Origin of the sequence: Dyella sp. (genome assembly GCF_035685885.1) — a bacterium.
Classification (GTDB): Bacteria; Pseudomonadota; Gammaproteobacteria; order Xanthomonadales; family Rhodanobacteraceae; genus Dyella.
In genome coordinates, this window is the sequence record NZ_DASRZX010000074.1 from 1 (window position 1) to 52,816 (window position 52,816).

The 52,816-nt window shown below is 65.2% G+C and carries 47 protein-coding genes; 15 read left to right on the plus strand and 32 right to left on the minus strand.

Annotated features, from left to right (window positions below; all coding sequences use genetic code 11):
* Positions 1-13: 13 nt before the first annotated feature.
* The 4 genes from VFG49_RS09110 to VFG49_RS09125 all read right to left on the minus strand — a co-directional run bounded on the left by VFG49_RS09110 (position 14) and on the right by VFG49_RS09125 (position 4,510).
* The gene (locus VFG49_RS09110; protein ID WP_324859745.1) at positions 14-1,333 is read right to left on the minus strand and encodes an ABC transporter permease; all 1,320 of its coding nucleotides are present in this window, start codon (positions 1,331-1,333) and stop codon (positions 14-16) included.
* 7 nt (positions 1,334-1,340) lie between these two features.
* Positions 1,341-2,507, minus strand: coding sequence for an ABC transporter permease (locus tag VFG49_RS09115; protein ID WP_324859651.1), 1,167 nt, complete (start codon positions 2,505-2,507; stop codon positions 1,341-1,343).
* 10 nt (positions 2,508-2,517) lie between these two features.
* A complete protein-coding gene (locus VFG49_RS09120; RefSeq protein WP_324859653.1) occupies positions 2,518-3,204 on the minus strand; it encodes an ABC transporter ATP-binding protein in 687 nt (228 codons plus the stop codon).
* A gap of 64 nt (positions 3,205-3,268) precedes the next feature.
* Complete coding sequence (locus VFG49_RS09125) at positions 3,269-4,510, minus strand: efflux RND transporter periplasmic adaptor subunit (protein WP_324859655.1); 1,242 nt, start codon at positions 4,508-4,510, stop codon at positions 3,269-3,271.
* A 214-nt stretch (positions 4,511-4,724) separates the two neighbouring features.
* Between VFG49_RS09125 and VFG49_RS09130 the strand changes: the two genes are divergently transcribed.
* From VFG49_RS09130 to VFG49_RS09140, 3 genes are all read left to right on the plus strand, one after another.
* Positions 4,725-5,411, plus strand: a complete 687-nt coding sequence (locus VFG49_RS09130; RefSeq protein ID WP_324859657.1) for a fumarylacetoacetate hydrolase family protein — start codon at positions 4,725-4,727, stop codon at positions 5,409-5,411.
* An 89-nt stretch (positions 5,412-5,500) separates the two neighbouring features.
* Positions 5,501-5,917: a large-conductance mechanosensitive channel protein MscL gene (gene mscL, locus VFG49_RS09135; protein WP_324859659.1), complete on the plus strand. Its 417-nt coding sequence runs from the start codon at positions 5,501-5,503 to the stop codon at positions 5,915-5,917.
* Between the two features lie 169 nt (positions 5,918-6,086).
* Positions 6,087-7,526, plus strand: a complete 1,440-nt coding sequence (locus VFG49_RS09140; protein WP_324859661.1) for a M20/M25/M40 family metallo-hydrolase — start codon at positions 6,087-6,089, stop codon at positions 7,524-7,526.
* 187 nt (positions 7,527-7,713) lie between these two features.
* Here the strand turns inward: VFG49_RS09140 and VFG49_RS09145 are convergent, their stop codons facing one another.
* The 3 genes from VFG49_RS09145 to VFG49_RS09155 all read right to left on the minus strand — a co-directional run bounded on the left by VFG49_RS09145 (position 7,714) and on the right by VFG49_RS09155 (position 12,725).
* Entirely contained in the window at positions 7,714-10,812 is a 3,099-nt protein-coding gene (locus tag VFG49_RS09145; RefSeq protein WP_324859663.1) for an efflux RND transporter permease subunit, read from the minus strand.
* A gap of 13 nt (positions 10,813-10,825) precedes the next feature.
* Entirely contained in the window at positions 10,826-11,956 is a 1,131-nt protein-coding gene (locus tag VFG49_RS09150; protein ID WP_324859665.1) for an efflux RND transporter periplasmic adaptor subunit, read from the minus strand.
* Between the two features lie 304 nt (positions 11,957-12,260).
* Positions 12,261-12,725 (minus strand): MarR family transcriptional regulator, encoded by a 465-nt coding sequence (locus VFG49_RS09155; protein WP_324859667.1) that lies wholly within the window; start codon positions 12,723-12,725, stop codon positions 12,261-12,263.
* Positions 12,726-12,792: 67 nt separating this feature from the next.
* Here VFG49_RS09155 and VFG49_RS09160 point away from each other — a divergent pair, with 67 nt between their 5' ends.
* Positions 12,793-13,314, plus strand: coding sequence for an O-acetyl-ADP-ribose deacetylase (locus VFG49_RS09160; RefSeq protein ID WP_324859670.1), 522 nt, complete (start codon positions 12,793-12,795; stop codon positions 13,312-13,314).
* Here VFG49_RS09160 and VFG49_RS09165 read toward each other — a convergent pair.
* The 11 genes from VFG49_RS09165 to VFG49_RS09215 form a co-directional block, all read right to left on the minus strand.
* The gene (locus VFG49_RS09165; RefSeq protein WP_324859672.1) at positions 13,298-14,980 is read right to left on the minus strand and encodes a BatD family protein; all 1,683 of its coding nucleotides are present in this window, start codon (positions 14,978-14,980) and stop codon (positions 13,298-13,300) included. The genes VFG49_RS09160 and VFG49_RS09165 overlap by 17 nt on opposite strands.
* Positions 14,977-16,878 (minus strand): VWA domain-containing protein, encoded by a 1,902-nt coding sequence (locus VFG49_RS09170; RefSeq protein WP_324859674.1) that lies wholly within the window; start codon positions 16,876-16,878, stop codon positions 14,977-14,979. The genes VFG49_RS09165 and VFG49_RS09170 overlap by 4 nt, the downstream gene beginning before the upstream one ends.
* On the minus strand, positions 16,875-17,855 hold the full coding sequence (locus VFG49_RS09175) for a VWA domain-containing protein (RefSeq protein WP_324859676.1): 981 nt from the start codon (positions 17,853-17,855) through the stop codon (positions 16,875-16,877). Before VFG49_RS09175 ends, VFG49_RS09170 begins: the two co-directional genes overlap by 4 nt.
* A complete protein-coding gene (locus tag VFG49_RS09180; RefSeq protein ID WP_324859678.1) occupies positions 17,848-18,381 on the minus strand; it encodes a DUF4381 domain-containing protein in 534 nt (177 codons plus the stop codon). The genes VFG49_RS09175 and VFG49_RS09180 overlap by 8 nt, the downstream gene beginning before the upstream one ends.
* Positions 18,381-19,313: a DUF58 domain-containing protein gene (locus VFG49_RS09185; protein ID WP_324859680.1), complete on the minus strand. Its 933-nt coding sequence runs from the start codon at positions 19,311-19,313 to the stop codon at positions 18,381-18,383. The genes VFG49_RS09180 and VFG49_RS09185 overlap by 1 nt, the downstream gene beginning before the upstream one ends.
* Positions 19,310-20,305: a MoxR family ATPase gene (locus VFG49_RS09190; RefSeq protein ID WP_324859682.1), complete on the minus strand. Its 996-nt coding sequence runs from the start codon at positions 20,303-20,305 to the stop codon at positions 19,310-19,312. Before VFG49_RS09190 ends, VFG49_RS09185 begins: the two co-directional genes overlap by 4 nt.
* Before the next feature lie 160 nt (positions 20,306-20,465).
* Positions 20,466-22,592: a type IV pilus secretin PilQ gene (gene pilQ / locus VFG49_RS09195; RefSeq protein WP_324859684.1), complete on the minus strand. Its 2,127-nt coding sequence runs from the start codon at positions 22,590-22,592 to the stop codon at positions 20,466-20,468.
* A gap of 54 nt (positions 22,593-22,646) precedes the next feature.
* Positions 22,647-23,189, minus strand: coding sequence for a pilus assembly protein PilP (locus VFG49_RS09200; RefSeq protein ID WP_324859686.1), 543 nt, complete (start codon positions 23,187-23,189; stop codon positions 22,647-22,649).
* The gene (locus VFG49_RS09205; protein WP_324859688.1) at positions 23,186-23,866 is read right to left on the minus strand and encodes a type 4a pilus biogenesis protein PilO; all 681 of its coding nucleotides are present in this window, start codon (positions 23,864-23,866) and stop codon (positions 23,186-23,188) included. Before VFG49_RS09205 ends, VFG49_RS09200 begins: the two co-directional genes overlap by 4 nt.
* Complete coding sequence (locus tag VFG49_RS09210) at positions 23,863-24,609, minus strand: PilN domain-containing protein (protein WP_324859690.1); 747 nt, start codon at positions 24,607-24,609, stop codon at positions 23,863-23,865. Before VFG49_RS09210 ends, VFG49_RS09205 begins: the two co-directional genes overlap by 4 nt.
* A complete protein-coding gene (locus VFG49_RS09215) occupies positions 24,609-25,667 on the minus strand; it encodes a pilus assembly protein PilM (RefSeq protein WP_324859692.1) in 1,059 nt (352 codons plus the stop codon). The genes VFG49_RS09210 and VFG49_RS09215 overlap by 1 nt, the downstream gene beginning before the upstream one ends.
* Before the next feature lie 248 nt (positions 25,668-25,915).
* Between VFG49_RS09215 and VFG49_RS09220 the strand changes: the two genes are divergently transcribed.
* The 3 genes from VFG49_RS09220 to VFG49_RS09230 all read left to right on the plus strand — a co-directional run bounded on the left by VFG49_RS09220 (position 25,916) and on the right by VFG49_RS09230 (position 30,600).
* Positions 25,916-28,378, plus strand: coding sequence for a penicillin-binding protein 1A (locus VFG49_RS09220; protein WP_324859694.1), 2,463 nt, complete (start codon positions 25,916-25,918; stop codon positions 28,376-28,378).
* A gap of 69 nt (positions 28,379-28,447) precedes the next feature.
* The gene (locus tag VFG49_RS09225) at positions 28,448-29,122 is read left to right on the plus strand and encodes a hypothetical protein (RefSeq protein WP_324859696.1); all 675 of its coding nucleotides are present in this window, start codon (positions 28,448-28,450) and stop codon (positions 29,120-29,122) included.
* Between the two features lie 126 nt (positions 29,123-29,248).
* Positions 29,249-30,600 (plus strand): IS3 family transposase gene (locus tag VFG49_RS09230; RefSeq protein ID WP_414649093.1). Its coding sequence is split into 2 segments (ribosomal slippage): positions 29,249-29,708 and positions 29,708-30,600, totalling 1,353 coding nucleotides; the frame shifts between segments, so codons are not numbered across the junction.
* A gap of 66 nt (positions 30,601-30,666) precedes the next feature.
* Here VFG49_RS09230 and VFG49_RS09235 read toward each other — a convergent pair.
* From VFG49_RS09235 to rpoZ, 7 genes are all read right to left on the minus strand, one after another.
* Positions 30,667-31,962, minus strand: a complete 1,296-nt coding sequence (locus VFG49_RS09235; protein ID WP_324859701.1) for a citrate synthase — start codon at positions 31,960-31,962, stop codon at positions 30,667-30,669.
* 249 nt (positions 31,963-32,211) lie between these two features.
* Entirely contained in the window at positions 32,212-32,457 is a 246-nt protein-coding gene (locus tag VFG49_RS09240; protein ID WP_324859703.1) for a type B 50S ribosomal protein L31, read from the minus strand.
* A 106-nt stretch (positions 32,458-32,563) separates the two neighbouring features.
* The gene (locus VFG49_RS09245) at positions 32,564-33,490 is read right to left on the minus strand and encodes a nucleoside hydrolase (protein WP_324859704.1); all 927 of its coding nucleotides are present in this window, start codon (positions 33,488-33,490) and stop codon (positions 32,564-32,566) included.
* A 79-nt stretch (positions 33,491-33,569) separates the two neighbouring features.
* Positions 33,570-35,690, minus strand: coding sequence for an ATP-dependent DNA helicase RecG (gene recG, locus VFG49_RS09250; RefSeq protein WP_324859707.1), 2,121 nt, complete (start codon positions 35,688-35,690; stop codon positions 33,570-33,572).
* A gap of 80 nt (positions 35,691-35,770) precedes the next feature.
* Positions 35,771-36,154 (minus strand): RidA family protein, encoded by a 384-nt coding sequence (locus VFG49_RS09255; protein ID WP_324859709.1) that lies wholly within the window; start codon positions 36,152-36,154, stop codon positions 35,771-35,773.
* 145 nt (positions 36,155-36,299) lie between these two features.
* Positions 36,300-38,465: a bifunctional (p)ppGpp synthetase/guanosine-3',5'-bis(diphosphate) 3'-pyrophosphohydrolase gene (locus tag VFG49_RS09260; RefSeq protein WP_324859710.1), complete on the minus strand. Its 2,166-nt coding sequence runs from the start codon at positions 38,463-38,465 to the stop codon at positions 36,300-36,302.
* A gap of 133 nt (positions 38,466-38,598) precedes the next feature.
* Entirely contained in the window at positions 38,599-38,889 is a 291-nt protein-coding gene (gene rpoZ / locus VFG49_RS09265; RefSeq protein WP_324859712.1) for a DNA-directed RNA polymerase subunit omega, read from the minus strand.
* 195 nt (positions 38,890-39,084) lie between these two features.
* Between rpoZ and VFG49_RS09270 the strand changes: the two genes are divergently transcribed.
* Positions 39,085-39,921 carry a VacJ family lipoprotein gene (locus VFG49_RS09270; RefSeq protein WP_324859714.1) on the plus strand — a complete coding sequence of 279 codons (837 nt, stop codon included), beginning with the start codon at positions 39,085-39,087 and terminating at the stop codon, positions 39,919-39,921.
* Positions 39,922-39,986: 65 nt separating this feature from the next.
* Here the strand turns inward: VFG49_RS09270 and VFG49_RS09275 are convergent, their stop codons facing one another.
* The 7 genes from VFG49_RS09275 to VFG49_RS09305 all read right to left on the minus strand — a co-directional run bounded on the left by VFG49_RS09275 (position 39,987) and on the right by VFG49_RS09305 (position 45,296).
* On the minus strand, positions 39,987-40,271 hold the full coding sequence (locus tag VFG49_RS09275) for an STAS domain-containing protein (RefSeq protein WP_324859716.1): 285 nt from the start codon (positions 40,269-40,271) through the stop codon (positions 39,987-39,989).
* 23 nt (positions 40,272-40,294) lie between these two features.
* Positions 40,295-40,969: an ABC transporter substrate-binding protein gene (locus tag VFG49_RS09280; RefSeq protein ID WP_324859718.1), complete on the minus strand. Its 675-nt coding sequence runs from the start codon at positions 40,967-40,969 to the stop codon at positions 40,295-40,297.
* A gap of 53 nt (positions 40,970-41,022) precedes the next feature.
* A complete protein-coding gene (gene mlaD / locus VFG49_RS09285) occupies positions 41,023-41,874 on the minus strand; it encodes an outer membrane lipid asymmetry maintenance protein MlaD (RefSeq protein WP_324859720.1) in 852 nt (283 codons plus the stop codon).
* A 46-nt stretch (positions 41,875-41,920) separates the two neighbouring features.
* Positions 41,921-42,694, minus strand: coding sequence for a lipid asymmetry maintenance ABC transporter permease subunit MlaE (mlaE, locus tag VFG49_RS09290; RefSeq protein ID WP_324859723.1), 774 nt, complete (start codon positions 42,692-42,694; stop codon positions 41,921-41,923).
* Positions 42,691-43,527, minus strand: a complete 837-nt coding sequence (locus VFG49_RS09295; protein WP_324859725.1) for an ABC transporter ATP-binding protein — start codon at positions 43,525-43,527, stop codon at positions 42,691-42,693. Before VFG49_RS09295 ends, mlaE begins: the two co-directional genes overlap by 4 nt.
* A 270-nt stretch (positions 43,528-43,797) precedes the next feature.
* Positions 43,798-44,439 carry a guanylate kinase gene (gene gmk, locus VFG49_RS09300; protein WP_324859727.1) on the minus strand — a complete coding sequence of 214 codons (642 nt, stop codon included), beginning with the start codon at positions 44,437-44,439 and terminating at the stop codon, positions 43,798-43,800.
* Complete coding sequence (locus VFG49_RS09305) at positions 44,436-45,296, minus strand: YicC/YloC family endoribonuclease (protein WP_324859729.1); 861 nt, start codon at positions 45,294-45,296, stop codon at positions 44,436-44,438. Before VFG49_RS09305 ends, gmk begins: the two co-directional genes overlap by 4 nt.
* 79 nt (positions 45,297-45,375) lie before the next feature.
* Between VFG49_RS09305 and rph the strand changes: the two genes are divergently transcribed.
* The 7 genes from rph to pepQ all read left to right on the plus strand — a co-directional run bounded on the left by rph (position 45,376) and on the right by pepQ (position 52,583).
* Complete coding sequence (rph, locus tag VFG49_RS09310) at positions 45,376-46,107, plus strand: ribonuclease PH (RefSeq protein WP_324859731.1); 732 nt, start codon at positions 45,376-45,378, stop codon at positions 46,105-46,107.
* 13 nt (positions 46,108-46,120) lie between these two features.
* The gene (gene rdgB, locus VFG49_RS09315) at positions 46,121-46,720 is read left to right on the plus strand and encodes an RdgB/HAM1 family non-canonical purine NTP pyrophosphatase (RefSeq protein WP_324859733.1); all 600 of its coding nucleotides are present in this window, start codon (positions 46,121-46,123) and stop codon (positions 46,718-46,720) included.
* Between the two features lie 4 nt (positions 46,721-46,724).
* Complete coding sequence (hemW, locus tag VFG49_RS09320; protein WP_324859735.1) at positions 46,725-47,888, plus strand: radical SAM family heme chaperone HemW; 1,164 nt, start codon at positions 46,725-46,727, stop codon at positions 47,886-47,888.
* A 70-nt stretch (positions 47,889-47,958) separates the two neighbouring features.
* On the plus strand, positions 47,959-48,249 hold the full coding sequence (locus VFG49_RS09325) for a hypothetical protein (protein WP_324859737.1): 291 nt from the start codon (positions 47,959-47,961) through the stop codon (positions 48,247-48,249).
* Between the two features lie 94 nt (positions 48,250-48,343).
* The gene (locus VFG49_RS09330; protein ID WP_324859739.1) at positions 48,344-50,650 is read left to right on the plus strand and encodes a DUF1631 family protein; all 2,307 of its coding nucleotides are present in this window, start codon (positions 48,344-48,346) and stop codon (positions 50,648-50,650) included.
* A 5-nt stretch (positions 50,651-50,655) separates the two neighbouring features.
* Positions 50,656-51,015, plus strand: a complete 360-nt coding sequence (locus tag VFG49_RS09335) for a PilZ domain-containing protein (RefSeq protein ID WP_324859741.1) — start codon at positions 50,656-50,658, stop codon at positions 51,013-51,015.
* Positions 51,016-51,260: 245 nt separating this feature from the next.
* A complete protein-coding gene (gene pepQ / locus VFG49_RS09340; RefSeq protein WP_324859743.1) occupies positions 51,261-52,583 on the plus strand; it encodes a Xaa-Pro dipeptidase in 1,323 nt (440 codons plus the stop codon).
* Positions 52,584-52,816: the final 233 nt, after the last annotated feature.

The window sequence follows — 52,816 nt, forward strand, 5'->3', positions numbered from 1 at the left end:
CCCCCCGACCCCATCACAACTCGCGCAATGCCGTCGTCACCGGCAAGCGCGCCGCGCGCATCGCGGGATAGATACCGCCGATGAAGCCGATCGCAAGCGCCCACTTCAGGCCTGTCCATAACAGCGCGGGCGACACCCGAAGCTCGAAACTCAGCTTGCCCACCGTGCCAGCCGCCAGCGTCGATGCGCTGTAGCCGTTGAAGATCAGCCAGGCGAGCACGCCGCCGATGATGCCGCCGATAAGGGCCAGCAGCATCGTTTCCAGCATCACTGCCACTACCACGGGCAAACCGCGGAAGCCGATCGCGCGCAAGGTAGCGATTTCGCGCGCACGTGCCGCCACTGCCGCAAACATGGTGTTGAGCGCACCGAACATCGCACCGATGGCCATGATCAGGCCCACCGTGATGCCCATGACGCGGATCACCTTGGTCATGCCTTCGGACTGCTTGTTGAAGTAATCGATGGTGGTGCTGACATCGACCTTCAGCTGCGGGTTGCCATCCAGCGAAGCCTTGAACGCGTCGTAGGCCTTCGGATCGGTGAGCTTCACCGTGACCGAGGCGCGGCTGCTGCCGCGGCGATAGGTGTCTGCCACCACGCTGGCATCGCCCCACACTTCCGAATCCATCGCATCGCCGGACGAGAACACGCCGACCACGGTCCACTGCTGGTTGCCCAGGCGAATCATGTGGCCCGGTTCCAGCCCTGCGAACTGCTTGGCCGCACCCTTGCCCACGATCAGCTCGCGCATGCCTGGCTGGAAGTTGCGACCCTGGACGATCTTCACGTTGGGACGCACCGCCCATGCCTGGTCGCTCACACCGCGCAACTGCACGCTGCCTTCGTCATCGGCCGTACCACCCTTGAGCGGAAGATTCGCGGCCACCACCAACTCCGGCGAAGCAATGGCCTGACCCTTCGCATCACGCGCAATACCGGGTGCCTGCGGGATCAGCGTGACGCTGTCGTGGTCCAGCACCGACATCACCTCCGATGCCGATGAGCCACGCATGACGATGGCCGTATCGGCGCTGCCGGTCTTGCGCAACGTTTCCGCGTAACCCTCACCCATGGCAAGCAAGGCCACCAGCACGCCGACCACGCCGGCGATGCCGATCACGATGACGGCGGATGAGCCAAGGCGTTGCCCAAGCGTGCTGATGCCCACGCTGGCCACCGACAAGGCCTGGCGTCCACGTCGGGTGAAGAACAACCACGCCGCGAACAGCACGGCAAGCAACAAGGCGCCCTGCCAGGGCAACACGATCCACGCCGCGAGCACCGCCACGACCAGGACCAGCAACAGGAAATTGATCAGGAAATTCATGATGCGCCCCTCAGCGTCCGGCCAATGCATCGACGATGTTCAGGCGCATGGCGCGGATCGCAGGCAACGCGCCCACCAGCAACCCGATCGCGATCATCAGCACCAGTCCCAAAATCCAGCTGTTTGCGCCGACACTCGGCAGATTGAGCATGCCGCCGCTGCCTGCGCTCACCGCGGGCACGATCAGCGCAGCCAGCCCCAGCCCGATCACGCCGCCGAGCAACAGCAACAGCACCGATTCCGCCAGCACGATGCCAAGCACGCTACGGTTGGAGAAACCAATCGTCTTGAGCACGGCCAGCTCGCTGGTGCGTTCGCGCACCGCCTGCATCATGGTGTTGCCCGACAGCAGCAGCAGGGTGAAGAACACCGCACCCATGATCGATCCCACGATGAGCCCGATGTCCGCCAGCTGCTTCATCCAGTTGGCGGTGGCCGCCTGCTCGGTCTGCGTGCGCGTCTCGTGATCGGAATTGGCGGAGATCGCGTCGATGGCCTTGGCCACGCGATCGGCCTGGTTCACATCGGTCACGCGCGTCACGTACCAACCCACGGTGCCACGATTGAACGGCGTGGTTTCATCGAAGTATTTCCAGTGCAGCAGCAGCATCTGGTCGTAGAAGCCACCAGCCTTCTTGTCCTTCGAATGAAGGATGCCCACCACGTCGAAGGTCCAGTTCTTGCTGCCCTGGCGATTGGGGAAGATGGTCGACTGCATCGGGATCTTGTCGCCCACTTTCCAGTTGAAGCGCTTGGCCAGTTTCTCGCCGACCAGCACGCCCGTGCGCGTATCGTCGAAGGCCTTGCGCTCGGCGGCACTCACTTCGATCTCGGGATAGAGGTCGATGTAGTTGGGCTCCACCGCGAAGCTGAAGACCTGGTTGTGCGGATCCTGGTAGGCACCGCCGAACCAGTTCGCGTACGTCACCATCTTCACGCCTGGCACCTGCTGGATCTGTGCTTCCAGCGACTGCGGCAGCGTCTGGATGAAGGAGAGCTTGGAGCCCGTCTGCAGGCGTTGCGCACCGTTGGCGCTCTGCCCCGCCTGATTGAAGGAGGTACGCACGGCGTCGAGCATGCCGAACAGCAGGAACGCGGCAATGATAGACACCAGCGTGAGTATCGTGCGGGCCTTGCGCCGAAACAGCGCCGCCCAGATGAGATGGAGATATTTCATCGCCGCATCCTCACGCGATGGCCTGTTCGACCAGAGTGCCCTTGTCCAGATGCAGGGTGTGGTTGGCGTACTCGGCGGCCTTGGGATCGTGCGTGACCATCACGATGGTCTTGCCGTGTTCGCGATTGAGCACACGCAACAGGCCCAGCACATCCTCCGCCGACTGGCGATCCAGGTCACCCGTGGGCTCATCGCACACCAGCAGCGTGGGATCGGACACGATCGCGCGGGCGATCGCCACGCGCTGCTGCTGACCGCCGGACAGTTCGCTGGGCTTGTGCGAAGCACGCTCGTCCAGGCCCACCAGCTGCAGGGCGATGGAAGCGTTCTTGCGCCGCTGCGCTGCGGACAATTTGGTGAGAAGCAGCGGCAGTTCCACGTTGCGCTGCGCCGAGAGCATCGGCATCAGGTTGTAGAACTGGAAGACGAAGCCCACGTGCGAGGCGCGCCACTTGGCGAGGGCGCCACCGTTCAACTGGTCCAGTCGCTGGCCGGCCACCGTGATGCTGCCACCGCTGGGCGTATCGAGACCGCCAATGAGGTTGAGCAGGGTTGTCTTGCCCGAGCCCGAGGGGCCCATCAGAGCGAGGAAATCGCCTTCGGCAATATCGAGGTTGATGTGATGCAGCACTTCCACTTTCTGCTTGCCGCGCTCGTACACCTTGGAGAGGTCGCGGGTTTCGATCAATGTGCTCATGCTTTTGCTCCTGGTTCGATTGGCGTGGCGCCGCGCATCGCGGTGCGCCCGATCATTCGCTGCATCAATCCTTCGGCTTGGCGGTCGTCACCCGCGCGCCGTCCTTCAATGTGTCAGGCGGCGACACCACCACCGTGTCGCCCGGCTGCACGCCGGCCGGCAGCAGGCGCAGGTCGCCCTGGCCAGATTCCGGCGCAACGCCTCGCTGTACCGTCTTGTCGCCCTGCACGAGGAAAACCACGGCGTGGCCATCGCGCTGCCCGATCGCAGCCGCGGGCACCAGCGCACCCTGAGGCGCCTGCACAGACTGCTGTGCCTGCTTCGATTCAAGGAAGGACACGCGCACGCCCATGTCCGGCACGATGCGCCCGTCCTTGTGTTCCAGCGCCACGCGCACCTTCACCGTGGCCTTGCCGCGATCGGCCGCGGGCACGATGGCGATCACGTGGGCCGGAATCTTCCAGTCCGGATACGCATCGAGCACGGCTTCCGCCGGCATGTTCGGCTTCACCCGACCGATGTAGGCCTCGTTCACGTCGACATCCACTTCCAGCGAATCCATGTCCACTACCGTGCCGACGCCGGTGCGCGTGAAGCCGCCGCCCGCGGAGAACGGCGAGACGATTTCACCCACCTGCGCGTCCTTGGTGGTGATGACGCCATCGAACGGCGCACGGATCACGCAATAGTCGAAGTTGACCTGCGCCTCCACCACCTGCGCATCAGCCGAGGCCGCGTTGCGTTGTTGCGAAAGCAGCTGCGCGCGCGTGCTGTCCACCAGCGTCCGCGCCTGCTCCGCACTCTGCTTGGCCACCAGCCCTTTCTCGGCCAGCGATTCCATGCGCACCGCGTCCCGCTGGTTCTGCGCTGCCTGCGCCTGGAACTGCGCGACCAGGGCGTGGGCCGCAGCCGCCTGCGTGCGCGCCGCTTCCAGCGCGGCCCGGTATTGCGAGTCGTCCAGGCGCGCCACGATCTGTCCCTGCTTCACATGGTCACCCTCCTCGATCAGGACGTGGGTGAGCGTGCCGGTGATCTGCGCCGACACCGTGGCCTGGCGGCGCGCGGTGACATAGCCCGTCGCCTGAAGCACTGCGCCAGCCGAGGCATTGTTGGCGGGCGACTGCGCTTGTGCCGTCTGCACTTCGATCGCGCGCGTCCCCAGCAGGAACCATCCCGCGCCTGACGCCAGCAGCAAGACCAGCACGATGCCACCGACGATCCATGGCCAACGTCCCGGCCCATCGCCATGCGCCTCGCGCTGGTGCTTCTCTATGCGCAGTTCCTTCAACAGTTCCGCATTCGCCACAAGCTCTCCCTGCCGGACCCCGCCGGTTTCCTTGATGATGCTTACGATGCTGGCGTGGCCGTGCCATCGCCAGAGCGCCCCATCAGCCGTCCGCAATGACAGCTGTCACCCGCGCGCCGGAAAACGGCTCGTTGTACCCGCAAGACCGCGCCGAAAAAAGCTGACGTGACAGCCGACTGTCATGGTTCACCGGGGGTGATACCCTTGCCGGACCATGTCCTATGCCATTCCCGCCCCCGTTGTCCCGAGCCTGCCGATCATCGGCAGTGACCAGCGCTTTCCGGTCCGCCGCATCTTCTGCATCGGCCGCAACTACGCCGAGCACGCCCGCGAAATGGGCGCCACGGTGGACAAGGACACGCCGCTGTTCTTCTGCAAACCCGCCGACGCCGTGGTCACGGATGGCGCCGATGTGCCCTATCCACAGGCCACGGCCGACCTCCACCATGAAGTGGAGATGGTGGTGGCGCTGAGCGCCGGCGGCCGGGACATTCCCGCCGATCAGGCGCTGGCGCGGGTGTGGGGCTACGGCGTCGGTCTGGACCTGACCCGTCGCGACCTGCAGGCGGTGGCCAAGGCCAAGAGCCATCCCTGGGATGTCGCCAAGGCCTTCGATCATTCCGCCCCGGTCTCCGCGCTGCGCCCGGCTTCCGAGGCAAGGCTCGATGGCGACACCGCGCTTACGCTCATCATCAATGGTGAGCAGCGTCAGCACGGCCGCCTGGGTGACATGGTGCACGGCGTGGCCGAGATCATCGCGATCCTGTCGACGCTGTTCGAACTGAAAGCAGGCGACCTGATCTTTACCGGGACTCCGGCAGGCGTATCTGCCCTGAAGCGCGGCGACCAGTTCCACGCCGAACTGGCCGGCGTGGCCACGCTGGAAGGCCGCGTCGCCTGAACTTGCGCCAGGGCGCCACGGCGCTCTGCTGTCGCGTTCACATGTGCCTGCGCTAGAGTCTCCCTGCCATCAAGCCCAGGGAGAGAAGCATGAGCATGCTCAAAGAGTTCAAGGAATTCGCCATGCGCGGCAACGTCATCGACCTGGCGGTCGGTGTCGTGATCGGCGGCGCGTTCGGCAAGATCGTCACCTCGCTGGTGGACCAGATCATCATGCCGCCGATCGGCCTGATCACCGGCGGCATCGATTTCTCCCAGATGAAATGGGTGCTCAAGCCCGCCGACAACAGCGACCCGGCGCACAAGATCGCCGAAGTCGCGATCGGCTACGGCAACTTCATCAACACACTGATCCAGTTCATCATCATTGCGTTCGCGATCTTCATGGTGGTGAAAGCGATCAACCGGCTGACCCGCCGCGAGGAGGCCGCACCCGCACCGCCGCCGGCCGACGTGGTGCTGCTCACCGAGATCCGCGATCTGCTCAAGACGCAGGGCCAGAAGTGAAAAGTGAGAAGTGAGAAACGAGAAGTGAGAGAAGCGCAGCCTGCTCTCTCTCACTCCTCTTGACTCACTTCTCGCCTATTGACTCACTTTCGCTCCACCCCATGACTTCTGGCCTAAGCGGCGTCTCCCGGGCACGCGATAATCGCGGTTTCCGCCCAAGGAGCTTTCGATGCGCCGCATCCCCCTTTCCCTGCTTGCCGCCAGCCTGATGCTGGCCATCGGCACCGCCAGCGCCGCGACCCAGACCACCGTTCCCGCTGCAGCCGTAAAGACGGCCGAACAACTGCGCGACAAGGCGATGGCCGACAATACCGCCTACGACATCGTGACCTCGGTAACGACGGAAGTGGGCCCGCGCCTGGCCGGCAGCCCGGCCGATGCGCGTGGCCGCGAATGGGCCATCGCCAAGTTCAAGGCACTGGGCTTCGACAAGGTCTACACCGAGGAAGTGAGCTATCCGCTGTGGGAGCGCCGCAGCGAGCATGCCCAGATCGTCGGCCCGTTCCCGCAGCCGCTGGACCTGATCGCGCTCGGCTATTCCGCCGGCACGCCCAAGGGCGGCCTCACCGCGGAAGTCGTGCGCTTCGACAGCCTGGAAGCGCTGAAGAAGGCCGATCCGGCCAGCGTGAAGGGCAAGATCGTCTACGTCGACGTGCGCATGGAACGCCACAAGGACGGCCATGACTACGGCATTGGTTCCGCGGTGCGCGTGGGCGGCCCGGTGATCGCCTCGAAGATGGGTGCTGCAGGCTTCCTGCTGCGCTCGGCCGGCACCGACGCCAACAGCCGCACGCCGCACACCGGCGTTACCGGCTTCCGCGATCCGAAGGAAGCCATCCCGGCCGCCGCGCTTTCCAACCCCGATGCGGACCAGCTGACGCGCATCGTGGCTTACGGCAAGCCGGTCACGCTCAAGCTGGAACTCGATTGCGGCATCACCGGCACTTATCACGGCGCCAACGTGATCGGCGAAGTCACCGGCAAGAAGCATCCCGACCAGGTCGTGGCTATCGGCGGCCATCTCGATTCGTGGGATCCGGGCACCGGTGCAATCGACGATGGCGCGGGTGTGGCCATTGCCATGGCCGCCGGCAAGCTGATCCACGACATGCCGCAACGCCCCGACCGCACCATTCGCGTGATCGCGTTCGCCAACGAGGAAATGGGCCTGTGGGGCGGCCGCGCCTACGCCGACAAGCACGGCGCGGAAGTGGCGAAGTTCCAGCTCGGCACCGAGTCCGACTTCGGCGCCCGCAAGGTGTGGCGCATGAGCGCCAGCGTGAAGCCCGAGGCGCGCGGCGCCATCGAGCAGATCGCCAAGGTGCTGGAGCCGATCGGCGTGGCCTATGACGCGCAGCGCCCGGGCGGTGGTGGTTCCGATCTTTCGCAGATGCACGCCAAGGGCATGGCGGCGCTCACCCTCACGCAAGACGGCACCGACTACTTCGACTACCACCATACCGCCAACGACACGCTCGACAAGATCGATCCGAAGGAACTGGCGCAGAACGTGGCGGTGTATGCGGCGTTCTCGTACATGGCCGCGCAGGCCGATGGCGATTTCGGTTCGGCACCGAACGCGTTCAAGAGCGACGGCGCGGAAGACTGATCCGCGCGCGATAGCGACAAGAAAAGGGCGGCCCACGGGCCGCCCTTTTTGTTGAGCCTTCTTTCATTGTGGGAACGCACCCTGTGCGCGACGGGCCTGGCGGAATATCGCGACTGCCGATTGGCGCCGTACCATCGTGACTCTGCGGTCGCGCGCAGGGTGCGCTCCCACAAACCCGGCTCGGACGTCAGGTGGCCTCGGCCCGCTTCATCTTGCCCTTGCGCGAGAACCGTTCGCTCAAGCGATCGAGATAGAGATAGATCACCGGCGTCAGGTACAGCGTCAGCACCTGCGATACCAGCAGGCCGCCGACCACCGCCAAGCCAAGGGGACGACGCGTTTCCGCACCGGCGCCCAGGCCAAGCGCGATGGGCAAGGTGCCGGCGAATGCGGCCATCGTCGTCATCATGATCGGGCGGAAGCGCACGTGACACGCTTCGACGATGGCCTTGGCCGGCTCAAGCCCTTCGCTGCGCTGCCGCTCCAGTGCGAAGTCGATCATCATGATCGCGTTCTTCTTCACGATGCCGATCAGCATCACGATGCCCACGAAGGAGAACAGATCCAGCGGCGCGTTGAAGATCATCAAGGTGAGCAACGCGCCCACGCCGGCGGAAGGCAGGCCCGAGAGGATCGTCAGCGGGTGGATGAAGCTCTCGTAGAGAATGCCCAGCACCAGGTAGATCACGAACAACGCGAGCACCAGCAGCAAGCCCATGCCCTGCATCGAATCCTGGAACGCCTGCGCCGTGCCCTGCACGCTGCCGGTGATCGACGCGGGAAGATCCATGCGCTTCATCGCGCCGTCGATGCTCTGCACAGCCTGGCTCAGGCTGACGCCCGGCGCGAGGTTGAACGACACCGTCACGGCCGGGATCTGTCCCTGGTGATTCACCGTGAGCGCCTGCGGCTTGCGCTCGAAGGTCGCCACCGCGTTGAGCGGTACCAGCGTGCCGCTGCTGGACGTGACATAGAGCTGCGAAAGCACGTCCGTGTCGTTCTGCAGCGCGTAGTACACCTGCAGGATCACCCAGTACTGTGATGACGAACCGTAGATGGTGGAAATCTGGTTGGCGCCAAATGCCGAACCCAGCGCGCTCTGCACCTGGTCCATGGTGAGACCGAGCGTGGCCAGCTTGTCGCGATCCACGTTCACGCGCACCGACGGACCGTTGAGATCGAGGTCGCTGGTGACATCCTGAAAGCCCGGAAGTTTGCTGAAGGCCTGGATGACCTTGCCCGACCATGCGTACAGCGCATCGGTATCGATGGATTGCAGCGTGTACTGGTACTGCGCCTTCGACTGCCGGCCGCCGATCTGGATCGCTGGTGGATTCTGGATGTAGGCGCGAATGCCCGGCACCTGCGCAAACTTCTGGCGCAACTCCTGGATGATGCCGTTGGGGTCCAGCTCACGCTCGCTCGCGGGCTTGAGACGCAGCAGCAGCGAACCGTTGTTGGTGGTGGTGCGCGCGCCGCCCGCGCCCACGGAAGACATATAGGCCTCGATGTTCGGATCGTCGGCAACGATCTTCGACAACGCCTGCTGGCGGTCGCCCATCGCGCGCACGGAAATGTCGTCGGGCCCTTCCACGTTGACGTTGAGCTGCCCGGAGTCGCCCGCCGGAATGAAGTCCTTGTTCACCACCACGAACAGCAGCCCGGTCAGCAGCAGGCTGCCGAAGAACGCCCCGAGAATGATGCGCGGATGACCCACCGCCCAACCCAGCGAGCTGACGTAGCCGCGGCGCACACGCTCGAAGCCGGCGTCGAACCACAGCACGACGCGGGCTTTCTTTTCGTGCTCGGCATGGCGCAGGAAACGGCTGCACAACATCGGCGTAAGCGTGATCGAGACGAAGCCGGAAATGAGGATCGCCACGCTCAGCGTCACGGCGAACTCGTGGAACAGGCGGCCCACGATGCCACCCATGAACATCACGGGCAGGAACACCGCCACCAGCGACAGCGTCATCGAGAAGATGGTGAAGCCGATTTCGCTGGCGCCCTTGAGCGAGGCCTCATACGGGTCCATGCCGTCTTCAACATGGCGCACGATGTTCTCGAGCATCACGATGGCATCGTCCACTACGAAGCCGACCACCAGGGTCAGCGCCAGCAGCGAGAGATTGTCCAGGCTGTAGCCCAGCGCGAACATCGTACCGAACGTGCCGACGATGGATACCGGTAATGCAAGACCCGGAATCAGCGTGGCCGATGCATTGCCCAGGAACAGGTAGATCACCAGCACCACCAGCACACCCGCCAGCAGCAGGGTGAACTGCACGTCGTTCACTGAGGCACGGATCGACTCGGAGCGGTCGTACAGCACGGCCAGCTTGATCGACGGCGGCAACGTGGCCTCGAAAGTGGGCAGCACCTCGCGAATGCGATCGATGGTGGCGACCGTGTTGGAACCCGGCTGGCGCTGGATGGCCAGCACGATCGCGCGCTCGCCGTTGTACCAGCTCGCCACCTGGTCGTTCTGCACGCTGTCCTCGGCCTTGCCGAGGTCGGCCAGCCGCACTGGCGCACCGTTGCGATACGCAACGATGATGCTGTTGTAGAGATTGGCCTTCGTCAATTGGCCGTCCGAACGGATGGACAGCAGCTGCCGGTTGCCATTGAGCGAACCCGTGGCAAGGTTGACGTTGGCATTGGCGATTGCGTTCTGCACCGTGTCGATGCCGATGCCGCTGGCCGCCAGCTTCTGCGGATCCACGCTGACGCGCACCGCATACTTCTGCGAGCCATAGACGTTCACCTGCGCCACGCCGTCGATCGTCGACAGGCGCTGCGCCAGCTGCGTCTCGGCGTAATCGTCCACCACCGACAACGGCTGCGTGCGGGAGCGCAAGGTGAGATAGATGATGGCCGCGTCGGCCGGATTCACCTTACGGAAGGTGGGCGGCGTCGGCATGTTGGTCGGCAGCTGGCGCTGAGCGGCGGAGATGGCCGCCTGTACATCCTGCGCGGCGCCATCAATGTTGCGGTCCAGTTCGAACGTTATGGTGATCGAGGTCGAGCCCAGCGCGCTGGTCGAGGTCATCGACTGGATGCCGGCGATGGTCGACAGCTGGTTTTCCAGTGGCGTGGCCACGGCGGTGGCCATCGTCTCGGGCGCCGCGCCGGGCAGGCTGGCGTTCACCGTGATGGTGGGGAAGTCCACGTTGGGCAGTTCGTTGACGGGCAGCTTCGGATACGCCGCCACGCCAAACACCAGCAGCGCAATCATCAGCAGCGTGGTCATCACCGGCCGCTGGATGCAGAGTGCAGGCAGGTTCATAGGTTTCGCCCGCTCAACCGTTGCCGGTCACGATGCGCACGTGCGCACCGTCCACGAGCAGCAACTGTCCGTCCGTCACCACGCGCTCGTTGCCGTTGAGGCCCTTCTCGATCACGATCTGCGAGCCGCTGCTGGGGCCGGCGGTGACGATGCGCTGCTGCACCGTGTTGTCGGCGTTGAGCACGAACACGAAGCTGCCCAACGGGGAGTTCTGCAACGCCACCACCGGCACCGTCACCACGTTCGCCAGGCGCGTGGTGGGCAGCACCACTTCGACGAACTGGCCGGGCGTGAGCTTGTCGTCGCTGTTTTCGTAGCGCGCCTTCAACTGGATGGTGCTGGTGGTCGTGTCCACCGCGTTGTTGATGAAATCCAGCTGCGCCTGGAAAGGCGCTTCCTTGGTACCTGGAATGGTGCCACTCACCGGCACGGCACCGCGATCCATCGCCGACTTGATGCCCGCCAGGCCCGTCTCCGGCACCGAGAAGGTGATGTGGATCGGGCGGATCTGGTTGAGCACCACGATGTCGGTATCGTTCCCGGTGACCTGCGCACCCGGATACACCAGCGGCGCGCCCGCGATGCTGTCAAACGGCGCCTGGATCTGCGCGTAGCTCAGCTGCGTGCGCGCCAGTTCCACCGCTGCCTTGTCGGCCTTCACCGACGCGGCATACACGCCTTCGTTGGCCTTGTAGGTGTCGTAATCGGACTGCGCGACGTAACCCTTGCCCAACAGCGGCTCGTAGCGCTTGAGGATGGTCTGCGCGTTCTGCAGCTGTGCTTCGTCCTTGGCGAGGTTGCCCAGCGCCTGGTCCAGCTGCGCCTGCAGCAGGCTCGGATCGATGCGGATGATAGTCTCGCCCTGTTTCACGTGACCACCGGGCGTGAACATCAACGCCTGCAGCTGGCCGCTTACGCGCGCCTGCACGTTGACGGTGGAATACGCCTCTGCGCGACCGATGACTTTCAGCGTGAGGTCGAGATCGCCGCGATGCGCATCCGCCACCTTGATCGGCACGGTCGCTGGCGCCGCCGGCGTCTTGGCCGAAGTGCGGCCGCCACCGCGAAACCATTGCACGGCCACCACGACCGCCACCAGCACGGCGATCAGGAGGAAAATTTTCTTGGGGGACATTCGCTGCATGAGTTCTCCGACCGTCGATCGCGGGCAACGCACTTCCCATGCGCCGTCATGCCGCGATGGCGGTTGCGATGTCTGTCACTTAGGACGCCGCATCCGCTCCTTCACGATGCGTCGCGCCGGCCATTGTGATGCACGCGGCGCATGTACCCTGCACGACCGACAGCACTTGGCAAATGATTCCTCTTGCGGCAGGAAGCACGCAAGGCGCCAGGTCATGTCACTGCATAGCGCGCGAGGCGGCGCGAGGTCATCACGTTGTCACAACCGGCAGCCGCAAAAGCATGCGAAAGCGGCCGCTACGTGCTCAGGATTCGCCATCCTCGGCCAGCGCGCCGCCGTCGAGAGCCTGCAGGTTTTCCTTGATGCGATTGAGCGTATCCATGGCCTGCTGCATCTCGGCGACGGTGATGCCGCGCGTGGCGTCCTTGCGCAGGCCCAGGGCAATCTCTTCCATGTCGGCGATGACGCCGCGCGCCTGGTCCGTCACGTAGAGGCGCCAGGCGCGGCGATCCTTCGGATCAGGGCGGCGCTCGACGAAACCCGAAGCCTGCAGGCGGTCGATGACGCGGCCCACGGCGATCGGTTCCATCTCCAGCAGTTCGGCCAGCTCCGTCTGGCGCAGGCCTTCGCGGTGATAAAGCATCTTGGTGGCCCGCCACTGCGCACGGGTCAACCCGAATTTCACGGCACGTCTGTCGAAGTGCTTGCGGAAGAGCAAAGTCACATCGTTGAGCAGATAGCCAAAGGAAATGTCTTCCGCTTTAGTCATGGATGTGATGTCGGTTCGCATGGGCCGGATCTAACCTCAAGCATACGTCGCAAATTCTCACGAAGCCATGTCCATTCAGGTCATTACCGCTGATATCACGCAGCTGGGCGTGGACGCCATCGTCAACGCCGCGAACACGACCCTGCTGGGTGGCGGTGGCGTGGACGGCGCCATCCATCGCACGGCAGGGCCCGAACTGCTGGATGCATGCCGCAGCCTGCCACAAGTGGAACCCGGCGTCCGCTGTCCCACTGGCGAAGCGCGCATCACGCCCGGTTTCCGCTTGCCGGCCCGGTACGTCATCCATACGGTCGGTCCGGTCTGGCGGGGTGGTGATCGCGGCGAACCGGCGCTGCTTGCCAGCTGTTACCGGCAGAGCATGGCACTGGCGTTCGCGCACGGCGTGAAATCCATCGCCTTTCCCGCCATCAGCTGCGGCATCTACGGCTATCCGCCGGAACTGGCGGCTCCGCTGGCGCTGCAGAGCCTAGGCGAGGTCTTGCTCGATCGCTCCGTGCAGGTGCAGGTTTGCTGCTTCAGCGATGCGATGGCCGAGGTCTGGCGAACCGCGCTCAACGGTGGACGTTGAACGGATACAGCGGTGGCAAGGGGGATGCGTCGCCGGTATCGCCTTTGCCGCGCCATGAAAAGCCATTGCGGAACACCGTGGCCAACCTGTCGCCGAGACCCGGCTCGTCGATGCCCGCGTATTGCCGGCGCTGCAATGCGCCGATGGCATCCTGCTGAGGCACGGACGCCAGCAGTCGCGCCAGGTCACCGAGATTCTGCACACCGGGCCGTTCCGCGCGAGCCCACTGCAACAAGGCACTCGCCTGCAGCGAAGGATTTCCGCCACGCGCCGCGGCCAGGAAGTTCGCACGCAGGCGCGGAGGCGTCGCCTTTTCCCATGTGCCTTCTGCCGGCACGGCACGCGCGCGATGACGCAGCCACCACCAGGCACCGATGCTGAGCAGCCACAGGCCCACGCTTCCCAGCGCAATCCAGCGCCAAGGCAAGCCCTGCGTCCTTGGCGGCACGGCGGAGGCAGTCGGCACGGTGCCGGGTTCCGAAACCGCGGCCGATGTCGCCGCTGCGGGGGCACCCAACGCGGGCAATACGTTGAAGGTCTGCGCAGGGATGCGCGCGACCTCGGCTTGCCGGGAGACCACGTTCCACCAGGTGAGCGTGGTTTCCGGAATGGTGAGCGTGCCGGGGCGATTGGGCACGATAGCGAAGCCCTGTTGGCGGCGGCCGACCAGCCACTGCCCCTCGATGTGGGTGGCATTGGCCGGCTTGTCGGGATAGACCGTCGCGCCATCCAGCGAAGGCAGGCTCAGGGCCGGCAATGCCTCGTAGGGCAGGCCTGTCGCCTGCACGCTCATCATCAGGTTCAAGGGCTGGCCCACGCGCAGGTCGCCGTGCGAGGGACCGCCATCCAGGCTCAGGGCGAGGTCACGTGCCGGCAGCCATGTGCCGGTGGCCTGCGCAGGTGCCGGCTGGACGTCGATCGCCACGGCCGGCGACGATGCCGATACGGGCGTGCCATTGCCGAAGAAGGCATTGGGGTCGGCCATGCTCACCATGTCGCCCTGGAACGCGACGGGCGGAATCTCCAGATGGCCCTCGCGTTGCGGCGTCAGCGCGTAGCGGCGTTCAATGACGTTGTAGCGCCGCCCGCCACGCTCGGCCTGATAGTTGATCTCGTTGCCCAGGCGGCGCACGTCCACGCCTGCCAGCTGGGGATCTTCCAGCGCGCCATTGGTCAGGTCGGCCGCGAAGAACAGTCGCAGCGTGTAGACCAGCTGCTGACCGACGTAGCCGCCCTGCGGATCGACCACGGCTTCGAGAAAGACGTCTTTACGGCCAGAGGCGGCGGCGCGCGGATCAGGTTCGTCCACCTGGAGGTCCAGCGGTGCTGTCATGCCGCCGGCGAACGAGAGCGCGGGAATGCGCAGCGTGCCGGTGTGCAGCGGCCGCAGCGCCACGCCCACGGTGACCTGCGCGGAGCGCCGTCCGTTGATGATGCTGATGCTGGTATTGCTCGACGAGCCGAGCACGGCGAAGTCCCGCGACAGTGCGCCAAGGTCGGGCGTCTGTGCGAGGCCGCCATCCTGCAGGCGCAGGTTGAGCGTTACCGTTTCGCCCAGTTCCACGCGGTTGCGGTCGAGCGTGGCCTGCACGTCGACGGCGGACGCCAGCAAGGGCCACCACCATGCCAGCAGGCAGACCAGAACAAGCAGGCAACGCGACTTCACTGGGAATCGTCCTCCGACGGGCTGGCACCATGGCGCTGTCGGTATTCAAGGTCGAACTTGCGCCGCAGCAGCGACCCCGGATCGTCCGGCACCCGCTGCAGCGCCTGTCGCACGTCGGCGGGCAACTTCGACTGCGCATCGTCGGCCGAAATCGCGCCCAGCTCATGCGTGGCAGGCTGGCGCGAGCGTTCCTTGCCCAGCGCCTGATCCATCTGCTTCTGCAGGGCCTGTTGCGCCTGCTGTTCGCGCGCCTGCTGCGCAGCCTGTTCCTCGGGCGTGGGTGGCTTCATGCCTGGCGATTCGTCAGGCTGCTTGCCGGGCTGGTTGCGTCCGCTCGCCTGCTGGTCGTTGCCGCTGCCCTGCCCTTCGCCACGTGCCTTGCGTGAATCCTGTCCCTGGTCGCCATTCTGGGGGGCGCGATTCTGCTGCTGGCCGGACTGGCCCTGCGCATTGTCGGGTGGCGTGGTGGACGGCCCCTGGCCGGCCTTGCCCTTGTCATCCTGCGCGCCCTTTTCGCGCGGCGGCTGCCGGGGATGCTTTTTCAGCCAGTCCTCTACCGCCTGGCGGTTGGCCAGCGCATCGGCGTTCGACGGATTCGCCTTGAGCGCGCGGCCGTAGGCATCCAGCGCCCCCTGGTAATCGCCCTGTTTGGCCAGCGCATTGCCAAGGTTGTACTGCGCATCGGCGCCGGGCAGGTCATGCAGGGACTTGGCAGCGGAGGCGTAATCGCCGGCGCGGTACGCAGCGGCACCGCGCAATGCAGGATCACGCGCCAGTTGCTGGGCCTCCTTCGCCTTGCCATCAGCCAAGGCGGCAGCGGCCTGCTGGTCAGGACGCCGCCACAGGTCGCTCCAGTCGCTTGCACGCGCGGGACCGGGAAACGCGGGCAGCAGCGCCAGCGCGGCGAGCATCACCCACCCACGACGGAACGTCGTTGCCGCAAGCGGCAACAACAACAGGAGCAGCCACGGGCCGCGATCCTGCCATTCATCACCCTGCTGTTCGGTAGCCACTTCGGTGGTGCCGTCGGTGCGCAGCTCATCGCGCAGCACATCAATGTCCGAGTGATCGTCGGTCATCGCCACGAAACGCCCGCCGCCTGCCGTGGCCAATGCCCGCAAAGCGACGTCATCACGGCGCGCCATGGAAAGACCGCCCTGCGAATCGCGCTGGAAACTCTCGTCGGTGAGCGGCACCGGCCCACCCTGCGCCGTGCCGACCGCAAGCACCGAAACGCGTACACCGGACTCCCGGGCCTTACGTGCCGCTGTGTTCGCTGCTTCATTCGCGCTGTCGGTGATCAACACCACGGAACCGCCACCGGCCTTGGCATCCCGAACGAGCGTCGCGGCGCGTTCGATGGCCTGCGCCGCGTTGTCGCCATCCGCAGGCATCGTGTCGGGAGCGAGGGCGTTGAGCAGTTCGTTGAGGCTGGACGCATCGGTGGTGAGCGGCGCGACCACGAACGCCTCGCCGGCATAGGCGACCAGCGCGTTGAGTCCATCATGATTGGCCGAGAACAGATCGCGCACCTTGTAGCGCGCACGGTCCAGGCGGCTCGGCGCGACGTCGCGCACCAGCATGTGCTGCGAAAGCGACAGCGCCACGACCTGCGCCGCGCGCTTGGCGTAGAGCGGCTGCGCCATGCGGCTCCAGGTGGGGCCGGCCATGGCCAGCGTGGCCAGGATCCAGCCGAGGGCAAGCAATATCCCAGGCACATTTCGACGGTGCTCACGCCCTTGCAGGAGGTGGGGCAACAGTTCGGGATCCACCAGGCGCCACAACGACTCCCGCGCCGCACTGCGTCGCGTGGCGAGTGCAAGCAGCACAGGCAAGGCAAGCAAAGCGAACAGCCATGCCGGTCGCAGGAAATGGAACTGCTGCCACATCTCGCTCATCGCGCCCACTCCCGTCGGCGCGCTCTCGGGGCTACGGCCACCAGCCATGCCAGAACTGCGAGCGCGAACGGCCAGCGAAACAATTCATGTCGCGGACGCAGCGAAGGTCCCTGTTGCGGCATGGGTTCCAGCGCGTTGATCGCGCGGTACGCATTGGCCAACTGGTCTGCATCCGTGGCGCGGAAATACCTGCCGCCCGTCTGCGTGGCGATCGCGCGCAGCATGCCTTCGTCCAGATCGGCCGATGGATTGATCGTGCGCGTGCCGAACAGGTCGGCCACGCTCATTTCCGTGGCACCGATGCCAATGGTGTAGATGCGCACGCCCGCCGCCTGCGCCGCACGCGCGGCGTCGGCTGGTGCGATGCTTCCCGCGTTGTTCACACCGTCGGTCAGCAGCACCACCACACGCGCCTGCTCGGGCAAACCGGCCAACCGCTTCACCGCCACGGCGATGGCGTCGCCGATGGCGGTTTCCGTACCGGCAAGGCCTACGGCGGCACCTTTGAGCTGCGCACGCACAGCCTCCAGGTCGTAGGTGAGTGGCGTGACCAGGAATGCGCGGCTACCGAACAGGATCAACCCCAGTTCGTCACCGCTGCGTCGCGAAATGAAATCGCCTGCGATTGCTTCCACGGCGCCAAACCGGCTGACCGAACGGCCACCCAGTTGCATGTCGTCCGTACGCATGCTGCCCGAGAGATCGAGCGCCAGCATCATGGCGCGTCCGCTGCGTTGCTGCGCCTGCGGCGGCCCCACCCACTGCGGCCGTGCGGCGGCCAGCAGCAGGCAGAGCCACGCAAGCATCAGCAGCCAGCGTCGCCAGCCACCGCTGCCGTATCGCTCGACGGTCGCCAGATGAATGCCCGGGTGCGGTAGATGCAGCGCTTCGCCCGGCGGTGCGGCACGGAGCAAGCGCCGCAGCAACCAAGGCAACGGCAGGAACACGACGACCCATGGCCATGCAAACTCAGGCACGCTCCGCCTCCTGCTCGATCGCCGGCGCAGCATTGCGCGACGGGCGCGTTCGCCGGGGTCGATAACGCCAGGCGAGGAGCAGCCATCGGCGCAGCGCTATCGCCGTACCGTCCATGTCGAACGAGGCGTCGGGTCGATACATGGCTGGCTCCAACGCAAGCAAGGGCTCAAGCATGCCTTGGTCGGGCGCCACTGCGGAAAGCAGCTGTTCCCAAGCCTTTCCGCGATAGGTGCCTGCGCTTGCGTCCAGGCGCAGGGCCGCTCGGCGAAGCAAGGCGTGCCATTGGGTAGCCAGTTGTTGCGGCTGGCTGCCGAGGTTCGCCTGCAAGCTGCCGACTTCCGCCAACAGCGCAAGCTCGACGGTGCGCCGTTGGTGCCACCGACGCCATCGCCACAGGGCCAGGCCACTACCCGCGATCAGCAGAGCCAGCAACATCCACCAGCCCGGTGCGGGTGGCCACCACGATGGCGCCGCGGGGATGTGGATGTCGCGCAACGCAGGCCCGTTGCTCGGAGGCGCGATCATCACCGGCGCACTCCCGGCGCAAGCAGCGCCATGACGGCATCCAACGGATCAGCCGCCGTGTCGATCGTGCGATGGGGAATACCCAGGCTTTGCGCCGTGGCGTTGAGACGACTCTGCCCCGCTCCCAGTGCTTCACTGAATTCGCGACGCTGGCGCTCGCCGAGCAACACGACTTCGCGACGCTCTCCGTCGTGCTCCAGCGGATAACGCCCCGCCGGCGGCAACGACAGTTCGAGCGCGTCGGCAACCACCAGCACGCGCACGCCGGCCTTGCCCGACAAGTCCAGCAGATGGCCGCGCGCGGCCTCGTCGCAGCTCAAGCCGTCGCTGATCAACAAGACACGATTGGCGCCATGCATGAGCCGGCCGGCGCGCAACAACGCATCGGATAGCGATTCACCGCGCGGCGACCGAGCAAGCGCATCCCAATCTGCCAGCGCGCCGCATACTGCCAACGCGCCGCGCACACCGCCGGCCGGCTTCACCAGCCAGTGGTCGTTGCCGAATGCCATCAGGCCGACGCGTTCGCCAGCACGTACCGCATACCAGGCGGCGAGCGCGGCCGCACGGGCCGCCTGCACCGACTTGAAGCGGACCCGGGTGCCGAAGCGCATGCTTTCATGCATGTCCAGCAGGACCAGCAGACGTCCCTCGCGTTCCTCCTGGAACAATTTGGTGTGCAGGCGACCGCTGCGCGCAGTGAGGCGCCAGTCCATCCGGCGCACATCGTCGCCGGGCTGGTAAACGCGCGACTCGGCGTAATCCATGCCGCGGCCATATAAACGGCTGGATTCCCGGCCCGCGCGCATCGCGCGACTTTCAAGGCGCGGCAAGGCAGCCTTGGCCACGCGTGCCCGCAGTCCCACGAGTTCGGCCAGCCGCACACGCGTGCGGCCATCCCCTTCGGACGCTGGTGTAACGATGGCGTTCACGGCAAGGGCACGAGGTCCAGCACGCGCGTGATCACCTGATCGGGCCGCACGCCTTCCGCCTCTGCTTCGTAGCTCAACAGCACGCGATGCCGCAGCACTTCGTGCGCGATCGCGTGCACGTCCTCGGGCAAGGTGTAGTCGCGCCCTGCCAGCCATGCATGTGCACGCGCGCAACGATCCAACGCAATGGTGCCGCGCGGGCTGGCGCCCCAGGCAATCCAGCGCTTCAGCTCCGGACCATAGGCGCCGGCATTGCGCGTGGCCAGCACAAGTTGCGCGATGTATTCCTCCAACGCAGGCGCCATGTGCACCGCGAGCACCGCATCGCGCGCGCTGAAGACATCCGCCTGCGTGAGACTGGGACGCCGAGCGGGTGCCGGATGGAGGACGCGTCGCGCCTGCTCGCGAGCAAGCTTGAGAATCGCCAGCTCCGAAGCCGCGTCCGGATAACCGATCGTCACGTGCATGACAAAACGATCCAGCTGGGCTTCCGGCAACGCAAACGTGCCTTCCTGCTCGATCGGGTTCTGCGTGGCCATCACCATGAACAGCTCAGGTAATGCCCAGGTGCTGCGCCCCACGGTGATCTGCCTTTCCGCCATCGCCTCCAGCAAGGCGGACTGCACCTTGGCCGGCGCACGATTGATTTCATCGGCGAGCACGATGTTGTGAAACAGCGGCCCACGTTCAAACTCGAAGGTGCCCGCCTGCGGACGGAAGATATCCGTGCCGGTGAGATCCGCAGGCAGCAGATCCGGCGTGAACTGCACGCGGTGGAAGTCCGCCTCGATGCAACCCGCGAGTGCCTTGACCACCGTGGTCTTGGCCAGCCCCGGCGCGCCTTCAACAAGCAGGTGCCCATCGGCCAGCAGCGCGACCAACAGGCAATCGATCAGGTGCGGCTGCCCGATCACGCTGAGCTGCAATTGCTCGCGCACGCGCAGGAAGGCCTCCTGAAGCTGCGTTGCGGGTTGGGCCTCGGGCATGTCCATCGGGTCTTCCGTCGTGAAAGGGAATGCTATGACAGACCTTAACGCGCCGCGGAAGTTTAATACCCATGACTAATGGCCGCCTCGCCTCGCATGGTCAGCAGCGCAGAAAGCACAAGGGCGGCTCGAGGCCGCCCTTGTGTCGCTCCATTGACGGACCGCTTTACTGCAGGCTTTCGCTCAGGATGCGCGGCGTCACGAAGATCAACAGCTCCGCCTTGTCGCTCTGGCGGGAAGTGTTGCGGAACAGGACGCCCAGACCCGGAATATCGCCCAGACCCGGCACCTTGGTGGCGCTGTTCTGCTTGGTGATCTCATAGATGCCACCCAGCACCACCGTCTGACCGTTGTCCACCAGCACCGAGGTGTTGATCTCACGCGTGTCGATCTGCGGCACCTGGCCACTGCCCGGCACGGTGATGAACTGGGCCAGCGCATCCTTCTTCACGTTGATCATCAGGTAGACGCGGCTGTCGGCCGTAATGGTCGGCGTGACCTTCAACTCGAGCACGGCGTCCTTGAACTGCACGGTAGCCGTACCGCTGCCCGCAGCGCCGGTCGAGCTGTTCTGATAGGTGACGTAGCCGATTTCCTGACCCTGGCGGATCACCGCTTCCTGCTGGTTGGCGGTGATGACGCGCGGGCTGGAGATCACTTCGCCACGACCTTCGGTTTGCGCGGCGGACAGTTCCAGATCCAGGGCGTAGTTCGCGCCGAGGATACCCAGGGCAAAACTTCCGCCATTGGTGCTCGAGGGCAGGTTGACGTTGATGCCGCCCGCCGTGCCATCACCATTGCTCTTGCCACCCGTGGAGATCACCTGGCCGCTCGGATTGGTGCGCGCACCCTGCACGCCGAACTTGGCACCCAGCTCGCGGGTGAAGTTATCGGTGGCGATCACGATGCGCGACTCGATCAACACCTGCTGCACCGGCTTGTCCAGCACGGCGATGAGTTCGCGCAGCTCGCGGATCTTCTGCGGGTTGTCGTTGATCAGCAGCGTATTGGTGCGGTCGTCGAACGACACGCTGCCGCGCGAGGAAAGGAAACCACGCGAAGCGTTGGAGGAGCCACCCGAGCCACCCGTACCCTGCATGCTGCCCTGCGTCAGCAGCTTGGCGATGTCCTTGGCCTTGCCATAGCTGATCGGCACGTAGTCGGTCACCAGCTCGGCGTTGTCCTCGGCCTTCATGCGGGCGTCGGCAATGCTCTGCTCGTACTTGGCCAGCTCCTCCTGGGGAGCAATCCACATCACGTTGCCGTTGCGGCGCTTGTCCAGGCTCTTGGCACGCAGCACGACGTCCAGCGCCTGATCCCAGGGCACGTTGACGAGTCGCAGCGTCACGCTGCCGCCGACGGTATCGGAGGCGACCAGGTTAAGTCCCGAGATGTCCGCCAGCAGCTGCAGCGCGGAGCGAACCGGGATGTCCTGGAAGTTGAAGGTCACGCGGCTGCCGTTGTAGGCCGGCTCCTGCCCACGGGCCACCTTGGCATCCGCCTTGGCGTCCTTCTTCTTCGGCGCGACTTCAACGACGTACTGATTGCCGCTCTGGTAGGCGGACGTATCCACCTGACCCTTCACGGCGATTTCCATGTGGACGCCACCGCGGCCACCGGACTTCGTCACGATGGACTGCACCGGCGTGGCGAAGTCGAGCACGTCCAGGCGCTGGGCAAGGTTGGACGGCAGGTTGGCGTGATCGATGTCGACCACGACCTTGTCACCCTGGCGCTTCATGTCGGCATTGGCGCCTGCGGCGCTGAAGTCGATCAGCACGCGGCCTTCGCCGTTGGGGCCGCGGCGGAAGTCGATGTTGGACACCGACGGGCCGTTGGCCAGGGAAGGCAACGCCTTGGACGGATCGATGGTCGCCGCCGTGGTGGTCGTCGACGCTTCGGTGCCGTTGTTGACGGTGAGGACCAGGCTGTTGCCCTCGACGCGTGAGCGATAGGTCGAGTCGCGCACGAGTTCGACGATGACGCGGGTACGCCCACCGGCGGAGACAGCGGATACGCCCGTCGCTGCGCCCTGGCCGATGTCGGTGTGACGCGGCGCGGCGTTGTCCGTATCAGCGAAGTCCACCGCGATGCGCGGGGGATTGCCGGTGGTGAAGATCTTCGGCTCCGGCACCGGACCCTGTGCGAAGTTCAGATGCAGCTCGACGCGGCCTCCCGGCAACGTGTCGTAGCTGATGTCCTTCAGGGTGCTGGTGGCGGCCGCCGCGGCGCTCGACCAGGCGGCGCCCATGGCCAGCAAGCCTGCGACCATGGTTCGGGTAGCTCGGCGCATGACACGGCCCCTGACAGTTTTGATTTGGTTGGTCATTGCATCAGCCCCTGTTTCCTATTTCTCGCCGAGCGCAATGCTGGCGGGACGTTCCATCCAGCCACCATTTCCGTTGGAAACCAGTTCAACCAGGTCAATGTGGTCTTCGCCGATCGCGGTGACCCGACCGTAGTTCTGGCCCATGTATTCGTTGCGGTGGACACGATGGATCACGCCCCCCGGATCCTTCACCAGCACTTCCATGCCTGCGCCGGTACCGACCGTACCGACCATCTTCAGGCTGTCCAGCGCGAACATTTCCAACGGCTCCTTCGAGCGGTTTTCATCCGGGCGCGGGCCATTGTTGGCGTTGTTCTGCTGCAACTCGGCCGTGCTTGGACTGAACGGATCGCGTCGGTCCTGGTCGTTGTACTGGAAGGTCTCGAAAGTCTTGATGACGGGCAGCGGCGGAATCGGCGCCCCCTTCTTGTGCTTTTCCTGGTCGACCCAGTCGCGAAGGTCCGACATGCCGCGGGTACAACCGCCGAGCACGAGCGCGGCAGCGAGCACCAGCACGACACGCATAGCCTGGCCAGGCCTGATGGCAGCCAACTTGCTCATTTCTGCCCCCCTGTCTTGGCCGCCGCCTTGCCCGTCGCCGACTTGGCATTGGCTGCCTTGGCTTCGGCGCTCTCGTCATCTTCCAGGTAGCGATAGGTCTTGACCGTGCCTTGCAGCACGAGCTGCCCACCGCCACCCTTGGCGTCTTTGTTCTTTGGCGTCAGCGACACATCGTGCAGGGTCAGGATGACCACGCGCGGCAGTGACGCCACACCGCTGATGAACGTGCCGAACTGGTGGTAGGTACCCACCATGCGCAGCTGGATCGGCTTCTCGGCGTAGAAGTCCTTCGGCGCCTCCGGCCCCGGCTGGAACAGCTCGGTTTCCAGGCCAGCCGACAGCGCGGTCTGCGAGATGTCCACCAGCAGCTCGGGCATTTCGGTCTTGCTGGGCAGCTGGCGCAAGAGCTGGCGCAACATGTCCTGCATCTCGTCGAGCTGCTGCTGCAGCGCTTCGAGATTCACCGACTTGGCCTGCTTCTGCGAGAACTCCTGCTTGAGCTGCTCTTCCTTGCTGGCGGCCTGTTGCAGAGAGTCCTGCTGGTCACTCACGAAGAAATACCAGCCGGCCAGCATCACGACGGCGAACAGCAGCACCGTGAAGAAGATCTTGATCGACTTGGGCCAGCCACCGATGTTGTTGCGATCGAGGTTCTGCAGGTCGTTGAGGAACTTCATGGCTTGGCTCCTCCGTTACCTGCCGCACTGGTGGGCTTGGCTCCCGTGGTGGCAGCGGCCGTAGTGGCGGCCTTGGCGGGCTGCGCAGCCGGAGCGGGCGCCGGTGTCGACGGGCTTGGGGCCGAACTGGACGGCGCAGGAGCCGCGGATGGAACGACCGGCGTACGCGAGTCGTCGCCACCCTCGGCGTTTTCGTCCTGCTTGGGTCGGCTCAGTGCCACATCCAGGCCAAACACGTACGGCATGCGGCTATCGCCATGCGTGTTCTCGGTTTTGCGCAGATCCGCATGACCCATCCACGGCGAGGATTCGATGTTGCGCATGTATTCGGCCACGCTGGCATTGGACTGCGCCAGGCCGTCCAGCGTCATCGAATCACCCGTCTGCTTGAGGCCACCAAGGCGCGCGCTGGCCGGAATGGTCTTCACCAGCTCATCGAACAGGTGAACCATCTGCGAGCGGTTGGCCTGGAGCTGCTCGATGATCTGCTTGCGGGCCAGCAGGCGTTCGCGGACCTTTTCCAGGTCCTTGATCTTGGCGATGCGTTCGTCGAGCTGCTTGATCTCACCTTGCAGATACGTGTTGCGCTCGTTCTGGTTGTCGATGCGCTGGTCCATCCAGAACACCCACAGCAACAGGACCAGCACCGCAGCCACGAAGGCTGCGCCCAGCTGCATGAAGAACTCGCGCTCGCGCTGCTTGCGGCGCTCGGCGCGCCACGGAAGTAGGTTGATATGTGCCATCAGTCGAAGCTCCTGAGCGCGAGGCCGACGGCGATCATCAGCGCAGGTGCATCCTGTGCCAGCGATTGCGCCTGCACGCGCGGCGACAGCGACATGCGTGCCAGCGGATTGGCCACCACGCACGGTACGCCCAGCTGCTCCTCGAGCATCGGACCGATGCCCTCGATGGAGGCGCATCCGCCGGCCAGCACGACCTGGTCCACCTTGCTGTATTCGCTGCCCGCGAAGAAGAACTGCAGCAGGCGGCTGATCTGCTGGATCAGCGACTCCTTGAACGGCTCCAGCGCCTCGCTCTCATACGATTCGGGCAGGCCGCCCTTGCGCTTTGCGCGACCGGCTTCCTCGTAGGAAAGACCGTAGCGGCGCATGATTTCATCGGTGAGCTGCTTGCCGCCGAACACCTGCTCGCGCGAGTAGATCGTGCGCTGGTTGCGCAGCACCGACAGGGTCGTCATGGTGGCGCCGATGTCGACCACGGCGACCAGTGCGTCGCGACCCACGTTCAACTGGTCGGCGACCATCGCGAAGGCGTTTTCCATGGCGAAGGCTTCGACGTCGATGACCCGTGCGGAGAGTCCGCCGAGATCGAGTGCGGCCACGCGCATGTCGACGTTCTCGGTGCGAGACGCGGCGAGCAGCACATTGTTCATTTCAGGGTTGTCGCGCACCGGACCCAGCACCTCGTAATCGAGGCTCACTTCCTCGATCGGATACGGGATGTACTGGTTGGCTTCGACCTGGATCTGCCCTTCGAGGTCGTCGTCGGACAGTTCACTGGGCATCGGGATGATGCGCGTGATCACGGCCGAGCCCGCCACCGCCGCCGATGCATGCTTGAGCTTGGAGCCCGAGCGCGCCAGCGCGCGCCGGATAGCCTCGCCCACCGCCTCGACTTCGACGATGTTCTTCTCGACCACTGCGTTGGGGGGCAGTGGCTCGACCGCGTAATGTTCCACGCGATAGCGACCGCCGGCCTGGCTGAGCTGCAGCAGCTTGACGGCCGTCGAACTGATGTCGACGCCAACAAGCGGCGGCTTCTTGGGTGTAAAGAGCCCCACGTTTTCCCCCTTGCCCCTGGACGCCCACGCCTGTATCGGCGGGATGCGCGACGGCATTTAATCCAAAAATTAATGTATTGGCAATGGCCTACGAGCTTTTTCTCGACCCATTCGCGTGACGTCATCCACACTTGGGCTATTCAGCCGGATGGCCTGTTTCTTGCTGTGACGCACTCGGTTCATGCCGCAGATACTGCTACATCTATACTCTGAGTTGTTTTGACTCACGTCTCGCTAACACCCAAACCATGCAAATTCTCAAGCGGTTGCTGCGCTGGTTCCTGATCCTGGCTTTCACGGGTTTGCTGCTGGGCGTTGCGGCGGTCGGCGTGGCCTATTGGCTGATTTCCCCCCGTCTCCCCTCGGTCGCCGTTCTCAAGGATTACCACATGCAGGTGCCGTTGCGGGTGCTTTCCGCAGACGGCAAGCTGATCGCGAGCTTTGGTGAGACACGGCGCATCCCTATCGGCATCGGCGAGGTGCCCGAGCGCCTCAAGCACGCTGTGCTTGCCGCCGAGGACGCGAGCTTCTACCAGCACCCGGGCGTGGACTGGCATGGCATCGCCCGCGCCGGCTGGCACGTGGTCACCTCGGGCGGTGACAAGGGCCCGGGCGGCTCCACCATCACCCAGCAGGTGGCCCGAAACTTCTTCCTGAGCCCCGAAAAGCTCTATTCCCGCAAGCTGACCGAGATCTTCATTGCCCTGCGGATGGAGAGCGAGCTGACCAAGGACCAGATCCTGGAGCTCTATCTCAACAAGATGTTCCTGGGCCACCGCTCCTACGGCGTGGCGGCCGCGGCTTCCTACTATTACGGCAAGACGCTTGATCAACTGAGCGTGGCCGAATGCGCCACCCTGGCCTCCACTTTCCAGCTGCCCTCGGTGGTGAACCCCCTCAACAACCCCAGGCGGATGATCGCCCGCCGCAACTGGGTGCTGGGGCAGATGCTGGAAAACCACTACATCAGCAAGGGCGAGTACGACCAGGCCGTCGCCGAAGCGAACAACGCCTCGCCGCATGAGCCGTCGATCGAGGTGGACGCCCCCTACCTGGCCGAAATGGTGCGCCTGCAGGTGCTTGAGCGCCTGGGCAACGATGCCCTCACTGAGGGCTATGTGGTGAAGACCACAGTGCAGAGCGGCCGACAGCAGGCAGCGGTCGATGCCGTGCGCTCGGGCCTGGTCGAGTATGACCACCGCCACGGCTGGCGCGGGCCCGAAGCCCACCAGGAGCTGGGAAGTGACGCCAGCAACGACGATCTCGACCGCGCCCTGGCCGGCTACACAGACATCGCCGGCATGCAGCCGGGCATCGTCACCGGCGTTGCCGGCGGCGAGGCAAGCCTCTACCTGGCCAGCCGCGAGCAGGTGAAGCTGGGCATGGAGCAGATGGCCTGGGCACGGCCCAAGAGCGTGGCCGCCCTGCTCAAGCGTGGCGACATCGTGCGCGTCTCGCGCGATGAAAAGGGCAACTGGCAACTCACTCAGATCCCGGCCGCCCAGAGCGCGCTGGTCTCGATCAGCCCGGAGGATGGCTCGCTCCAGGCCCTGGTCGGCGGCTTCAACTTCCTGCGCAGCAAGTTCAACCGCGCGGTGATGGCTGCCCGCCAGCCCGGTTCGAGCTTCAAGCCCTTCATCTACTCGGCAGCCTTCGAGCGCGGGTTTACGCCCGCCTCGATCGTCAACGACGCTCCGCTCGCCCTGCCCGATCCGTCGCGGCCCGGCGGCTTGTGGACGCCCTCCAACGACGACGACAAGTTCGATGGCCCGATCCGCCTGCGCGAGGCACTCGTGCAGTCGAAGAACCTGGTTTCCGTGCGACTGCTGGGCGCGATTGGCGTGCGCTATGCGCGCGATTACGTCACCCGTTTCGGCTTCAGCCTGGACTCCCTGCCCAGCAACCTGTCGATGGCGCTGGGTACCGCCTCGGTGTCGCCCATGGGCATGGCCCGTGGCTATGCCGTGTTCGCCAATGGCGGCTACCTGGTGACACCGTTCTTCATCAGCGAGATCGATGATCGCGACGGCAAGCCCATCTATCTTGCCAACCCCGTCCGCGCCTGCCGCACATGCGCCGAACGGCTGCTCGACACCCGTCCACCGGGCCCGCCGCCAGCCGGCACCGTAGCCGCACCTGCCAATGCGGTTGCGACCGCGGGCAGCATGGGCGCGCCCGCCGCGCCGGTCAGTGTCGCCGGCGTGGGCGATGCCGTCCTCCCGGCCGACGCGCATGGCGAGGGCGCCCATCCGCCCGTGCTGGCGCCGCAAGTCATCGATCCCCGCAATGATTACCTGATCACCTCGATGATGCTGGACGTGGTCAAGCGCGGCACCGGCGCGGCAGCCATGGCCCTGGGCCGCGACGATCTGGCAGGCAAGACCGGTTCCACCAATGAGCACCGCGATGCCTGGTTCTCCGGCTTCAACGGCAGCCTCGTGACCACCGTCTGGGTCGGCTTCGACGACTTCAGCCCGCTGGGCAAGGGCGAGTTTGGCGCCAAGGCCGCGCTTCCCATATGGATGTCGTACATGGGGGCTGCACTAAAAGATCTCCCGTCGGCTACGCTACCGATGCCGCCGGGCATCTCAACCGTGCAGCTCGACGGCCGGTCCGAAATCATGAAGGTCGAAGATGTAGACCGGATGCGCGAACAGGCCAACCAGCAGCAGGAGGACCAGGACCAGCAACACGCCTACGACATCTTCTGACAGCGGGATCGCTTCGATCCCGACGCCCGCGCCCGCAACGGCGGACGCCCGCAACAGGGAGGAACAGGCATGGCACGTGGCCAGCACCATCGCATTCACGCGCAGGATCGCCTTCAGCGCAATCGCCTTCGCGTCGCCCAGGAAGCGGCACGACTGATGAGCGAACACGGCATCCGCGACTTCCACCACGCCAAGATCAAGGCCGCCGAGCGGCTTGGCATCCTCGATGCGCAGGCATTGCCGCGCAATAATGAGATCGAAGATGCACTGCGCGAGCACCAGCGCATCTTCCACGCCGACTCCCAACCCCAACTTTTGCAGGAACGTCGCGAAGCCGCGGCCGAAGCCATGCGTTTTCTCGAGCATTTCGAGCCACGCCTGGTCGGCGCCGTCCTCGACGGTACCGCCGATGCGCATTCGGCGGTGTGCCTGCATGTCTTCAGCGACACGCCCGAGTCAGTCGTGCTCTTCCTGCAGGAACGCGGCGTTCCCCTCACCCAGCAGACGCGCAAGTTGCGCATCAAGCGCGACGAGCAGAACGAATACCCCGTGCTGCTTTTCGCCGCCGACGGGCTTCCCTTCGACATCACCGTGCTGCCGCACGATTCGCTGCGCCAGCCGCCGCTAGACCGCATCGACGAAAAACCGATGCGCCGTGCATCGCTCGCCGCCGTGGAGGAGTTGCTGGCGACGGCGGAGAACGATGACGAGTTCGAACGAATGCTGTCGTCCGCGTTGCGCTAAGGACATCCACTGCCGAAGCCGTGACCGGAGATGCCGAAAGATTCGACGAGCGGTCATAAAAAAGCCCCGGCCATGTGAACTGCATCCCAGAAGTTGGACACCCGTCCAATCTCTGGGGTGTTTTTCATGGCGAAGTATGACGAGCGATTTAAGCTCAAGGTGGCCCGGGAGGGTGCGCGAGGCACCGCTGGATTGAGGGAGGTGGCTCGCCAATATGGGCTGGATTATTCGATGGTGCGCCGTTGGGTAGACAACTACCGAGAACACGGCGCGGTGGGCCTGGCAAAGAAGCACAGCCGCTACGACGCCTTGTTTAAACAGCGCGTGCTTCAGCGGATACGTGACGAAGGTTTGTCTCGTCGACAAGCGATGACGCTCTTTGGCATCCGCAGCCCGGGAGTCATCGCCGTGTGGCAACGCCAGTATGATCGGGACGGTCCGGACGCGCTGACGCCTGCCTGCGAACGAAGACCATCGATGCCCTCGAAAAAACCCACGATCCCCAAGCCCGACGAGGAGCTCACACGCGAGGAGCTGCTCAAGGAGCTAGCCTATCTGCGTGCGGAGACCGCCTACCTAAAAAAACTCGATGCCTTAATCCAGGAAGAGCAAGCGGCGACGCGCGCCAACAAGCGCAAGCCATTCAAGGATTAAGGCATTCCCATCCGTTGACCCTATTGCTCAGGGCCGCGGAGCTCTCCCGCAGCACGTTCTATTACCAGGTCCAGGCCATGGCCGCGGGCGACAAGCAGGCGGATCTGAAAGCCAGGATCCGCGCCGTCTACGATTGCCATAAAGGGCGGTACGGGTATCGACGAATCACGGCCGCCCTGAGCCAGACGGGCGACGTCATCAATCACAAGGTCGTGCAGCGCCTGATGCGCAAGATGGATCTGAAGTCGCGGGTGCGGGTGAAGAAATATCGGTCCTACCGAGGCGAGCAGGGTGCGGTCGCGCCCAACGAGCTCAAACGGAACTTCCAGGCGGCACGACCCAATCAGAAATGGGTGACCGACGTAACCGAGTTCAAGGTCGACGGGCAAAAGCTGTACTTGTCACCGGTCATGGACCTCTACAACGGCGAGATTGTCGCCTATGAGACCAGCGCCCGCCCCGTGTTCGACATGGTTCGCTCCATGCTCGGCAAGGCCTTCGCCCGCCTGGGTCCGTCGGACGCACCGCTGTTGCACTCCGATCAGGGCTGGCAGTACCAGCAACCTGCCTACCGGCGACTGCTGGCCGGCCGAAACCTGACCCAAAGCATGTCCCGTAAGGGCAACTGTCTGGACAACGCGGCGATGGAGAGCTTCTTCGGCACGCTTAAGGCCGAGTTCTTCCACCTTGATCGTTTCGACAGTATCGAGCAGCTCAAGCGCGGCATCGACCGCTACATCCGCTACTACAATCACCACCGCATCAAGCTCAAACTCAAAGGCCTGAGTCCGGTGCAATACCGGACCCAGGCCTTCGATCCCTAGCTTTCAACTGTCCAACTTTGTGGGGTCAGTTCAATGCCGGGGCTTCTCATTTCGCTGCCGCAAAGCTCAACGCTTGTCGGACGACACGTAGTTACGCACGTCGGCGCCGGTATAGATCTGGCGCGGACGGCCGATGCGCGCTCCCGGGGTTTCGTGCTGCTCGATCCAGTGGGCAATCCAGCCGGCGGTACGGGCGATGGCGAACATCACGGTGAACATCTCGGTCGGGATGCCCAGCGCCTTGTAGATGATGCCCGAGTAGAAGTCGACGTTCGGGTAGAGCTTGCGCTCGACGAAGTAATCGTCCTTCAGCGCCGCCTCTTCCAGCTTCATCGCCACGTCGAGCAGCGGGTCGTTGACACCCAGCTCGTTGAGCACCTTGTGGCACATCTCGCGGATGATCTTCGCGCGCGGATCGAAGTTCTTGTACACGCGATGGCCGAAGCCCATCAGGCGGAAGTTGTCGTTCTTGTCCTTCGCGCGCTTGACGGCGGTCTCGACCTTGTCGGCCGAACCGATCTCTTCGAGCATCTTCAGCACGGCTTCGTTGGCGCCGCCGTGTGCCGGACCCCACAGCGCGGTGATGCCCGCGGCGATGGAGGCATACGGGTTGGCACCGGTGGAACCGACCAGGCGAACCGTCGATGTCGAAGCGTTCTGCTCGTGGTCGGCGTGCAGGATGAACAGCAGGTCCAGCGCCTTGGCGGCCACCGGGCTCATCTCCAGAGGTTCGCTCGGCACTTCGAACATCATGTGCAGGAAGCGATCAACGTACTCAAGGTTGTTGCGCGGATAGCGGAACGGCCAGCCGATGGAATAGCGATAGCAAGCGGCGGCGATGGTCGGCATTTTCGCGATCAGGCGGATCGCGGCAAGCTTGCGGTCATCGGCGTTATCGACATCGATATCGTCGTGATAGAAGGCCGACAGCGAAGCCACCGAGGCGGCCAGCATGGCCATCGGGTGAGCGTCGTGGTGGAAGCCCTTGAAGAAGTCCTTCAGCGACTCATGCATCATCGTGTGATGCGTGATGTCGTGCTCGAACGCAGAGAACTGGTCCTTGGTGGGCAGTTCGCCGTTCAACAGCAGGTACGAGGTCTCGAGGAAGTTGGACTTCTCGGCCAGCTGCTCGATCGGGTAGCCGCGATACAGCAGGACGCCCTGGTCACCGTCGATGTAGGTGATGGCGCTCTTGGTGCTGGCCGTGCTGCCGTAACCCGGGTCGTAGGTGAAGTGGCCCGTGTCCTTGTACAGCGTGCCGATGTCGATGCATGCGGGACCAAGGGTGCCGCTGAGCAGGGGTAGTTCACTGCTGCGGTTGGTCGACTCATCCACCAACTTGACGATCTTGGATTCGGACACGGAAAACCTCCTTCACAAATGGCGTCGCCTGCGTGCCGCAGGGAGCGGCAGCCGGCGATTGAATTTGATGCCGCGCGGGGAAGTCGCGACACCTCGCCACCCATTATCGCATATCGACCCGGCAACATGCCCTAGCGGATGGTCGGATGGCGGACGCAAAAAAACACGGGGCGAGCCAGTGCTCGCCCCGTGTCAACATGCTTGGCTCACGCTCCGCAAGGGACGCGTGACCGCAGGCTGTTCGCGCGATTACTTCTGCGCGTAGCGCTTGCGGAACTTGTCGACGCGACCGCCGGTGTCCAGCGTCTTCTGCTTGCCGGTGTAGAACGGATGGGAATGGCTGGAGATATCCACCTTGATCAGCGGGTACTCGTTGCCGTCTTCCCACTTGACGGTTTCCTTGGTGGAGATCGTCGAGCGCGTAAGGAACGCGAAGTCGGACGACAGATCCTGGAACACCACCTGGCGATAATTGGGATGGGTATCGGGCTTCATGACTGGCTCAAAGCGGTGGGTGAAAAGAGCGGCATTTTAACTACAGAACGCAGCCATTGGCAAGCAGGTCAGCCACTTGGACCCTGAAACCCCTGAAATGAGCGCCTCAGGCACCCAGCGCCCGGCGCACCATCGCGCCGAAGCGCGCCTGATCCACCTCCATCACGATGCGCGCATTGGCCCGCTGGCCGAGGCGGCCGCTCCAATCGACCACCGTGGCGCCCCGGGTCAGCCGCCCATCGAGTTCCACGGCGACATGACGCTCTTCCATGCGCGTCACGATGGAGGCATCGATCGCCACCGCCATCGCCAACGCATCGGCGGCGATGACACCGCGTCGCCCGCGCTTGAGGTTGAACGCACGCGCCGTCCCGAACACCTGCTCGAAGAACGTCGCGCGCTGGTCGCCGGCGGTTAGCCAGACATTGAATTCCGCGTCGTCGAAGGCATGGCGCAACACCACTTCCCAGTCGACCAGGTCGAACATCGGAAACGCCTCGAACACGACATGCGCCGCTTCCGGATCGAACCCGATGTTGAACTCCGCGGGAATCTTGCCGGTGTTGCCCAGGCCGGTCACCGCACCGCCCATGATGACCAGCCGCTTCACGCGCTGTGGCAACGAAGGATCCAGCCGCACGGCGAGCGCCAGGTTCGTCAGTGGCCCCAATGCCACCAGCGTGAGATCCGGCTGCTCGCGCGTAAGCCGCAGGATGGCCTGCACGGCGTGCTCGTCGGCAGCCTGCGCGCTGGGCTCGGCAAAGCCGACATCGCCCAGTCCATCGGCGCCATGCACGTGCACGGCGTCTTCCTCGGGCATGCGTACCAGTGGCGTCGGGCAGCCGGGAAACACCGGCGTCGGCTGGCCGACCAGATCCACCAATGTGCGCGCGTTGCGCACGGTATGCCCCAGGCCCACGTTGCCAGCGGCGATCGTCAGACCATGCACGTCGGCGTGCGCGTGCGCCATCAGGACGGCGAGTGCGTCATCCACGCCGGGGTCGGTATCGATCAGCAACTGGGGCTTGGTCATGGGGCGTCTTTGGCCTTGGGGGCTGGTTAGCTTAGGCGGTTGGGCAGCCGGCGCAAGAGCCGCCGCATGTACACATGCCTCAGGCATGCGCGTAGCGCGCGGCGCCACCAATCCAGCGGGCAATGAGGCGTTCGGCCTGCTGCGGCTGCTGGCCAAGCAGATGCTCGCCCACTTCCTGCACGGCCGGCAGCAGGTGGGCGTCACGTGAGAGGTCGGCGATGCGGAAGCTGAGTTGTCCGGTCTGGCGCGTGCCCAGCACTTCGCCCGGCCCGCGCAATTCCAGATCCTTTTCGGCAATGCGGAAACCGTCGTTGGTTTCGCGCATGACCTGAAGTCGTTCGCGCGCCAGCTGACCAAGCGGCGGCTGATAGAGCAGCACGCAATTGGAGGCGATCGCGCCGCGGCCGACACGGCCGCGCAACTGATGCAATTGCGCCAGCCCGAGGCGCTCGCTGTTCTCGATGATCATGAGGCTGGCGTTGGGCACATCGACGCCCACTTCGATCACGGTGGTCGCGACCAGCACCGACAAACCACCCGCCTTGAACTCATCCATCACCGCCTGCTTTTCCCTGGGCTTCATGCGGCCGTGGATGAGGCCGATGCGGCAATCGGACAATACGGCGGACAACTCCGCATGCGCCACTTCGGCAGCCTGCGCACGCAGTTGTTCCGATTCTTCGATCAGGGTGCACACCCAGTAAGCCTGGCGACCTTCGAGGCAGGCGGCGTGGATGCGCTCGATCACGTCGACTCGTCGCGCGTTGGAGATGGCGATGGTCTGCACGGGCGTGCGGCCAGGCGGCAGTTCATCGATGGCCGAGACGTCGAGGTCGGCGTACGCGCTCATCGCCAGCGTGCGCGGAATCGGCGTGGCGGTGAGCACGAGCTGGTGCGGCACCAATCCACTGTCGCGGTCGGCGCCCTTGTCTCGCAGGGCAAGCCGTTGCTGCACGCCAAAGCGATGCTGCTCATCGACGATCACCAGCCCCAGCCGCGCAAACGCCACGCCCTCCTGCATCAATGCATGCGTACCGATCACCACCTGCGCGCCGGACGCCACGTGTTGCAGCGCCTGTTGCCGCGCCCTGCCCGCTACCTTGCCCGCAAGCCACGCCACTTCGATACCGAGCGGCGTCAGCCAATGGCGGAAGTGATGCAGGTGTTGCTCAGCAAGAAGCTCGGTGGGCGCCATCAGCGCCACCTGGCAACCCGACTCCACCGCAGCCAACGCCGCCAGCGCCGCCACGATCGTCTTGCCGCTGCCCACGTCGCCCTGCACGAGCCGCAACATGGGACGGGGCTGCGCGATGTCACGGGCGATATCGGCGCTGACGCGCTGCTGCGCACCGGTGAGACCGAACGGCAGGCTTTCCAGCAAGCGGGCCCGCAACACGCCAGTGCCTTCCAGGCTGGGCGCATGCCGGCGACGCACGGCGGCACGCAGGCGCTTGAGGCTCAGGTGCTGGGAGAGCAGCTCTTCGAACGCCAACCGCTGCTGCGCAGGATGACGCCCTGCGGTGAGCTGGCCGAGATTGGCGTCCGGTGGCGGGCGATGCACGTAGAGCAACGCTTCGCGCAGGGATGTGAGTCCATGCGCCTCGCACAAGGCAGGAGGAATCAGTTCGAGCTGCGCGTCGGGAGGCAGCAGCGCCAACGCTTTGGCGATCACGCCGGCAAGACGTTTCTGGCCGAGTCCTTCGGTCGTCGGGTACACCGGCGTGAGCAGTTCATCGACCGACGCCTGCTCGTCATCGGCAAGCCGCTGGTATTGCGGATGAACCATCTCCAGGCCTTGCGCGCCCTGGCGCACCTCGCCGTAGCACAGCAGGCGCGTGCCAGGCTGCAACTGGTCGGACTGGCTGCGACGGAAATGGAAGAAGCGCAGCACCAGCGTCTGGCGCGAGTCATCACCGATCGCCACCTTCAGCTGCGGCCGGTAGCGGAAGCCGCGCTCCATCGCCTCCACCACACCCTCCACCTGCGCGCGCTCGCCGGGACGCAGCTCAGCGATGGGCGTGACGCGTGTCTTGTCCTCGTAGCGCAGCGGCAGGTGGAACCACAGGTCCTGCACGCGCTCCAGGCCCAGCTTGCCCAGCACCTGCGCGAGCGCGGGGCCGACGCCGGGCAGCGTGGCCACCGGCGTCGCGCCGGGATCAGCGGGATTGGGATCGGAAGAGCGCGCGCTACGGGACGACATCGGCAAAGCCTAACCGAGCCGACGCTACATGCGCAGCCGGCGACGCTGCGCCGGCTGTCGGTGCGGGCAAACCGGAAGGATCAGTCGAGCACCATGATGGCATCGACTTCCACGTCGGCGAGCTTGGGCAACGCCGACACTTCGATGGTGGAACGCGCCGGGTACGGTGCCTGGAAATACTCGCCCATCACTTCATTGACCGACGCGAAATGACCAAGGTTGGTGACGTAGATGCCCACGCGCACGATCTTGTCCATCGAGCCGCCGGCCGCTTCCACCACGGCCTTGAGGTTGTCGAACACGCGGCGCGTCTGCAACGTGATGTCGCCTTCCACCAATTGCCCGGTCCTCGGATCGAGCGGAATCTGCCCGGAGAAGTACACGGTGTTGCCGGCGCGCACGGCCTGCGAGTAAGGGCCGATCGCGGCGGGAGCCTTGTCGGTGGCGATGATCTGACGGGACATGTGGTGGCCTCGTGGTTGCACAGGCGCACAGTCTAGAGCGAGAAGTGGGTGAGAAAAACCAGGAGTGAGTGGAGAGGAACGAGTAGTGAGAGAAGAGCCAGCACGCTTTCTCTCGTTTCTCACTCCTCTTCACTCACTCCTCGCCCTAAAGCGGATAACGGTACGCGCCGCTGACCACGCCGGTGCGCCGCACGCGACGAATCACTTCGGCCAGATGCTTGCGGTTCTTCACTTCGAGCGCAAAGAGCAGCGTGGCCGCCGCGGCATCGCGCTCGACGTATTCCACGTTCTCGATATTGGAGTTCGCCGCGGCAATGGCGGCCGCCACCGTGGCCAGCACGCCGGGACGGTTGATGACCTCGATGCGCAGCTCGGCGCGGTAGTCGCCCTGCACGTCGCGATCCCATTCGATGGCCACGCAGCGCTCGGGCGACTTGCGCAGCTCCACCACATTGGGGCATTCCACGCGGTGCACCACGATGCCCTTGCCCGAGGACAGGTAACCGATGATCTCGTCGCCCGGCAGCGGGTGACAGCAGTTGCCGAAGCTGAGCACGCCGCGCTCCGCACCGGTGATGCGGATCTTTTCCATCGCGTGCGGCGTCTGCTGCACCTCGGTGGATTTCTTGCCGCGCGCCGCCACCAGCGCACTGGCGACCAGGTGCGGCATGCGGTTGCCCAGGGCTATGTCGGAAAGCAGTTCTTCCAGCCGCTTGAGCTTGGAGGTTTCCAGGAAGCGGTCGAGCACCGCCGGCGGAATCGCGTCCAGGCTCGTGCCCAGCGCATCGAGTGCGCGGTCGAGCATGCGGTGGCCGAAGTCCACCGCGTCCTCGTGCTGCAGGTGCTTGAGGTACTGGCGGATCGCCGTGCGCGCCTTGCCCGTCACCACCGACTCCAGCCAGGCCGGGTTCGGCACCGCCGACGGCGCGGTGATGATCTCCACCAGCTGACCCGATTCCAGGCGCGTGCGCAGCGGCACCAGTTTCTTGTCCACGCGCGCGGCCACCGCGTGGTCGCCCACATCGGTATGCACGGCGTACGCGAAATCCAGCGCCGTCGCATTGCGGGGCAGCGCCAGGATGTCGCCGCGAGGCGTGAACAGATAGACCTCGTCCGGGAACAGGTCGATCTTGACGTTTTCGATGAACTCGGACGACGAAGCGGTGTGCGCCTGGCTGTCAGCCAGCGAGGAAAGCCATTCGCGGGCCCTCGCCTGCGCGCTGTTGGCCGGGCCCGAATCGGTCTTGTAGGCCCAGTGCGCCGCCACGCCGCGTTCGGCCACCGAGTCCATCTCCGCCGTGCGGATCTGCACCTCGATCGGTGCGCCGAAAGGCCCCAGCAGCACGGTGTGCAGCGACTGGTAGCCGTTGGCCTTGGGAATGGCGATGAAATCCTTGAAGCGGCGATCCACCGGTTTGTAGAGGCTGTGCACGGCGCCCAGCGCCATGTAGCAGCTCATCGCCGAATCGACCACCACGCGAAAACCGTAGACGTCCATCAGCTGCGCGAACGTCTTGTGCTCGCTGCGCATCTTCGAATAGATGCTCCACGGCGACTTGATGCGACCCACCACGCGCACGGCGATGTGTTCGGCCGCCAACCGCTGCGACAGGGCCGTCTCGATCTTGCCCATGGCCTCGCGTCGGTTGCCCAGGGCAGCGCGAATGCGTTCGCTGATGACGCGATAACGATCGGGATACAGCGCGCGGAAGCCCAGGTCCTGCAGCTCCGCCTTGAACTTGTTCATGCCCAGCCGCTGCGCGATGGGCGCGTAGATCTCCAGCGTCTCGCGCGCAATGCGGCGGCGCGAGGGGGCATCCTTCGCACCCAGCGTGCGCATGTTGTGCAGGCGATCGGCGAGCTTGATCAGGATGACGCGCAGGTCGCGCGCCATCGCCAGCAGCATCTTGCGAAAGCTTTCCGCGTCCGCTTCCTGCCGGCTGGAAAAACGCATCTTGTCCAGCTTGGTGACGCCGTCGACCAGTTCGGCCACGGTTTCGCCGAATTCGCCCGACAGTTCCGCACGGCTGAGCTCGGTGTCTTCCAGGGTGTCATGCAGGATAGCCGCGATGATGGTCTCGGCATCCAGGCCCAGCTCGGCCAGGATGCCGGCCACCGCCACGGGGTGCGTGATGTAGGGCTCACCGCTCTTGCGGGCCTGGCCCTCATGGGCCACTGCGCCCACCTGGTAGGCGCGTACTACGCGTTCCACCTGCGCCTCGGGCAGGTACGACACGCGCTCCTTGAGGGCCAACACGTACGGGGGCAGCGTCGACGTATCCAGCGAAGAGGAATCCGTGACGGCCGGCATGGATGTACGGTCCCCGCTCAGGCGACCGCCTCCGTGCGTTTGGAGCGAATCAGGCGGGCGGCTCGGTCCAGACAGTGCCAAGCGCCGGACATGCCGGCGCTCAAGGGGCGCTGTCTACAGCCGCCGCCGTCCATCAGTCGTCCCCGCCCTTGGAGAGGTCGTCGTCCACCTCGGCGGCGGCCCATTCCAGGGCTTCGCGCTCGGCGCGCTCACGCTCGCTCTTGTCGATCTCGTCGATGGTGGCCTGGTCGATGCGGCGGTCGGCGATCTCGCGAAGCGCCAGCACGGTCGGCTTGTCGTGGTCGGGATTGACTGCCGGCTCGGCACCCTTGGAGAGCTGGCGGGCGCGCTTGGTCGCCATCAGCACCAGTTCAAAGCGGTTGTCGACTACCTGCAGGCAGTCTTCGACGGTAATGCGGGCCATCTGAAATCCTTAGGGAATAAAGCGACTTAGTCGAATAGCAGTGTAGCCAGAGGCCGCTTTGCTGGCAATGCAGCAAACCGTATGATGCGCGGTTCAGCCAGCCTGCAGCCCGTCGCCGGGACACTTGCAGGGGTCTGTACACAATAAAAAACCAAGCAGTACAATATTGTACTTTCCCCGGGACTGTTGCCACCGATGCCGTCCGCCCTCCTCCCACTGCTCAAGCGCTGCCTGCCGCTGGTTGCCATGGCCCTGCTGGCGAGCTGCTCGATCGCCAAGCCGCGCACGGACGACCCCCACGAGAAATTCAACCGCAGCATGTATGCGTTCAACGACTCGATGGACAAGGCGTTCATCCGGCCGGTCGCCGTCGGCTACCGCAAGGTGACCAATCCGCCGGTCCGACGCGCGGTCAGCGATTTCTTTACCAACATCCGCATGCCGATCACGGTGGCGAACGACCTGCTGCAGGCCCGTCCCAAGCAGGCCGTGCAGAGCACCAGCCGTTTCCTGGTCAACCTGACGCTAGGCGTGGGCGGCTTCTTCGATCCTGCCAGCCAGCTAGGCATTCCGCTGCAGGACACCGACTTCGGCATCACCCTGGCGCGCTGGGGCGTGCCGGAGGGCGACTACCTGGTGCTGCCGTTCGTTGGCCCGACGACGGCCCGCGACGTCTGGCGCCTACCGGTGGACAGCTACTTCTTCGACCCGCTGAGCTATTACTCGCGCAACCACGATTTCGAATACGGCCAGGAATACCTGCCGGAGCTGTTCTACCTGGTCACGCTGCGGTCGCGCGGCATCGACGCGGAGAGCTTCCTGCAGTCGGCGTACGACCCCTACGTGTTCATGCGCGACGCCTACCGCCAGCAGCGCCTGTACGAGCTCTACGACGGCAACCCGCCGGCCGAGATCATCGAACAGATGCAGGGCCTGAAGGACAACAACTTCGATCCTGACGAGCTGCTGGACGAGCAGCACAAGTGGGAGAACAAGCAGCAGTCCAACGACCAGCAGCCAAGCAAGAACTGAGGCTGCTGCCGGGACAAAAAAGGGGCCGCAAGGCCCCTTTTTCGTGGCGTGGACGGCCCAGTCGATCAGGCCATCAAGCCTTCCACCTCGCAAACGCTGGCCAGCAGGTGCATGCCCTCGGGTACGTTGCTCACGGCCAGCGGCCTGCCCCGCTCCGCCGCCTGCGCCAGCACGGCCAGCACGCAGGCCAGGCCCGCGCTATCGCTGCGCGTTACGCCGCCCAGATCGAGCACGCGGCGACCGCCACGGGCTGCCGCCACACCGATCATTTCCAGCGCCGACGCGGCATTGGCAAAGGTAAGCACGCCCGACACCCGCAAGGTATCCGGCGCGCTTTCGTCGATCCGCATGGAAGCGCTGGTAGCGGCAATCGTCACTTGGTGGAAGCCTTGGCGTCCTTTTCCATCGTCTCCAGCGCCTTCTCGCCCTGGGTTTCCAGGTTGGTGGTCAGCTGGTCGATGCCGGCCTTGCGGATTTCCGCATCCACCTGGTTGCGGTAGTTGGTGACGTAGGAAATGCCTTCGATGATCACGTCGTAGGCCTTCCAGCTGCCGTCACGCGCCTTGCGGAAGGCGTAATCCACGGCCACGGTCTTGCCATCGTCCAGCACCACCTGGGTGCGCACGATGGTGCGCTTGTCGTTGAGGTCGCCGGAGAACGGCAGCACCTTCACCCGGCCGCGGGTGTAGTTCAGCAGGCCTTCGGCGTAGCGGTGCGTGATGGAGTTGTAGAACGCCTTGGCAAAACGGGCGCGCTGTTCGGGCGTCGCTTCGCGGGCGTGCTGGCCGAGCACCAGGATCGACGCGTAGTCGATGTCGAAGTGCGGCAGGAACACATCGTCGATCACCGAGATCAGCTTTTCCTGATCGTTCTTCAGCTGCTGACGGTGACCTTCGATGGCATTGCCGAGCTGGTCGGCGATGACCTGCACCACCTGCGCGGGAGTCTGCTGTGCATCGGCGGAAGCCGGCGCGTTCTGCGCCAGGGCGGGGGTGGCGATGACGCCGCCAAACGCGATGGCGGTGGCAAGGGCCAGGCTACGCAACATGGGGGAACTCCTGATGATGATCCGGGGGGAATATCGGGCCACGAGGCGATGACTCAATGCTTGGCGTCGCCATCGGCCGGCTTCTTGTCGCTGGGCGAGCCATTGACCAGGAACTTGCCGATGAGATCCTCGATCTGCAGCGCCGACTGGGTCAGCACGAGCTCGTCGCCTTCCTTCAGCATGTCCGGCGAGCCGCCGGGCTGGATGGCAACGTACTGCGTGCCGATCAAACCGCTGGTGAACACTGCGGCGGCCGAATCGTCGGGAATCTGGTTGAACTTCTTGTCGATGGACAGGGTGACTTCGGCGTCCAGCTTGACCGGGTCGGCCCGCACCGACTGCACGCTTCCGATGGCCACGCCAGCCATCTTCACCGGTGCGCCGGCCGACAACGCGCCGATGTTGGTGAAACGCGCCTTGACCGTATAGCTGCCGGCCAGGTTGTCCGCCGCACCGCCGGCGCCGAAGAACTTGCCGAGCATCTCCTCCAACTGCTGGGCCGGGCGGGTCAGCGCCAGCGTGCCGCCTTCAGCCAGGGTCTTCTGGGAACTGCCGTACTGCAGGCCCACGTACTGATCGCCCAGCAGACCGCTGGTGAAGATGGTGGCGACCGTGTCGTCGGGGATCTTGTCGTAGCGCTGGTCAATGGCCAGCTTGACATCGGCTGTCTCCTTGCCCGGATCCAGCGTAATGGACTGCACCTGGCCCACGCGCACGCCCGCGACCTTCACCGGTGCGCGCACCTTCAGCTGGCCGATGTTGGCGAAGTGCGCGTCGACCGTATAGGTAGGCCCGCGGCTGGTGTTGACCACCGAGGTGGTCTGGGTGGCGAGATAGCCGAGCGCGGCAAAGCCGAGCACGATGAACAGGCCGGTGCCGACGGCATAGGAGGGTCTCTGGCTCACGGCACGATCCTCAAGGTATGAAAGATGGTTACGGTCATGGCGGCGCTCACATCAGGAAGGCGGTGAGCACGAAATCCAGCGCCAGGATGGCGATGGACGAAGCGACCACGGTACGGGTGGTGGCATAGGCCACGCCTTCGCTGGTCGGCGGCGTGGTGTAGCCCTGGAATACGGCAATCAGCGAGACGACGATGCCGAACACGAAGCTCTTCCACAGCACGCCGTTGATGACGTCCTTGCCCACCTCGACGGTGGCGGTCATGTTCGACCAGAAGGTGCCGTTGTCGATGCCCAGCCAGTTCACGCCCACCAGGTGCCCGCCGAAGATGCCCAGCGCGCAGAACACGCAGCTCAGCAGCGGCATGGCGATCACGCCAGCGAGAAAACGCGGCACGGCCACGTAGGCGATCGGATCGACCGCCATCATTTCCATCGCCGCGATCTGGTCGGTGGCGCGCATAAGCCCGATTTCGGCGGTGACCGAAGTACCCGCGCGGCCGGCGAAAAGAAGTGCCGTGACGACCGGGCCCAGCTCGCGGTAGATCGCAATGGCGACCACCGTACCGGTGGCCGAGGTGCCCCCAAAGATCGACAGCACGTCGTACAGCTGCAGGCCGAGCACCATGCCGACGAACAGGCCGCAGACCATGATGATGATCAGGCTCATCGCGCCGACGAACCACAGCTGGCGAATCGTCTCGCGATAGTGGCGCAGGCTGCGCGGTACCGCCGCCAGCATGCGCAGCAGGAACAGGCCGCAGTTGCCGATCTGCTCCAGCGAGCGCAATACGATGTTGTCGCGGGTCATCGACAGGCTCATGCGCCCCTCCGTGGAAAACCGAGCGAGGTCGCGTAGTCGCCCGCGGGATACTGGAACGGTACCGGCCCGTCCGCGTCGCCACCGAAGAACTGCCGCGTCCACGGCGAGCCGTCGCTGGCGATGGTCTTGGGATCGCCCTGCGCCACGACCTTGCCGTTGGCGATGAGATAGATGTGATCGGCCACCTGCTTGATCGCCTCAAGTTCGTGCGCGACCAGCACGCTGGTGATGCCCAGCGTTTCGTTGAGCGTGCGGATCAGCTTCAGCACCTGGTTCAACGCGATGGGATCCAAACCGACGAACGGTTCGTCGTAAAGGATCAGCATCGGGTCGAACACGATCGCGCGTGCCAGCGCCACGCGTCGCGCCATGCCGCCGGACAGTTCCGCCGGCATCAGCGCGGCGGCGCCGCGCAGGCCCACGGCCTGCAGCTTGGTCAGCACGATGTTGCGGATCAGCACTTCCGGCAATTGCGTGTGCTGGCGCAGCGGAAAGGCCACGTTCTCGAACACGTCGAAATCGGTGAGCAGCGCGGAGTTCTGGAACAGGTAGCCGATGCGCTCGCGCAGCTCGAACAGCTTCTCGCGCGACAGCTTCGACACGCTTTGGCCATCCACCCAGACCTCGCCCGCATCGCCTCGCATCTGGCCGGTGATGTGTTTGAGCAGCGTGGTCTTGCCGGTACCGCTGGGACCCATGATCGCGGTGACCTTGCCGCGCGGAATGTCCATGTCCAGCGCGTCGAACACCTTCTTGCCATTGAGCACCGTGGTCAGGCCACGGACGCGCACCAGGGCGCTGTCGTCGGGCTTGGCGCTAATGGGATCGGTCATGGGCAGGCTATGGCTGACGAGAAAGGCGCCACGTTAGCGGAATACCGGTATGAAGACCATGCGCCGCCCGTCCCGTTGCTCAGGAATCGCTAACGAAACAAGACCTTGCGGAAGCGAGGCGTTTTTTTGTGGGAGCGCACCCTGTGCGCGACGAGCGCGGAGACGAGCACGGAATGAAATAGCCGAGAGATTCGGCGCCAGCCTTAAGACCGCCAACCGAGACATGCCGCCGCGGTCGCGCACAAGGTGCGCCCCCACAAAGGCAACTTCTTAGGCCAGCAACTCGGCGATCAGCGACTCATGCCGCTGCCATTGCAACTGGCTGCGCTGACGCACGGCGCGCACGATGGCCTGCAGGTCATCCAGCGCGGCATCGAAATGGTCGTTGACGATGATGTAGTCGAATTCGTGCGCGTGCGCGATTTCCTCGCGCGAATTGTGCAGGCGGCGCGCGATCACCTCGGCGCTGTCCGACCCACGGCCACGCAGGCGACGCTCCAGCTCGATGCGCGAGGGCGGCAGGATGAACACGCCTACGCAGTCCGGCTTGGTCTTGCGAATCTGCCGGGCGCCCTGCCAGTCGATCTCCAGCAGCACGTCCCGCCCTTCTTCCAGCAGCGTGTTCACCGTGTTTCGCGAGGTGCCGTAGAGATTTCCATGCACCTCGGCATGTTCCAGGAAGATGCCTTCGGCGACCTCGCGCTCGAACTCGGCGCGCTCGACGAAGTAATAGTGCCGACCGTACTGCTCGCCCGGGCGCGGCGGCCGCGTGGTGTGCGAGATCGACAGGGAAATAGCCGGCTCGCGTTCGAGCAGCGCGTTGACCAGAGTCGACTTGCCCGCACCTGAAGGCGCGGCCACCACGAACAATGTGCCCTCGATGCCGACGGCGTTGGACGGGCCCGTATTCATTCGATGTTCTGCACCTGCTCGCGCATCTGCTCGATCAGCACCTTCAGCTCCACCGCCGCGTTGGTGCTGCGCACGTCCACGGCCTTGGAGCCGAGCGTATTGGCTTCGCGGTTGAATTCCTGCATCAGGAAGTCGAGGCGGCGGCCGATGGCCTCCTTGGTGCCCAGCACGCGGCGCGTTTCGATGATGTGCGCGGTGAGGCGGTCGAGTTCTTCATCCACGTCGCTACGGGTGATCTGCAGCACCAGCTCCTGTTCCAGGCGGCCCGGATCGGCGGGCTGCTTGATGTCGGTCAGGCGCGACTCGAGGCGCGTGCGCAGGCCTTCGCGGATCTGCGGCATGAAGCTGCGAACGTCGGCCACGATGCGCTCGATGGCATCGAGGCGCTCCTTCAGCAGCTCGGCCAGCTTGGCGCCCTCGCGTTCGCGAGTCGCGGTCAGCGCGTCGAGCGCACGGTCCAGCACGTCCAGCAGGGCCGCCTGCAGCACGTCGTGGTCCACGTCCGATTGCTGCAGCACACCCGGGAAGCGCAGCAGCTCGGTGAACTCGATGTTCATGCGCGGAAAGCGTGCCTCCAGGTCCATCGCCAGCTCGGACAGCCGCGCCAGCGCGGTCGCATTGACCTGCAGCGATTCGGCGCGTGCTTCGCCACGCAGGCGGACGGTGATGTCCACCTTGCCACGCGACAGGCGCGCGGCGATACGCTCGCGCAAGGCCGGTTCGAACGCGCGCAGGTCGTCGGGCAGGCGGGGGCTGAGCTCCAGGTAGCGATGATTGACCGTGCGCAGCTCGCAGCTGAGCGTGCCGGCGGCGCCGGTCGCCTCGGCGGAGGCATAAGCCGTCATGCTGCGGATCATCAGGGGCCTGCCGTGTCTGGGAAGGGCGCAATGGTAAACTCTCCCGCCCTGGCTTGCCCAATCCCAAGGCCTGCACCCCATGAGTTCTCCCAGCCGCCCCAGTGGCCGCGCCAGCGACCAGCTGCGCACCGTGACCATCGAGCGCCATTACACCCGCCACGCCGAAGGCTCGGTGCTGGTCAGCTTTGGCGACACCAAGGTGCTGTGCACAGCCAGCATCGAAGACCGCGTGCCACCGTGGCTGCGCGGCAAGGGTGAGGGCTGGATCACCGCCGAATACGGCATGTTGCCGCGCGCCACCAACACCCGCATGCAGCGCGAAGCCGCGCGCGGCGGCCAGGGCGGCCGCACCATGGAGATCCAGCGCCTGATCGGCCGCAGCCTGCGCGCCTGCGTGGATCGCCAGGCTCTGGGCGAGCGCGTGATCACGCTCGATTGCGACGTGATCCAGGCCGACGGCGGTACCCGCACGGCGGCCATCACCGGCGCCTACGTGGCGCTGGTCGACGCGGTGACTTTGCTGATGAAGCGCGAAAACCTTCGCCGCAATCCGGTCATCGGCGCCGTGGCTGCCGTCTCCGTAGGTATTTACCAAGGCGTGCCGGTACTCGATCTCGACTACGCCGAGGATTCCAACTGCGACACCGACATGAATGTGGTGATGAACGACGGCGGTGGCTTCATCGAGGTGCAGGGCACTGCCGAAGGCCATGCCTTCCGCCGCGATGAAATGGACGCCATGCTGGCTTTGGCCGAGAAAGGCATCGCCGAACTGGTGGCGGCGCAGCGCAGCGCGCTGGGCCAGGCCTGAGCGGGAACGCGCGATGACACGCATCGTTCTCGCCAGCAGCAATCCCGGCAAGCTGGCCGAATTCAATGACCTGCTCGCCGACAGCGGGCTCAGCGTGGTGCCGCAGTCGGCGTACGATGTCAGTGATGCCGAGGAAACGGGTCTCACCTTCGTGGAGAACGCGTTGCTCAAGGCGCGGCATGCCGCGCGCATCAGTGGCCTGCCCGCGCTGGCCGACGACTCCGGCCTGTGCGTGGAGCATCTGCGTGGCGCACCGGGCCTTTATTCGGCCCGTTTCAGCGGCAAACATGGCGACAATGCGGCGAACAACGCCAAATTGCTGCAGGAAATGAGCGCCGTGCCCGCCGAACAGCGTGGTGCGTTCTTCATCTCCGTGCTGGTGCTGGTGCAACACGCGGACGATCCGGCCCCGTTGATCGCCGAAGGCCGCTGGCATGGTCGTGTATTGACCGAGGAACGCGGCACGCACGGTTTCGGCTACGACCCGCTGTTCCTGCCCGACGGCGAAACGGTGAGCGCCGCCGAACTGCCGCCCGGACTGAAGAACCGCATCAGTCATCGTGGCCGCGCACTGGCCGAGCTGCGCCAGCGGCTGGCCGCGCCACACGTTTGAGACCATGTCGCTGATCGCACCACCGCTGTCGCTGTACGTCCACATGCCGTGGTGCGTGAAGAAGTGCCCTTATTGCGACTTCAATTCGCATGGCATGAAGGGCGAGCCTCCGTATGCCGAGTACGTCGATGCGCTGTTTGCCGACCTCGATGCCGATCTTCGCGACTTCGGCGATGCCGCGCATGGCCGGCCGGTGCACAGCATCTTCTTTGGCGGCGGCACGCCCAGCCTGTTTGCGCCGGAACTGATCGACCGCTTTCTCGACGGCGTGCGCGAGCGCCTGCCCTTGGGCGATGGTACCGAGATCACCCTGGAGACCAATCCGGGCACGGTGGAGCATGGCCGTTTCGACGGCTATCTCGCCGCCGGCGTGAATCGCCTTTCGTTCGGCATCCAGAGCTTCGATGACGACAAACTGCGCCGCCTCGGCCGCATCCACTCCGCGGCCGAAGCCGAAGCCGCTGTGAAATCGGCACAGGATGCCGGCTACGCCAACATCAATCTCGACCTGATGTACGCGCTGCCGCAACAGACACTGGAGGGTGCGCTGGATGATGTGGCGCGCGCGGTGGCGCTCGCACCCACGCACGTTTCCCATTACCAGCTCACGCTGGAGCCCAACACCGCTTTCGCGGCAAACCCTCCGCCTCTGCCGGACGACGACCATGCCTGGGCGATGCAGGAGGCCTGCGAGCAACAACTGGCCCGGGCGGGCTATTGCCAGTATGAGGTCTCGGCCTATGCGCGGCCTGACCGGCGTTGCGCGCACAACCTCAACTACTGGCGCTTCGGCGACTACCTGGGCATCGGTGCGGGTGCGCACGGCAAGATCACCGACACCACCGCAGGCCTGGTGCGCCGGCGCTGGAAAACCCGCCACCCCAAGGCCTACCTGTCTTCCCCCGGCGCATCGGCGCGCATCGGTGGCGATAGCCACGTGGCCGACGGCGAGCTGCCCTTCGAGTACATGCTCAACGCCCTGCGCCTGGTCGACGGCGTTCCGCTGGGCGATTTCGCCGAGCGCACCGGCCTTCCGCTCGAACGCATCGCGCCATCGCTGGCCATTGCCCGGCAAAAAGGCTGGCTCGCGGATGAGCCCGGTCGCCTGCACACCACGCCGTTGGGCCAGCGCTTCCTCAATGACGTGATTGCAGCGTTCCTCGACTAGCTCACCGCCCAGGCAGCACTACGCCAACGGCGGTCACATCATCGATCCCCGACGGGGTCGGCCCTAGGGCATGAGTGCCGCGGCAAGCGTGATCCTCGATGACCCCACGCTCGCCGACATGGCCAGCACGGCGCTGATGGTCGCCGGGCCCGAGGGCTTTCGGCAGGCCACCGGACGGATGGGGCTCGGCTGTGCCCTGCTGCTGGGCCACGATGGCATCCTTCGCCTGACGCCAGGTATGAAGACACGCCTGCATGGCATCCGCACCGGCCTCATCCAGGCTGTGTCGCCCGGGCCGGCCAGGCGCTGCCGGATACAGGACGGCCAGGTACCCGAGGCCGTCCTGCCACCGAACCTGTGATCCAGCCTGCGCAGATCCCCCTTCTAGCCGATGGCGGGCAAGCCGGCGCCGCCTTACACTGGTCTCATTCCGGGGGGAACACACAAGGTCTGTCATGGATGTCGAACAGCAGGGTCGACGTCAGCCGTTTGCATCCGATCGGGACATCCGTCCCGACAACGCGGGTTGGTCGCCGCGCGCGCGCCGACTGATCGAAGAAACGCACGCACTCTGCCTCAGCTGGCTGGAGTCGCCGCTGCGCAGCTGCCTCAGCGACATTGACCAGCGGCTCTATGCGCAGGCGGAACGCTCGCGCAATCACCTCGAGCAGCAGCGCGCCCTTTTCAGCCGCCAGCAGATCCAGCAGCAGCGCAATGTATTGGAACGGCGCTTTCTCGACGGCGTTCGCCAGCATTTCAGTCGCCTCGGCGGCGCCGTCGCGGTCTCGATCGAGGGCGAGCACGATGCACAGCGTCGTCCGCTGGAGCTGCTTGACCAGGGCGAACACGAACAATCGGTGGCCCTGCAGACACTGGTCGCGCGCGGCGAAGCACGGCATGGTCAGCCGCTGTTCGAACTGGGCTATCGCTTCGCCGTCCTGGTGAGCCAGCCGCCGCTCGAAGGGGAAAACCTGCCGCTGGGACCTCATGCGCTGGCGGTTGCCTTCCACGAGGCGGGTTCGATCCTGGTGGATATCCCCAACGAACATTCCCTGCTGATGCTGCAGAGCTTCGACGGCGCCGTGGTCGGGACGCTGGGTTCGCTGTATGACACCGTCAACGAACATCTGCGGGCGGATGGCATCCTGCCGCAGCTGCGCGCGTTTCCTGCGCCGCCGCGCACGCATGTGGAACGGCAGGCTCGTGGCGCCGCGGAAGCCACGCGGGCCAACTTCGAGCGCCAGGCACAGGCAGCCGCCGCGCCGGCCGTATCGCCACTGAATCCCGCCGCTCCGCGCAGCGACAGCATTGCCGTGCTTGAGAGCCTTCGTGAAATGTTGGCCCAGCACCGTGCGGGCCAGGGCTCACTGAGCTACCAGCCCACCGGTCGCCCGGCCTCACCGGAAGAACTGCAGCTCGCGCTCGACGCGCTGCAGCTGCATGTTTCGGACGTGACCGACCAGGTCCGGCGCGAATTGCGCAGCGCACACGCCCTGCGCGAAGAGCTGCTGACGCAGCTCAACACCGGCAAGCCCGAAGGCGCCAGCCAGACGCACCTCACCGATGAGCAGGGCGACACGGTGGAACTCGTCGCCATGCTGTTCGAGCAACTGGGTGACCAACTGCAACGCAAAGGCAGCGCGCATTCGTTGCTGGGCGACCTGCAGCTGCCCCTGCTGCGGATGGCTGTGGCCGACAAGGGCTTCTTCAACCAGCCCGAACACCCTGCCCGCAAGCTGCTGGGCATGGTGACCGAAGCGGCGAACGACTGGCTGGACGGCCCCGAGAGCGATACCGATCGATCGCTGGGCGCCAAGCTCAACCAGCTGGTGGACCGTGCCCGCCGCGAACCCCCGAGCACCGGCCTCTACACCAGCCTGCTTGCCGACATTGAACATCACCTGGGCCTGCTCAATCGCAAGGCACAGATTGCCGAGCGTCGCCAGGTGGAGGCGATGCAGGGGCGTGAACGGCTGGAGCAGTCGCGCCGCCGCGCCGCCGAGCTGATGACCGAACGCTTCGAGCGCTGCAATCCGCGCGGCCTGTTGCGCACGCTGCTGGAGCGCGCCTGGTCCGACGTGTTGGCGCTGACCCTGCTGCGCCACGGCGAAGACAGCGAAGCGTTTGCCCTGCGCTTGCGCATTACCGACCAATTGCTCGGCCAGCAGCCGGTAACCGACAGGAATCTATTGCAGGCGGAAGTGGAATCGGGCCTGCAGCAGATCGGCATGCACGCCGAGGAAGCCGTGCAGGTTGCCCAACGCCTGCTGGGCATTCCGCCGGTGGCGCCGCCCGCGGCAGACGGCGCCGCTGCGCCCGTCGCCGCCACAACCACCGAACTCGCGCTCAAGCTCAAGCAGCACCAGCGGCTGGGCGAACATGCAGCGCCGGAACCGCCGGCCGCCGCTCCCGCTCCGCCGCCGCCCGCGCCGGAGTCGCCGGAGCGCCGCATCCACCAGCGGCTGCGCCAGCTGCCGTTCGGCACCTGGTTCGAGTTCATCGATCCCAACGATGGCCGCGTCACCCAGCGCAAGCTGGCGTGGTATTCGCCGGTCTCCGGCAACGGCCTGTTCGTGACGCGCCGTGGTCTGCGCGGCGAGGAAATGACGCTGGAATTCCTCGCCCACGAAATGGCCTGCGGGCGCGTGCGCGAAATGTCCCATGTGCGCGAGAACCTGCTCGACCGCGCATGGCACGCGCTCACCAGCCACCTGCGGCAGGTGACGCGGCCGCTCACGAACTCACCGCGGAACGGGGACTGAGCGGCATGAGCGAGAACATCACCTCGATCGACCAGCGACGCGCCCAGCGCAAGCGCGCCAATTTCACAGCCATCGTCACCGACGTCATCAGCGGCCAGCCCATAGGCCATCTCGGCAACCTGTCGGCCAACGGCATGCTGCTGATCAGCCCGAATCCGCCGCGCAGCGAGGCGATCTATCAGGTCAGCCTTTCCCTGCCCGGTTTGGGCAGCGCGCCGCAGACCATCGAAGTAGGCGTGCAGGAGCAGTGGCACGAAGCGGCAGCCAGCCCTGGCCAGGTCTGGGCGGGTTATCGCATCGTGGCCATCGACGAGGCGGATGCGGCCTTGCTGGACGCGTGGCTGGAGCAACCGGGGCACGCGTGAGGGCTTCATCCTCCGGGCGGGGCATCACCCGATTGCAGAGCAACGCCCGGTAATCACGGAGGCAGCGTTGCCTCGTGGCAAGAAGGGCCGAACGGAGTACGGGCAAGGCCGATCGCGCACTGGGTGCGCTCCTACGTGGGCACCCGCCGGAACGCTGACTGGAACCCGGGCCAATAGCGGGCCATCATGTAGGGCTTGTTCCTCATTGTCCTGCGACTGCCTGCGCGGGAAACCCCGGAGTTGCCATGCACGACCGCCTCGCCCCGCTTTATCCCCAGCACCTGGCCACGTTGCGTGAGCGTGCCGACAAGGCGCTTGCGCTCGGCGGGTTCGATCACCTGGTGATTGCCGCGGGTACACCGCTACGCAAGTTCCTGGACGACCAGGATTACCCCTTCGTCGCCAACCCGCATTTCCGCCACTGGCTGCCGCTCACGGACACGCCGGGGAGCTGGATCGTCTATACGCCCGGCAACAAGCCGAAACTGATCTTCCTGCAGCCCAGGGATTACTGGCACGTGGTGCCGGCCGCGCCCAGCGGCTACTGGGTGGAGCATTTCGACATCGAGATCGTGCGCGAAGCGGGCGATGCCATGGCGCTGCTGCCCGGCGAGGACACGCGACGCGCGATCATCGGACCGGAGTGCCCGGGCGTGCCCGGCGCCAAGGCCAATAACCCGCAGGCCGTGCTGGACTACCTGCATTGGCATCGCTCCTACAAGACACCGTACGAGCTGGAGCTGATGCGCGAGGCCAGCCGCATCGGCGCACGCGCGCACCACGCCGCCGAGCAGGCGTTCCGTGCCGGAGAAAGCGAGTTCGGCATCCACATGGCGTATCTCGCCGCGGCGAAGCAGATCGATGCGGAACTGCCCTACGCCAGCATCGTGGGACTCAACGAGCACGGCTCGGTGCTGCACTACACCCACTTCGACCGCACCGCGCCCGCGCAAAGCCGCTCGTTCCTCATCGACGCGGGCGCCAGTGCCTGCGGCTATGCCAGTGACATCACCCGCACCTACGCCGCGCGTGGCCACGCCCAATTCCAGGCGCTGATCGACAGCGTCGATGCCGCGCAACGCCGCTTCGCCGGCATGGTGCGTGCGGGCCAGAGCTATCCGGAGTTGCACATCCACGCGCACCACGCGCTGGCCGACGTATTGCGCGAGCACGGCATCATCCGCATGAGCCCGGAAAGCGCGGTGGCGTCGGGTGCGACGTCGGCGTTCTTCCCGCACGGCCTGGGTCATCCCATCGGCCTGCAGGTGCACGACGTGGCGGGCTTCCAGCAGAGCGAACGCGGCGGCACCATCGCCCGTCCGCAGAGCCATCCCTACCTCCGCATGACGCGGGCGCTGGAGCCGGGCATGGTGGTGACCATCGAGCCGGGCCTGTACTTCATCGACATGCTGCTCGACGAACTGCGCGACACGCCGGCTGGCGGCGACATCGACTGGAACAAGGTGGACTTTTTCCGTTCCTACGGCGGCATCCGCATCGAGGATGATGTGGTGTGCACCGGTGGCGATCCGGAAAACCTCACGCGTGATGCCTTTGCATTGATCTGAAAACCCTGGTGCCGGAGATTGTAGTTCCGGCACTTTGGCGAACTCTCCTCGCGGAACGGTACGGCCGCCTTCGGCCGAAGGCGCCCTGCTCACTTCCAGCATTGGCGCCGGCCTTGCCTTCGCGCGGCGGCCCGGGCCGCCGCGCTCAGCCCGGCGGGCCTCTGCGGCGTCTGGCCGCTGCGTCATCCCCCCGCACGACAGCTTCACATCCGTTGCGTATGCTCGCCCCAGAT

Excerpts from the sequence above, each read along its gene's own strand:
- VFG49_RS09305 (WP_324859729.1), bottom strand. The coding sequence starts at position 45,296 with ATGATCCGCAGCATGACGGCTTATGCCTCCGCCGAGGCGACCGGCGCC.
- VFG49_RS09155 (WP_324859667.1), bottom strand. The coding sequence starts at position 12,725 with ATGACTAAAGCGGAAGACATTTCCTTTGGCTATCTGCTCAACGATGTG.
- VFG49_RS09260 (WP_324859710.1), bottom strand. The coding sequence starts at position 38,465 with ATGCCGGCCGTCACGGATTCCTCTTCGCTGGATACGTCGACGCTGCCC.
- VFG49_RS09325 (WP_324859737.1), top strand. The coding sequence starts at position 47,959 with ATGAGTGCCGCGGCAAGCGTGATCCTCGATGACCCCACGCTCGCCGAC.
- pepQ (WP_324859743.1), top strand. The coding sequence starts at position 51,261 with ATGCACGACCGCCTCGCCCCGCTTTATCCCCAGCACCTGGCCACGTTG.
- VFG49_RS09275 (WP_324859716.1), bottom strand. The coding sequence starts at position 40,271 with ATGCGGATCGACGAAAGCGCGCCGGATACCTTGCGGGTGTCGGGCGTG.
- VFG49_RS09225 (WP_324859696.1), top strand. The coding sequence starts at position 28,448 with ATGGCACGTGGCCAGCACCATCGCATTCACGCGCAGGATCGCCTTCAG.
- VFG49_RS09255 (WP_324859709.1), bottom strand. The coding sequence starts at position 36,154 with ATGTCCCGTCAGATCATCGCCACCGACAAGGCTCCCGCCGCGATCGGC.
- VFG49_RS09295 (WP_324859725.1), bottom strand. The coding sequence starts at position 43,527 with ATGACCGATCCCATTAGCGCCAAGCCCGACGACAGCGCCCTGGTGCGC.
- pilQ (WP_324859684.1), bottom strand. The coding sequence starts at position 22,592 with ATGCGCCGAGCTACCCGAACCATGGTCGCAGGCTTGCTGGCCATGGGC.
- rdgB (WP_324859733.1), top strand. The coding sequence starts at position 46,121 with ATGACACGCATCGTTCTCGCCAGCAGCAATCCCGGCAAGCTGGCCGAA.
- rpoZ (WP_324859712.1), bottom strand. The coding sequence starts at position 38,889 with ATGGCCCGCATTACCGTCGAAGACTGCCTGCAGGTAGTCGACAACCGC.
- rph (WP_324859731.1), top strand. The coding sequence starts at position 45,376 with ATGAGTTCTCCCAGCCGCCCCAGTGGCCGCGCCAGCGACCAGCTGCGC.
- VFG49_RS09240 (WP_324859703.1), bottom strand. The coding sequence starts at position 32,457 with ATGAAGCCCGATACCCATCCCAATTATCGCCAGGTGGTGTTCCAGGAT.
- VFG49_RS09270 (WP_324859714.1), top strand. The coding sequence starts at position 39,085 with ATGCCGTCCGCCCTCCTCCCACTGCTCAAGCGCTGCCTGCCGCTGGTT.
- recG (WP_324859707.1), bottom strand. The coding sequence starts at position 35,690 with ATGTCGTCCCGTAGCGCGCGCTCTTCCGATCCCAATCCCGCTGATCCC.
- VFG49_RS09170 (WP_324859674.1), bottom strand. The coding sequence starts at position 16,878 with ATGAGCGAGATGTGGCAGCAGTTCCATTTCCTGCGACCGGCATGGCTG.
- VFG49_RS09130 (WP_324859657.1), top strand. The coding sequence starts at position 4,725 with ATGTCCTATGCCATTCCCGCCCCCGTTGTCCCGAGCCTGCCGATCATC.
- VFG49_RS09120 (WP_324859653.1), bottom strand. The coding sequence starts at position 3,204 with ATGAGCACATTGATCGAAACCCGCGACCTCTCCAAGGTGTACGAGCGC.
- VFG49_RS09140 (WP_324859661.1), top strand. The coding sequence starts at position 6,087 with ATGCGCCGCATCCCCCTTTCCCTGCTTGCCGCCAGCCTGATGCTGGCC.
- mlaE (WP_324859723.1), bottom strand. The coding sequence starts at position 42,694 with ATGAGCCTGTCGATGACCCGCGACAACATCGTATTGCGCTCGCTGGAG.
- gmk (WP_324859727.1), bottom strand. The coding sequence starts at position 44,439 with ATGAATACGGGCCCGTCCAACGCCGTCGGCATCGAGGGCACATTGTTC.
- VFG49_RS09145 (WP_324859663.1), bottom strand. The coding sequence starts at position 10,812 with ATGAACCTGCCTGCACTCTGCATCCAGCGGCCGGTGATGACCACGCTG.
- VFG49_RS09115 (WP_324859651.1), bottom strand. The coding sequence starts at position 2,507 with ATGAAATATCTCCATCTCATCTGGGCGGCGCTGTTTCGGCGCAAGGCC.
- VFG49_RS09335 (WP_324859741.1), top strand. The coding sequence starts at position 50,656 with ATGAGCGAGAACATCACCTCGATCGACCAGCGACGCGCCCAGCGCAAG.
- VFG49_RS09210 (WP_324859690.1), bottom strand. The coding sequence starts at position 24,609 with ATGGCACATATCAACCTACTTCCGTGGCGCGCCGAGCGCCGCAAGCAG.
- VFG49_RS09205 (WP_324859688.1), bottom strand. The coding sequence starts at position 23,866 with ATGAAGTTCCTCAACGACCTGCAGAACCTCGATCGCAACAACATCGGT.
- VFG49_RS09220 (WP_324859694.1), top strand. The coding sequence starts at position 25,916 with ATGCAAATTCTCAAGCGGTTGCTGCGCTGGTTCCTGATCCTGGCTTTC.
- VFG49_RS09330 (WP_324859739.1), top strand. The coding sequence starts at position 48,344 with ATGGATGTCGAACAGCAGGGTCGACGTCAGCCGTTTGCATCCGATCGG.
- VFG49_RS09245 (WP_324859704.1), bottom strand. The coding sequence starts at position 33,490 with ATGACCAAGCCCCAGTTGCTGATCGATACCGACCCCGGCGTGGATGAC.
- VFG49_RS09280 (WP_324859718.1), bottom strand. The coding sequence starts at position 40,969 with ATGTTGCGTAGCCTGGCCCTTGCCACCGCCATCGCGTTTGGCGGCGTC.
- VFG49_RS09180 (WP_324859678.1), bottom strand. The coding sequence starts at position 18,381 with ATGATCGCGCCTCCGAGCAACGGGCCTGCGTTGCGCGACATCCACATC.
- mscL (WP_324859659.1), top strand. The coding sequence starts at position 5,501 with ATGAGCATGCTCAAAGAGTTCAAGGAATTCGCCATGCGCGGCAACGTC.
- VFG49_RS09160 (WP_324859670.1), top strand. The coding sequence starts at position 12,793 with ATGTCCATTCAGGTCATTACCGCTGATATCACGCAGCTGGGCGTGGAC.
- VFG49_RS09150 (WP_324859665.1), bottom strand. The coding sequence starts at position 11,956 with ATGCAGCGAATGTCCCCCAAGAAAATTTTCCTCCTGATCGCCGTGCTG.
- VFG49_RS09190 (WP_324859682.1), bottom strand. The coding sequence starts at position 20,305 with ATGGACATGCCCGAGGCCCAACCCGCAACGCAGCTTCAGGAGGCCTTC.
- hemW (WP_324859735.1), top strand. The coding sequence starts at position 46,725 with ATGTCGCTGATCGCACCACCGCTGTCGCTGTACGTCCACATGCCGTGG.
- VFG49_RS09200 (WP_324859686.1), bottom strand. The coding sequence starts at position 23,189 with ATGAGCAAGTTGGCTGCCATCAGGCCTGGCCAGGCTATGCGTGTCGTG.